Raw genomic sequence first — 57671 nt, 5'->3', positions numbered from 1 at the left:
TCCTCGACGACGATGTCGTTGGACCCGGTGCCGCGCAGCCCGACCGTGTCCCAGACGTCCACAATGGAGTAGTCCGAGATCGGCACGAGATACGTGCAGAAGTCCACCGGCTTGCCGTCGGCGAACGCGGGCCCGCCCAGCAGCACCCACGTGCAGTGGTCGCTTCCGGACGAGAAGCTCCATCGCCCGGACAGCCGGTAGCCGCCCTCGACGACGGTCGCCTTGCCCATCGGCGCGTACGAAGAAGAAATCCGCACGTCGTGATCCTCGCCCCACACGTCCGCCTGGGCTTGCGCGTCGAACAACGCGACGTGCCACGGGTGCACGCCGAGAATCGACGCGACCCAGCCGGTGGACCCGCAGGCGCTCGCGATGAGCTTGACCGCGGTGTAGAAGGTGACCGGGTCGGCTTCCAAGCCGCCGTACGGTTTCGGTTGCAGCAGGCGGAAAAATCCGGTCTCCTGCAGCGCTTTCACTGATTCGGCGGGGATCCGACGGGCATCCTCGGTCTCCTGTGCGCGTTCCCGCAGCACGGGAAGCAGGTCGCGCACCCCCGCGATCACGGCAGCCAGCTCGCTCATCGGCCGTCCTCTCTCGCTCGACACGCTCAAGACTAGAACACGTTCTCGTTTTTGTCGACGCGGTCCGCCCCGCGCGCGCCGTGCAACCCTGCCCGGCGGCCGGAAAACACGCAGTCAGCCAGCGAAAGGCCGCTCACATACGACCTGGAACAGATTCCCACTGCGGTGCGTCCGGCGGCGTAGAGACCGCGGACGCCGGCCACCGCGCCGGTGTCCTCGTCGACCACCAGACCGCCCAGCGTCAGCATCGGGCACGGGTAGCCGAGGTTCGGTTTCACCGACACGTCGATCAGCGAGTACGGCGGCGTGTCCAGCGGGCGCGCGAAGTCCGCCGGCTTGCCCGCCGGATCGGGACCGCGCTGGTACTCGGCGTACGTCGCCGCCAGCCCGTCCGGGTCGATTCCGGCGCGCGTGGCCACTTCTTCCAGCGTTCCGCCGGTCACCCGGCCCTTGCCGAGCAGATACCGCAGTTGCAGCGTCGCGAACCACTGACCTTGTTTCCGCCCGTCGCGCCGGGCTTCGGCGACGATCGGCTCGTCGACCAGCAGCCAGCCGCGTCCGCCGTGCTCAGCGATCATGCGCTCGCCGATCGCCGCGCCGTACCGGGATTCGTCGATGATCCGGCGGCCGTCCGCGCCCACCAGGAGTCCGCCGAGAAACGCCGACGGCGGCGTCAGGAACCGCCACGCCGACACCCGGTCCAGCTCCGCCGTGCGCCCGCCGACCTCCACGCCCATCCGGATGCCGGAACCGTCGTCGGCGGAAGTTCCCAGATCGAGCCCGCCGCGGTACGCGGGCGCGTGCTCGCGCACCATCGCCCGGTTCACGATGAACCCGCCCGCCGACAGCACCACGCCTCGGCGTGCACTGATCCGCAGCTCACGCGCGTGCTTGCGTTCAATCCGTTCCACCCGCTGGTGCAGCGACCGGCGCATCGCGGGCACGTAGATCCCGGGCTTCGCCGCCCAATCCGCGAGCCGCGCGTGCCGTGCCCGCACCCACGAAGGCGCATCCCGCAAACTGTGCGTGAGCACCCCGGTCACCGTGCCCGAGTCGTCGGTGATCAGGTTCATCGCCTGCGTCTGCGGCAGCACCTTCACGCCGCGCTCGCGAGCCGCCGCCAGCAGCTGCTTCATCAGCAGCTTCCCGGACGTGCCCGGCCCCTTGACCCGGTGTCCGCGCGGCGCGGGTTTCGCCACGTCGCGGAAGCCGCCGGACAGTTCGCTGCCGGAGTAGTACAGATAGTGCTTGTTGCTGGGATACGACGTCTTGTAGTCGCACATGCTGCCCTCGAACGGCACACCTTGGCGCTCCAGCCACGCGACCATGTCGACGCTTTCCTCGCAGAACCGCCGCAACGTCCGCTCCGACACGACGTCGCCGGTTTCCATCCGCAGGTACGCGTACATCGCGTCCACGCTGTCGTCGACGCCCGCGGCGCGTTGCTGCGGCGTCCCTCCCCCGGCGTAGACCACGCCGCCGCTCACGCGACTGGCCCCGCCGCCGGAAAACCGGTCCACGAGGAGCACGCTGGCGCCCGCGTCGGCCGCTTCGATGGCCGCGCACACGCCGGCCGCGCCGGCTCCGATGATCACGACGTCCGCCCCGAGCTCGTCCATAGTCCGCCACCCTAGAACTGGAACACGTTCTCGTCTATGGTGACGGAAGTGGCCCCGAGCAGGCCAGCTTTAGCCGATAACACGTTGCATGTGAGGTGGCATGTCGGACGAGTACGACGTGGTGGTGGCCGGCAGCGGCGCCGCCGGGATGACCGCCGCGCTCGCCGCCGCCCATCGCGGGCTTTCCGTGGTGGTGCTGGAAAAGGCAGCCTGCTTCGGCGGTTCGACCGCCCGCTCCGGCGGGGGCGTCTGGCTGCCCGGCAACCACGCGCTGCGGGCCGCGGGCATCGAAGAACCACCCGAACGCGCGAGGCAGTACCTGGAGTCGATCGTCGGCGACGTCGTTCCGGAGCACCTGCGCACGACCTTCCTCGACCACGGCCCCGAGGTGCTCGAGTTCGTCACCCGGAACACGCCGCTGGAGTTCAAGTGGGTGCCCGGGTACAGCGATTACCACCCGGAGGCTCCCGGCGGACGTCCCGGCGGCCGGTCGGTCGAGCCGAAGCCGCTCGACGGCAAACTGCTCGGCAGCGACCTGGCACAGCTCGAACCGCCGTACAGCGCGCCGCCGCTCGGCGTGCCGATCACCCAGTCGGACTACCGCTGGCTGAGCCTGATCGCCCGGCATCCGCGCGGGTTCGCCCGGATGCTGTCGCTGGGGATGAAATGGCTGGTCGGGCGCGTCCGCGGGCAGCAGCCGCTGTCCATGGGGCAAGCGCTTGCGGCCGGGCTGCGGAAAGGCCTGCGAGACGCGGGCGTCGAGGTCCTGCTGGACACGCCGCTGGTCGATCTGCAGGTGGAGAACGACGTCGTCACCGGCATCGTGGCCCGGCGCGACGGCGAGGAGAAGCTGTTCCGCGCGCGGCGCGGAGTGGTGCTGGCCTGCGGCGGTTTCGAGCACAACGATGAGATGCGCATCAAGTACCAGCGCGCGCCGATCGGCACCGAATGGACCGTCGGCGCGGAGGCGAACACCGGCGACGGCATCACCGCCGGGCTCAAGCTCGGCGCGGCGACCGACCTGATGGACGACGCCTGGTGGGGCCCGTCGTTCCCGCTCACCGGCGGCCCGTGGTTCGCGCTCGCCGAGCGCTCGCGGCCCGGCTGCCTGATGGTCGACGCCGCCGGTACCCGGTTCGTGAACGAATCCGCGCCGTATGTCGAAGCCGTGCACGCGATGTACGGCGACGGCGACGGCCCGGGCAAGCACATCCCCGCGTGGCTGGTGTTCGACCAGCGCTACCGCGACCGCTACCTGTTCACCGGCCTCGGCCCTCGGCAGCCGCTGCCCGGGCGCTGGTACAAGGCCGGGATCGTGGCGAAGTCCGCGACGCTGGCCGGGCTCGCCGAGAAGATCGACGTGCCCGCCGACGCGCTGGAGCAGACCGTCACGCGGTTCAACGGCTTCGCGCGCAAGGGCGTCGACGACGACTTCCAGCGCGGGCTCAGCGCCTACGACCACTACTACGGCGACCCGCGCAACCGCCCCAACCCGAGCCTCGGCGAACTCGCCAAGGCCCCGTACTACGCGGTCCGCGTGGTGCCCGGCGACCTGGGCACCAAGGGCGGGCTGCGGATTGACGAGAACGCCCGCGTCCTGCGCGAGGACGGCACGGTCGTGCCCGGCCTCTACGCGGCGGGCAACACCAGCGCGCCGGTGATGGGCCGGACCTACGCCGGGCCGGGCGCGACCATCGGCCCCGCGATGGTTTTCGGCTACCTTGCGGCACAGGCGCTGGCGAACGAAGATCAGACCGGCACGGGAGGCAGGCAGTGACGCCGAAGACCGATGGATCCGAGATCCGCACGATCGACGCCGGGGCGCCCCCGGCGCGGTACGCCCGCGGCTGGCACTGCCTCGGGCTCGCCGAGCACTTCCGCGACGGCAAACCGCACGCGGTGCAGGCGTTCGGCACCAAGCTCGTCGTGTTCGCCGACACCGCCGGGAAGCTGAACGTGCTCGACGGCTACTGCCGGCACATGGGCGGCGACCTGACCCAGGGTTCGGTGAAGGGCGACGAGATCGCCTGCCCGTTCCACGACTGGCGGTGGGGCGGCAACGGCAAGTGCAAGTCGATCCCCTACGCCAAGCGGGTCCCGCTGCGGGCGCGCACCCGGGCGTGGCAGGTGCTGGAGGAGAACAAGCAGCTGTTCGTCTGGCACGACCCGGAGGGCAACCCGCCGCCGGAGAACGTCGTGATCCCGCGTGTCGAGGGCGCGTTCAGCGACGAGTGGAGCAACTGGACCTGGGACTCGATCCTGATCGAGAACGCCAACTGCCGCGAGATCATCGACAACGTGGTGGACATGGCGCACTTCTTCTACATCCACTACGCCTTCCCCACGTATTTCAAGAACGTGTTCGAGGGCCACATCGCCACCCAGTACCTCAACACCAAGGGCCGCCCGGACATGGGCATGGCGTCCAATTACGGCGGCGAGGAAAACCTGCTGCGCTCGGAGGCGTCGTACTTCGGCCCCTCCTACATGATCAACTGGCTGGTGAACTCCTTCCAGGGCTTCGAAATCGAGAACGTGCTGATCAACTGCCACTATCCGGTTTCGCCGACGTCGTTCGTGCTGCAGTGGGGCATCATGGTCAAGAAGATGCCCGGCATTTCCGACGAGCACGCGGACAAGATCGCGCAGAAGCTCGCGAAGGGCATCGGCGTCGGCTTCCTGCAGGACGTGGAGATCTGGAAGAACAAGACCAAGATCGACAATCCGCTGCTGTGCGAGGAGGACGGTCCGGTCTACCAGCTGCGCCGCTGGTACGACCAGTTCTACGTGGACGCCGCGGACGTCACCGAGGACATGACGCGCCGGTTCGAGTTCGAAGTGGACACCACGAAGGCGAACGAGGTGTGGGCGGCCGAGGTGCAGGAGAACCTCGCGCGCCAGCGCGCGGAGGCCGAGGCGGAGGAGGCTGGGGTGTGACGGCCGAAGCGACCGAATTCCTCACCTCCGGGCTGCGGCCGCACGAGTGCCGCAGCTGCGGAACCTGTGTGCTGGTCAAGAAAAACAGCCTGAAGCACACCAGCATCCAGTGGACCACCGACGCCTCGACCAGCTGTCCGGTGTTCGCCGCGCATGCCGCTTCCGGCGGCACCACTGCGTTGCTGGACACCTGCGAGAAACTCGCGGACAGCATCGACAGCGCGGTGCGCGAGGGCGATTTCGGGCCGGTGCGCAATGGCTGAGGTCGTCACACTTACCGTCGCCGAGGTGATCGAGGAAACCGCGGACGCCCGGTCCATTGTGTTCACCGTCCCGGACGAGCATGTGGAGCGGTTCGCGTACTCCCCCGGGCAATTCCTCACGCTGCGGATTCCCAGCGACCGAACGGGTTCGGTCGCGCGGTGCTATTCGCTTTCGAGCGCGCCGCACGAGGGCCGGGTGCAGGTCACGGTCAAGCGGACTGCCGACGGGTACGGCTCGAATTGGGTTTGCGACGAACTGCGGGCGGGCGCGACGATCGACGTGCTGCGGCCGTCCGGCGTGTTCTGCCCGTCCTCTTTGGACTCCAACTTCCTGTTGTTCGCCGCGGGCAGCGGGATCACGCCGGTGATGTCGATTCTCAAGTCCGCGCTGGAAAAGGGCGCCGGACAGGTGGTGCTGGTCTACGCGAACCGCGACGAGCAGTCGGTGATTTTCGCCGCCGAACTGCGCGAACTGGCCGAGCGGTTCGGCGATCGGCTCACCGTGGTGCATTGGCTGGAAAGCTTGCAGGGCTTGCCGACCGTCACCGCGTTGCGGGCGCTTGCCAAGCCTTACGTGGGGCACGAAGCGTTCCTCTGCGGACCAGCGCCGTTCATGGCCGCCGCACAGGACGCGTTGCGCGAACTCGGCGCGCCGAGGGAACGCGTGCACGTGGAGAAGTTCCACTCGCTCACGGGGAATCCGTTCGCGGACGAACCCGAACCCGAGGAGGACACCGGCGGCGAGACGACCGCACTCACCGTCGACCTCGACGGCGAGACCCGGCAGCTGTCCTGGCCGCGGCAGCGGAAGCTGCTCGACCACCTGCTCGCCGAGGGCTTCGACGCGCCGTACTCCTGCCGCGAAGGACAGTGCAGCGCGTGCGCGTGCCGCATCGTCTCCGGCGAGGTGAAAATGCTGAACAACGAGGTGCTGGACGCCGAGGACATCGCCGACGGGATCGTGCTGGCCTGCCAGTCGGTACCGTTGACCGACGAGGTGTCCGTCAGCTACGAGTGAGTGGAGAGCCCGTGCCCATCGACCCCGCGGTCGCGATCGGAGCCGATCTCGGCGAGGTCAATTTCGCCTGGACGCCGTCCGACGTGCTGCTGTACCACCTGGCCGTCGGCGCGGGCGCGGACCCGGTGGACGAGCGCGAACTGCGCTACACCTACGAGCGCGACCTGCGCGTGCTGCCGACCTTCGCCACCGTCGCGGCGAACCTCCGCACCTTCGAACCGCCCGCGCTCAAGTTCCCCGGCATCGACGTCGACCTGGCGAAAGTGCTGCACGGCAAGCAGGAGATCGAACTGCACCGGCCGATCCCGGTCGAGGGCAAGGCGGTCGCGCGGACCCGGATCGCCGACGTCTTCGACAAGGGCAAGGCTGCGGTGCTGGTGCAGGAGACCGAGGTCGCCGACGAGTCCGGCACTCCACTGTGGACAGCCCGGTCCAGCATCTTCGCCCGAGGCGAGGGCGGCTTCGGCGGCGAACGCGGGCCGTCGGACAAGATCGAGTGGCCCGACCGCGAACCGGACGCCGTGCTCGACGTGCCGACGTTGCCGCAGCAGGCGCTGTTGTACCGGCTGTGCGGCGACCGCAACCCGCTGCACGCCGACCCGGCGTTCGCCAAGGCCGCCGGGTTCGACCGGCCGATCCTGCACGGGCTGTGCACGTACGGCGTGGTCGCGAAGGCCGTGGTCGACGCGTTCCTCGACGGCGACCCCGAGCGCGTCTCGGCATTCGGGACGAAGTTCGCCGGCGTCGTCTTCCCCGGCGAAAACCTGCGCGTGCGCGTGTGGCGCGAAACCGGACGTCTGCTGGTCACGACCACCGCGCCGGAGCGTGCCGACGCGCCTGTGCTGGCCGACACAGTGCTGCGGTCCCGCTGAGCGTCGGGACCGTTATACGGTTGTCCCATGGCGGACGAGCGAGAGGGCACCTTCTTCGTGGTGCGCGGGCCAGTCGAGCCGGGCGACAAGCGCGGCCGTGAGCTGGGCTTCCCCACCGCGAACATCGCGCTGCGCGACCAGCGCGGCGAACTCGGCGACGGGGTGTGGGCCGGCTGGGCGGAACGCGCGGACGGCACGCGCGTGGCCGCCGCGGTGTCCGTGGGCCGCCGCCCGACCTACTACGGAGCCGACGGCTACCGGCTGGTCGAGGCCTTCCTGCTCGACTTCGAGGGCGACCTGTACGGCGAACGCCTCACCGTCTGGCTCGGCAAGCACCTGCGGGACCAGGAGGCTTACGGCTCCGCGCAGGAACTGATCGACGCGCTGGGGCGCGACGTCGCCGCGGCTCGCGAGTGGGTCGCCGCGCATCCGGCCGATACGCTGCCGACGCTGGCCGACCTGCCGCCGGACGGGGAAGTCCAGCGGCTCGGCTGAGAGTTACAAGGCCGGGCTGAGTCACACGCCAGCGAGCAGCATGACGCCCATGCCCGCGCCCATCGCCGCCCGGCACAGCGTGCGCGACGCGTGCCCCGGCGCCGCCGTGCCACGCGACCGCAGCGCCACCACGCCCGAACGGGCCGCGTCGAGCGCGAAGTAGGCCGCCGCCACCAGCGCGACCACCGGCCACGCCAGTCTGGTGTCCATTGTGGACATCGTGAGCCACGGCCCGTGCACCATCCCGCCGTGCGGCATCGCGGTGACCATGTACAGCATCGCCGCCGCCGACAGTGCGTGGTGCGCGCAGCCGTGCCCCTCAGCCCTGCCTCGCCAGGCGGAGACTGCGAACCAGCCCGCGGTCAGCACCAGCACCGCCTGCCAGCCCGCGGCCGGGATCGGACCGCCGACCGGCGACAGCATCGCGACCATCGCCACCACCAGCAGCAGTTCGGCGAGGTCGCCGTTGCGCACCCGGTGGCCGAGGCTGACGTAATCGAGTCTCACCAGCCGCAGCACGCACGGCAGTGCCAGCAACGCGAACAGCACGGTGAACAGCCACGCCAGCGGCACAGTCACCTCGGCACCTCACTCTTCGGACACGCTGCGTCACACGGTCTTCACTACCGTGACACGCGTGAGAAGGAGGCACCAGCCAGCAATGAGGTGATCCGCGTTGACCCACAAGGGTTATGCGCGCACCGGCAAGCCCAGGTCAGGGGGTTGTCAACACCAGCCCGCTCGTCGGGACGCCAGTCCCCGCCGTGACCACCGCCGTACCGGCGCCGGAGACCTGGTTGGCCGCCGTTCCGCGCAGCTGCCGGACCGCCTCCGCGATGCCGTTCATGCCGTGGATGTACGCCTCGCCGAGCTGGCCGCCGTGCGGGTTGAGCGGCAGTTTCCCGTCGAGGGTCAGCGTGTCGCCCGCGATGAAGTCCTTCGCCTCGCCGCGACCGCAGAAACCCAGCTCTTCAAGCTGCATCAGCACGTACGGGGTGAAGTGGTCGTACAGCACCGCGACGTCCACATCGGACGGTCCGATCCCGGATTGCGCCCACAGCTGCCGCCCGACCACGCCCATTTCCGGCAGCGCGGCGAGATCGTCGCGGTAGTAGCTGGTCATCACGTACTGGTCCGGCCCGCTCCCCTGCGCCGCCGCCGAGACCACCACCGGTGCCTGCCGCAGGTCACGCGCGCGCTCGAGGCTGGTGATCACGAGCGCGACGCCGCCGTCGCTTTCCTGGCAGCAATCGAGCAGGTGCAACGGTTCCGCGACCCAGCGCGAGGCTTGGTGCTCCTCCAGCGTGATCGGCCTGCCGTGGAACCAGGCGTTCGGGTTGGTGGCCGCGTGCGCCCGGTCGATGACCGCGATCTTGCCGAAATCCTCGCTGGTGGCCCCGTATTCGTGCAGATACCGCTGGGCGACCATGGCCACCGTGGCGGCCGGGGTCGCGATGCCCATCGGATAGTGGAACGCGTTGTCCACCCCGGACGTGTTCACCTGCTGGGCCGCGGCCGCAGACACGCGCCCGAACCGCATTCCGGACCGCTCGTTGAACGCCCGGTACGCCACCACGACGTCGGCGATCCCGCTGGCGACCGCCATCGCCGCCTGCTGCACGGTCGCCGCCGCCGCGCCGCCGCCGTAATGCACGCGGCTGAAGAACGTCAGCTCCGGGATGCCCAGTTCGCGGGCGAGCGCGATTTCCGCATTGCCGTCCATGGTGAACGACACCATGCCGTCCACATCGGACGGTTTCAGCCCGGCGTCCGCCAGCGCGTGGCTGACGCATTCGGCCGCCAGCCGCAGCTCGCTGCGTCCGGAATCCTTGGAGAACTCCGTCGCGCCGATCCCGGCGATGGCGGTGGTCCCGGTGAACGTCATGCGTCCTCCTCCGGCAGCGTCAGCGAAACCGTGCCGGTCACGTGCGCACCTAGACTGTCCACAGCGGACACTTCGAGTTCCACCTCGTTGCCGTCGCGGGCGATGACGCGGCCGGAGAAAGTGAGCGTGTCCCCGGCATAGCACGGCACGCCGAGCCGGATCTTGATCGAGCGGATGAGCGCCTGCGGACCGGCCCACTCGCTCACGTATCGCTGCACCAGGCCGGTGTCGGTCAGGATGTTGAGGAAGATGTCCTTCGACCCGCGTGCGACGGCGGCGTCGCGATCGTGGTGCACGTCCTGGAAATCCCGGGTCGCCAGCGCGGTGCTGATGACGAACGTCGGCGTCGCCTCGAGCACCATCGGCGGCAGTTCGGTCCCGACCGCTGCAGTCATCGCGCCACCTTCCACGCGGGCAGGGTCAATTCGTCGTCGACGCGCACGAACGCGGCGACGACCGGGAGTCCGATGCGGACCTCGTCCGGATCGGCGTCCAGCAGTTCGGCCATCACCCGCACGCCTTCCTCCAGTTCGACGAGCGCGACCACGAACGGCAGCCGCTTGCCCGGCACCGCCGGATGGTGGTGCACGACGAAGCTGTAAACGGTTCCGCGTCCGCTCGCGACGACGTAGTCCGGCACCGTGTCGAGCGATCCGTCCGGCGGCATCGGGCCGGGCGGATGCCGCAGGACGTCGCCCCACCGCTGGATGCGCAGTTCGCCTTCACGGAGACCGTCCCAGAAGAACTTCGTGTCGTGGCTGATCACCGGCCGCAGCACCGGCGACGGCGGCGGTTCCGGTTCGCGCGGGCGGAACTTCAGCACGCGGAACACCATGTCCGCCACCAGTTCCCCGTCGACGTACCAGTTCGTCCGGGTGGTCACGAACCAGCCCTCGCCGAGCCCGGTGCGCTTCGGGCCGGTGACGTCCTCCAGCGTGTTCGTGGTCGAAACGTGCTCGCCGGGCCGCAGATAGCGGTGGTAGGTCTGCTCGGAGTTGGTGGCCACAATGGACGTATACCCGGCGTCGTCGAGCACCTTCAGGATCAGCCCGAGCGGGTCGTCGTCCCCGCGCACGCCGTGCAGCCCCGGCATCGTCCACACCTGCGCCATCGCCGGCGGCGCGACGAGTCCCTCGTGGACACTCGTTTCGGCGAAGTCCGCGTCGGTGTAGACCGGGTTGGCGTCGCCGATCGCCTCGACCCAGTTGTGCACCATCGCCTGGTTCACCGGATCGCGCGCGTACCTCGGCGCGCTTTCGCCCTGTGCGGCGATTTTCGCGGCGGCTTCCTCGATCGTCATCGCGGCACCCTCGGCAGTTTCAGCCCGGCGGAGGCGATCAGTTCGCGCTGGATCTCGCTGACGCCTCCGCCGAACGTCAGCACCAGGTTCCGTTTCGCCAGCACGTCGAGCCATTCGGCGAGTTCCGCGGTGTCCGGGTCGGCGAGATCGCCGTGCCGCCCGACCAGTTCCTCCAGCAGCCTCCCGATCCGCTGGATTCGCTCGGAGGCGAACACCTTCGTCGCCGAAGCGTCGGCGATCTCGACCGACCCGTGCGCCGCTGCCGCCGCGACCTGCCAGTTCAGCAGTTCGTTGACCCGCGCGACCGCGAACGTCTCGGCCAGCACCGCGCGCACGTCCGGAAGGTCGAGCAACGCCGCGCCGTCCGGGGTCCGGCGCGCCGCCGCCCACGCCCACACCCGGTCGTGCAGACCGCCGATGCGCCCGGCCGGGCCGAGCATCACGCGCTCGTGGTTGAGCTGCGTCGTGATCAGCCGCCAGCCGCGGTTTTCCTCCCCCACCAGCATGTTCGCCGGCACCCGGACGTCCTCGTAGAACGTCGCGTTGACGTGGTGCGCGCCGTCGCAGGTGATGATCGGCGTCCACGAATAGCCGGGATCGCGGGTGTCCACGATGAGGATCGAGATGCCCTTGTGCTTCGGCGCGTCCGGATCCGTGCGCACGGCGAGCCAGACGTAGTCCGCGTCGTGGCCGCCGGTGGTGAAGATTTTCTGGCCGTTGATCACGTAATCGTCGCCGTCGCGGACCGCGCGCGTGCGCAGCGAGGCGAGGTCCGTCCCGGCTTCCGGTTCGGTGTACCCGATGGCGAAATGCACTTCCCCGGCCAGGATTTTCGGCAGGAACAAGGCTTTCTGTTCCTCGGTGCCGAACGCCTGCAGCGTCGGCCCGACCGTCTGCAGCGTCACCGACGGCAGCTGGACGTCCGCGCGGGCGGCTTCGTCGACGAAGATGTGCTGCTCGATCTCGCCGAAACCGCCGCCGCCGTACTCCTTGGGCCAGCCGACGCCGAGCTTCCCGTCGCGGCCCATCCGGCGCACGACGTCGCGGTACACCTGCCCGTGCCGCTCCCGCAGCAACGCGCGGCGCTCGTCGGCGGTCAGCAGGCCCGCGAAGTACTCGCGCAGCTGCGCCCGCAGTTCTTGTTGCGCGGCCGTCAGTTCGATGTGCATGCTCATCCCGCCACTCGTTCGCCCAGCCGGCCGAGCCGGTGCGCCGCTCCCCCGACCGCGCGGCCGAGGTCCTTCACCGCCGACGAATACCGATGCAGCGGATAAGTGCGGTCGACGCCGACGCCACCGTGCAAGTGATGACAGATCGCGAGCGCGGACGGCGCTTCCTCGGTCAGCCAGTACGCCGCGATGTCGAGCTCGGTGTCCGCGTCCAATCCGGACGCCAGCCGCCACACCGCCGACACCGCGGCCAGATGCACGGTACGGGAAGCGACGTAGACGTCCGCGATTTGCTGTGCCACCGCTTGGAAAGTCGCCAGTGGACGGCCGAATTGCGTGCGCTCGCCGACGTGCTTGGCAGTCAACGCCAGCGCTCCGGCAAGGAGTCCGTCGCCGAGCGCGAGCGCTCCTGCCAACGCGTAGCGGTGTAGCGTCTGCAACGCATGCCCTGCCGTGCGGTCACGCAAGAAATCCGCTTCGCTCACCCGCGCGCCGTCGAACCGCACGGTGTACTCCGGCATGCCCGTCGCGTTGTACGCAGGCAGGACTTCGACCCCGTCAGCGCGCGGATCCACCAGCGCGACGCCGGTGCCTCCCGGCAACGCGATCGGCGTGAGAATCCGCTCCGCTTCCGCGGCGTACGGCACGTGCGTTTTGACGCCGGTCACCGCCCACGCGCCGTCCGCCGCCGCACCGCTGGTCCCGGGGATGGAGGTCAGCGGTGCGGACGGCTCGTGCAAGGCAGCAGTGAGAATGGTCTCCCCCGCCGCCGCGGGCGGCAGGAACTCAGCGCGCTGCGCCGGGGTGCCGAGCGCCTCGACCGGCAGGATCCCGAGCGCCAGCACGGCGTACGCGGGCACCGCCGCCGCGGCCCGGCCCACCTCGGTGAGCACGGGGGCCACGTGGTCGACGCCGAGCCCGTCACCCCCGAGGTCGGCGGGCAGGGGCAGCGCGAGCAGGCCCGCGTCGGCCAGCGCTCGCCACTGGTCCGCGGGCTCGTCGGCCCTCCCGAGCACTTGCGCGGCGAGCGAGGTGATCTCGCTCTGCGTATCGTCGGGGGTGAAGTCCACTCCGGTCTCCCTCCACCTAGGTGGAACACGTTCTATTTTTAGCCGGAATGGGCTGGCTCGGCAACCCCCGGGACCGGGGCCCGAGCGGTGGATCGACCGCGAAGCGGAGAGGGGCGGCACGCCGACGTGGGTGCGGAACAAGTTCTCAAATCAGCGCTGGGCGACGTCGGCTGGCAAGCAACGCGGAAACTCGCGACCATCCCGCCCACCGCGGGCGTGCCCGACCCGAAGCCGCTGTCCCTGCCCGGCCGCGGCCAAACCGTCGTGGTCGACGTCGGCCCGCGGCACGCGCCCGCGGTGGTCCTGCTGCACTCGGTCGCCTGCACCGGGCTGCTCACCTGGTATCCCGTGCTGAAACGGCTGTCGGCGAACCACCGGGTGGTGGTATTCGACCAGCGCTGGCACGGCCAGGGCATCCGCTCGCACGACTTCAGCCTCGAGGACTGCGCGGACGACGTGGTCGCGGTCGCGGACGCGCTGGGCATCGACGAGTTCATGGTCGCGGGCTACTCGATGGGCGGCATGGTCGGCCAGCTGACCGCCCACCGCTATCCCGACCGCGTCACCGGCCTGGTCCTCTGCTCGACGGCGAGCAACTTCCGCCGCGGCGTCCGGCAACGCGTGGCGCTCGACCTGTTCGGCCGCACCCTGCACCTGCTGCGCGACCAGGCCCGCATCGGCCTGGTCCCCGGCGAACCCCGCCGCGAACGCCTCGCCCGGCTCGAGGACCACCGGTGGGCGCTGGAGGAATTCCGCTCGACGAGCCCGTGGGCGATCGCGGTCGCGCTGGACGAGATCGGCCGCTTCGATTCGACGCCGTGGCTGCACACCCTCACCCTGCCAGCGGCGGTCGTGGTGACCTCGCGGGACGGGTTCATCGCGCCCGCGCATCAGCGGAGCCTGGCGCGCAGGATTCCCGGGGCGGCGACGTACGAGATCCCTGCGGGGCACACCGCGTGCGTCTTCGCGGCGGACCAGTTCGTGGCGGCGTTGATGGCGGCGTGCACCTCGGTGCAGGCGGCGATCGGCGGACAGGAACGGGCGGCGGAGATCGCGGACTCGGCCTAGGAGTTCCCGCGCCTGCCGCGACGGCGCGCCCGCGTCCGCCGGGCCAGTGTCTTGCTGCCGTTGAAGAAGTCGTTGAGCCGGTCGAGTCCCCAGATGGCCCGGAGGACGAACGGCTGCATCAGCAGCGCCATCGACGGCGAATACTTCGCGGCGTCCGACCAGATGCCGGCGAGGTCGTCCGACATCTCGCCGTCGACGATGTAGTCGGCGAGCTGGTGGGCCACGTACGGCACCTGGCAGAGGCCGTGGCCATTGCAGGCCATCGAGTAGAAGACGTTGTCGCCCACCTGCCCGGCGACCGCCAGCCAGTCCGGGCTGATGCCGATCCACCCGCCCCAGGCCCGCTCGATGGCCACGTCGGACAGCGACGGGAACCGGCGCGCCAGATCCTTCCCCATGTCCTGCACGACGCGCGGGTCCGGGACCCGGTCGGGGAGCGGGTAGGTCTGGCCGCGCTGCGCTTGGCGGACCCCGCAGACGATGGTGTTGCGCTCGGTGAGCCGGTAGTGGGTCATCAGCTGGTGCTGGGTGATGATGCCGGACCGGCTGGTCCAGTCCAGCTCGGCGAGCCGCTCCGGCGCGATGGGTTCCGACTCGGTCTCGATGACGTACAGCGGGGTCGCGAGGTTCTTGGGCGTGATGTCCCACTCGCCGCCGTAGACGCTGGTCGCGAGCACCACCTTGTTGGCCCGCACGGTGCCGTGCGGTGTCGTGATCTCGACAACGCGGCCGGTCCGCCGGACGTCGCTCACCCGCGACTGCTCGAAGACCTTGGCCGACGAGGCGAGCAGCGCGCGGCGCACCCCGCGGGCGAGCTTGCCCGGGTTCAGCATCCCGCCGATGGATTCCCGCATCCCGCCCACGAAGCCGGCGGGGAGGCCGAGTTCCTCCCGGCTGCCGACGGTCCCCTGCCCGCCGAAGGCGCGCAGGACCGCCGCCTGAGTGCGCACCCGGAGCATCATGAGGGGCGAGACCGCACCCCACACCAGGCCGTTCGGCACGTAGTCGCAGTCGATGGCGTGCGTCTTGATGAGGTCTTCCACGTAGTGGCCCGCGTGCTCCGCCAGCTTGACCATGACCGGCATCTTCTTCGGGGACTGGACGCTGAGCATCCGCAGGTCGCCGCCCGGAGCACCGGCGATCTGACCGCCGTTGCGCGAGGCCGAGCCGTAGCCGCAGAACTCGGCCTCCAGCAGGACCACGTCCTGGTCGCGCTCCGCGAGGCGCAGCGCGGCCGCCATGCCGCCCATGCCGCCGCCGATGACCGCGATGTCGCAGGTGAGATCACCGTCCAGCGCGGGCCGCACGTCGTCCGGCCGGTCGATCCAGCCGCTGAAGTTGCTGTATTTCGTGCCGTCGGTCTTCATGCTGTCCCGATTTCCTTCTGGGGGTCCGTGCCGCTTCGTGCTCCGAGCCAAGGCGTGGGCGGTTGCCTCGCGCCTCATTGTCGGCAGCCCCGGGCGCGGCGAAAACGACACTGCGCACCGGCTTCCGCTGGGCGCAGTGCACTGTGCACTCATCGCCTACCCGCGGAACTGCGGTCCCAGGTGTCCACAGTGGACTACGAACGACGGCGGACACCGTCGTGCGAAAGCGTCGGCATTCCGCGCGTCCGCGATCAGACCGGCGCGGCCTTGCTCAGCTCGTCCATCGCCTCCGGCAACGCGTCCGCCAGCGGCCACAGATCCTTCACCAATTCCTTGGCCCCCAACAGCCCGACGCCCACCTTGCCGTCGTTCGACAGCACCGTGATGTTGAGCCCCGCTCCGTGGAACACCGGTCCCAGCGGGTACAGCCCGGTGATCCTGGCGCCCAGCAAATACAGCGGCATCGGCGGCCCGGGCACATTCGAGATGATCAGGTTGTGCACCACCGGATGCCGTTCGGCCAGCCGCAGCGCCGAATACGCGCGCACGCCCAGCCCGAACACCGTCGCCGGGGAGAACTGGGCCCAGTCGGCGAGCATGTCGGCGTCGATGTCGTAATGGTGGTCCTTCGCCCGCCGGTTCGCCTCGGCCAGGAAGAACACCCGCGCCGCCGGGTCGGGCAAATGCGTGGGCAGCGACGCGAAAAAGGCCGAAACCCGGTTGCTGCCGCGATCGCGTTCCGTGCGTTCGTGCACCGACACCGGAACCGTCGCCACCAGCGGGTCGCCCGGCAGTTCGCCGCGGCCGAGCAGGAATTGCCGCAGGGCACCGGAAACCAGCGCCAGCACCACGTCGTTCACGGTGACGCCGAAAGCGTCCTTCACCTGCTTCACCGCGTCGAGGTCGAGCTGCGCGAAGGCGACCGAACGGTGGCCGGTGATGGTGCCGTTCAGCGAGGTCCGCGGCGCGGTGAAGGGCACCGGCATTCCCTTGCCGCGCACAGTTTTCATCGCCCACTTCGGCACCAGACCCAGCAGCTCGGGCAGCAGCCGGGCGATCTCGAACGGTCGGTGCAGCAGCGAATCGGCGCTCTCGCGCAGCAGCCGCAACCGGGTGGGGAGACCGTCGTTCTCGCGCTCGTCGTCGGGCAGCTCCGGCAGCGGCGCGTCGGGTTCGAGACCGGCGAGGTAGCCGATCAGGCTGGCCCCGCCGACGCCGTCGACGCTCGCGTGGTGCATTTTCAGCAGCACCGCCAGCCGCCCGTCCGACAGGCCCTCGATCACGTAGCACTGCCACAGCGGATGCGCGCGGTCGAGCCGCTGCCCGGCGATGTGCGCGCACATCTCGGCGAGCTCGCGGTCGTCGCCCGGCGCGGGCAGGCCGATGCGGTGCACGTGGTTGTCGAGGTCGAAATCCTCGTCCTCGACCCACACCGGATGGTTCAGGTTCCAGAGCGGATTGTGGAGTTTGCGGCGGAACGCCGGGATCACCGCGACGCGTTCGGCGAGGCGGCGCTTGAACTCGGGGAACGCGTAGCCGCCGGGCATGGTCGAACCGTCGAGGGTGAGCAGGCCGCAGACGTGCAGGACCTGCGAGGGCGTCTCCAGGTAGAGGAAGCTCGCGTCCAGCCCGCTCAGTCGCTGCATGTCTTCCAGCGTAAGGCAGAACCCTGGCGACGGCGCTCGGCGGAGGTAGCATCGGGCAGGTGAAACCGGACTTCGTGACCCGCCGGGCGGCGCAGCTCGGTCTCGCCGCACTCGCCTTGCGGCCGCCGAAACCGCGGCCGACCTCGATCCCGGTGTTCTTCGCCGGCTGGCTCACCGGCGAACTCGCGCCGCACCTGCTCGCGCTCACCGCGGCCGACACTGTGCAGCACGTCGCGCGCCACGGGGTCCGCCGCCCGAGCGACCGGATCGGGCTGGCGCTGGCCGGGCTGTCCGCGGCCGGTTTCGCGTCGCTTATCGGGACCTCGCTGAAAGCGCGCCTCGAGGTCGAGGCCGCGCTCGTCGAAGCGCTCGGCGAGGACTACCGGGACAGCCTGGAGAACCCTTCGGACTTCTCGACGCCGTGGGGACGCCTGCTGATGCCGTTCCGGATGCACGAGCCGGACGTCGTGCGCGACCGGAACGTCGCGTACGCCCCTGGCGGCAAACGGTTCCTCCTGGACGTCTACCGTCCGCGCGAAACCGTCCGCGACGCCCCGGTGCTGCTGCAGATCCACGGCGGCGCGTGGAGCATCGGCAACAAGGAACAACAGGGCCTGCCGCTGATGCGCCACCTCGCCCGCCGCGGCTGGGTCTGCGTCGCGATCAACTACCCGCTCTCCCCCGCCTCGCGCTGGCCGGCGCACATCGTGGCGGCCAAGCAAGCGCTCGCCTGGATCCGCGAACACATCGCCGAGTACGGCGGCGACCCGCGCTTCGTCGCGGTAACCGGCGGTTCGGCGGGCGGGCACCTGGCCGCGCTGCTCGCGCTGACCCAGAACGACCCGGCGCTGCAGCCCGGGTTCGAGGAGGCGGACACGAGCGTGCAGGCCTGCGTGCCGCACTACGGCGTGTACGACATCGCCGCGTCGACCGGCGAGGAGGAAAGCCGGTACCGCCTGGAAAGCCTGATGGCGCGCCGGGTGTTCGCACCGGAGCACCGGCTGGACGACTACCTCGCCGCGTCCCCGATGGACCGGATCGCCGAGGACGCACCGCCGTTCTTCGTGATCCACGGCAAGCACGATTCACTCGTCCCGGTCGCGGAAGCGCGGGAGTTCGTCGCCCGGTTGCGCGCGAAATCCGCCCATCCGGTGGCGTACGCGGAACTCGCCGGGGCACAGCACGCGTTCGACGTGTTCCCGTCAATCCGCAGCGCCCACGTCGTCCGCGCAGTCGAACACTTCCTCGACTGGGCCCACGCTCAGGCATTGACCCCGGTCAACGAGAAGAACTCCTGACGCGAGCGAGCGTCCTCACGCAGCGTGCCCATCCACGTCGACGAGCCCCGTCGCGGAGGCGCAGCACGCGTTCGACGTGTTCCCGTCAATCCGCAGCGCCCACGTCGTCCGCGCAGTCGAACACTTCCTCGACTGGGCCCACGCTCAGGCATTGACCCCGGTCAACGAGAAAAACTCCTGACGCGAGCGAGCGTCCTCACGCAGCGTGCCCATTAACGTGGACGTCACCGTGGACGAGCCCGTCGCCTGCACGCCGCGCAGGGTCATGCAGGTGTGTTCGGCCTCGATCACCACGCCGACGCCCTTCGGGGACAGCTGGTCGCCGAGCCAGCCCGCGATCTGCTTCGTCAGCCGTTCCTGCACCTGCGGGCGGCACGCGAAATGCTCGACGACCCGCGCCAGCTTCGACAGTCCCAGGATCCGCTCGCCCGGCAGGTACCCGACGTGCGCGACCCCGATGAACGGCAGCAGGTGGTGTTCGCAGACCGACCGGACCGGGATGTCGCGGGCCAGGACCAGTTCGTCGTAGCCCTCGTCGTTGGGGAACGTGGTGAGGTCGAACGCGCGCGGCGTGAACAGCTCGGCGTACGCGCGGGCCATCCGGCCGGGGGTGCCGCGCAGGCTCTCCGAGTCGAGGCTGATGCCGAGCGCGCGCAGGAAGTCCCCCGCGGCGTTTTCGGCCGCGGCCAGGTCGAAGCCGGGGACGGGCTCGTGGACGACGCGGAGGGCGGTTCCGGACGACTGCATGGGCGATCCTCGGGCTTCGAGCGGCAACAGAACAGGGTTTCGCCGATAAATCTTTGTCTTATTGCCCGGCGGAGTCAATGTGACCAGGTGAACAAGCCAGGTGGAGGGTTCCGGGAACCTCGCTGGGCGTTATCGTGGGTGTGTGACGAGTGACCTGGCGACCATCCGCGCGGTAGCGGCGCTGGACGAGGACCTGCGCCGGGGGATGTACGCCTTCATCCGCGACGCCGGCCGCCCGGTGACGCGCGAGGAGGCGGCCGCGGCGGTCGGCATCTCGCGCAAGCTGGCCGCGTTCCACCTGGACAAACTCGTGACGGCCGGCCTCCTGCGCGCCCGCTACGAGACCGTCGGCGGCGTCCGCAAGGTGGGCCGCGCCCCGAAGGTCTACGAACCCGCCGCGACCGACTTCGCGATCTCCATCCCGCCCCGGCAGCCGGACGTCCTGGCCGCGATCCTGGTGGACGCGGTCGCCTCGGCGGCCCCCGGCGAACCGGCCAGGGACGCCGCCCTGCGCGAGGCTGGACGGCACGGCGCCGCCGCCGGAGCCGCCGAACGCGAACGCTCCCGCCCGGGCCGGCTGGGCACGGAACGCGGACTGACCCTGACGAGCACGGTCCTGGCCCGCCACGGTTTCGAGCCGAACCGCGAGACGCCGGTATGCCTGCGCCTGCGCAACTGCCCGTTCCAACCACTGGCCGGCCGCGCGCCGGACCTGGTGTGCGGGATGACGGACCGCTTCTTGAGCGGGGTCGTGGAAGGACTCCAAGTACCGGGGGTGACGACGACCCGGGTCGCGCCTCGCGACGGCGGGTGTTGCGTGGAGCTTCGCGGGACCGAGTCAGCCGGCAGCTGACCTGGCCTGCGCGCGGTTCGGATCGAGCTCCCGGCTGAATCTCCGCGCAGGGGCGCCAGCGAGGTCGCCAAGCGGCGCGCGAATCGTCTCCGGGCTGGTTCTGCTGCGGAGAATCAGCCTTGTTCCGTGGCACCGCGCGGTCAGCACTCAGCAGTACGCAGTGCCCGACGCGAAACTAGCCGCCCGGCGACACCGCGCGCAGCACCCTTTCCACGTGGGCGGCGGGCCAGTCCTCCGTGAACGGCCGGGTGCGCAGGAGCCAGCGGTGGAAAACCGGGCCCAGCAGCAGTTCCGCGCCGTCTTCCGGGCATGCGACTTCGGCGCGGGCCAGGCGGTCGGCGATCGCGCGCAGTTGCGGGCCCAGCAGGCGGTCCAGGACTTCGGCGCCGATGGCCGGATCGGTTTGCAGTTCGGCGGTCACCGCGCGGAGCAGGCGGTCGGTCGCCGGATCAGTCAGTTCGGCGATCATGCCGCGGACCAGGGTTTCCAGATCCGCTCGAAGATCGCCGGTGTTCGGGATGGCGACTTCGCCGGAAGCGTCGAGGCTTCGCTCCAGCAGCGCGTCAAGCAGCACCGCGGCGGGCGAGGACCATGTGCGGTACAGCGTTTGCTTCCCGGCACCGGCGCGGGCCGCGATGCCCTCCATGGTCAGGCCGCCGAAACCGGATTCGGCGGCGAGGGAGAGCACCGCGGCGTGCACTCGGGCTCGGGTGCTGGCGCGTGCCATCTCAGATCTCCGCGTCGGAGAAACGCTTGTCCTGACGGTAATCCGTCAGCCGTCCGGACAGTGCTGCCGCGACCATTCCGGGGGCATCGGCACCGGTCAGGACGCGCAGGCGCTGGTCGGCGGGGTCGTTGACGTGCTGCAGGATCTCCGCGGCGATCTCGGCGGGCGGAGTGCCGCCGCCGGTGCCGGCGGTCGCCCACGGGACGGTCGTCGTGCCGAACATCCGCTCGCGCAACCCGTCGTACGCCGGGTTCGGGGCGGTGAACCGCATGCTGCCGGTCGCCCATTCGGTGTCCATCCCGCCCGGTTCGACAATGCTCACGCGCACGCCGAACTCCGCGACCTCCTGCGCGATCGCCTCGCTCATCCCCTCCAGGCCCCATTTGCTCGCGTTGTACAGCCCGAATCCCGGCACCGAACCGGCACCGCCGACCGAAGAGATCTGCACGACGTGCCCCGATTTCTGCTCGCGCAACACCGGCAGCGCGGCTTGGGTCAGCCACAACGCGCCCAGCAGGTTCGCCTCCAGAATGTCCCGCGCTTCCTCCTCGCTTACCTCCTCAGCCATGCCGACCAGTCCGTACCCGGCGTTGTTCACCACGACGTCCAGCCGGCCGAACTCGGCCACGGCCCGCTGCACGGTTTCCCGCGCGGCGGCCCGGTCCCGTACGTCGAGCACGTGCTCCACGACGTTCCGGTGTTCCGGCGCGCTGCCCGGCGTGCGGACGGTCGCCAGCACTCGGTCTCCCGCCTCCGCCGCGGCCAAAGCCAGCGCCTGCCCCAGGCCGCGGCTCGCTCCGGTGATCACCCATGTTCTCGTCATGCCGCCGACGCTAGCACGAAACGAGACGTACCGTCTCGTTTCACTCTCCGTAAGCGATTCAGCTATCCGCGGGGTAAGCGAGATCGACCGGCTGCTCGGCCGGAGGTCCGTCCGGCCACCACTGCCCCGCGACGCGCACGAATCGGTACCACCGGCTGTCCCGTCCGTATCGCAGCTGCACTGGCCCGGCCGTCACCCGGTTGCGCCATACCTTTACCTCCTCCGCCAACTCCGCGAGTTCCGCCCGAGCCGCCGCCAACGGTCCGGGGCCGGGACTCCACACGTCCCGCAGTGCCGCGAGCCCGCTCCGGCCCGCTTCCCGCCATGCCTGCGCCGACACGATCAGCTCCGACGGCGCGACTTCGGCGGCAGCGGCCAGTCCGAACACGTCCGCGCCCGGCCGGGCGGCCCGGCGCGCCAGGTCCTCGGCGAAAGTCAAGTCCGCCAAGGCATCCCGGGCATGCAGCAGGTCTAGCGCGAGCGACGCGGCGTCGGCGGCCAGGGCGGCGAGGCCGGCGGACGTCAGGCCGGAGCGCGCGGGCGGGTCGAGGTCGAGCACGGCGGGCGGACCGGGTTCGCCGGGGATCGCGGGCAGCGGCGGCAGCGGCGCGATCCGCCGTGCGTACGCCTTTTTCGGCGTCAGCCCGACCTCCGGCGCGCGAGCCGGACGCGCGGCGCTGGGGGTCCGCAATTCGCGCAGTTGAGCCAAAACCTCGTCCCGGCCCCGGCCGCGCAGGGTGAACAGCACGAACGGATCGGCGTCCACCTCGTCGGCGACCAGGTAGTACACCGCCGCCACGTGTTTGCACGGATTCGCGCTGTCCGGACAGGAACAGCGCGGCCGCAGATCGCCTGGTCCGGGCAGCAGGTCGGCTCCGGCCTCCCGTGACTGGACGGCCAGTTCCTCGGGCAATTCGCCGTCGAGCAACGCGGCGGCGTGCCCGAGGCGGCGACCAGCGACGTCGAGCAGCTTGTCCCATTCCGACGCGCTGAACTCGCGCATCCGGATCGCGACCCGGTACGGATCCGGGCGGCTTCCCCGCACCCACGCGGTGATCTCGCCCGCGCTGATCGCCAGCTGGTCCACAACGCCCTTACGCGCGTACGTCCGCCCGCGCGGCAGCCGGTTCGGATCGAGTTTGGCGCGCTGCTCCAGCGCCTCCACCCACGCCCGGCCCCACCACCGGTGGCCGAACGTCCGCCGCGGCGGCATCAGCCGCTCCCGAGCCGGACCAGGTCGGCGAGCTGGTCGTCGGACAGTTCGGTGATCCAGTCCTCCCCCGCCCCGACGACCGCGTCGGCCAGCCCGCGCTTGGTTTCCAGCACCGCGGCGACGCGTTCCTCCAGCGTGCCCTCGGCGATCAGCCGGTGCACCTGCACCGGCCGGTCCTGCCCGATCCGGTACGCGCGGTCGGTGGCCTGGTCCTCCACCGCCGGGTTCCACCAGCGGTCGTAGTGGATCACGTGCGTGGCCTGGGTGAGGTTGAGCCCGACGCCGCCCGCCTTGAGCGACAACAGGAACACCGGCACCTCGCCGGACTGGAACGCGGCCACCATCTCGTCCCGCTGCTTCGGCCCGACCTCGCCGGAAAGCAGCGCGGTGGGCAGCCCGCGTTCGGCGAGCCGCCGCTCCAGCAACCGGCACAGCCGCACGTATTGGCTGAACACCAGCACGCTCTCGCCCTCGTCGAGGATGACGTCCAGCAGTTCCTCGAACGCGGCGAGCTTGCCCGACCGTCCGCTCAGCGCGCCGGTGCTTTCCTTGAGGTAGTGCGCCGGGTGGTTGCAGATCTGCTTGAGCTCGGTGAGCAGCTTCAGCACCTGGCCGCGCCGCTGGACCCCTTGTGCTTCCCGGATCTGCGCGAGGTTCTCCCGCACCACCGCCTCGTACAGCGTGGTCTGCTCGGCGGTGAGCGGGACGTACCGGTCGGTCTCGGTCTTCCGCGGCAGTTCCGGCGCGATGTCCGGGTCGGTTTTGCGGCGGCGCAACAGAAACGGGCGGACCGTCGCGGCGAGCCTTCCGGTGACCGTCTCGTCCCGGTCCCGTTCGATCGGCCGCGCCACGGTGCGGCGGAACTTCTCCAGCGGACCGAGCAGCCCCGGCGTGGTCCAGTCGAGCAGCGACCACAGTTCGGTGAGCCGGTTCTCCACGGGCGTGCCAGTGAGCGCGACGCGAGCCGCCGCCGGTACCTGCCGCAACTCTTTCGCCGTGGCGGACAACGGATTCTTGACGTGTTGCGCCTCGTCCGCAGCGACCATGCCCCAGTCCACTTCGGACAGCAGCTCCCGATCGCGGCGCAGCACCCCGTACGTGGCGAGCACGACCTCGTCCGGGGCCAGGTCGTCGAGATGCCGTCCGCCGCCGTGGAAGCGGCGCACCGGCACGTCCGGCGCGAACTTGCCGAACTCGCGTTCCCAGTTGCCCAGCAACGACGTCGGGCACAGCACGAGCGTCGGGCCCGCGGCCTGCGCGCGGCGGTGCAGGTGCAGGGCGATGAGCTGGATTGTCTTGCCTAGACCCATGTCGTCGGCGAGGCAGGCGCCCAGGCCGAGTTCGGTCATCGCGATGAGCCAGCCGAGCCCAGCCCGTTGATACGGCCGCAGCGTGGCGGTGAGCCCAGCCGGTTCCTCGACCGGCGCGGGCTCCCTCTCTCGCAACCGTTCGGCGAGCCCGGACAGTGCTGGTTGCGGGGCGAACTCGACGCGTTCGCCGTCGACCTCCAGCTCGCCGGTGAGCGCCGCGGCCAGCGCTTCCGCACCGGTGAGCCGCGAGCGCCGGGCCCGCATCCGCGCCAGCAAGGCGGGATCGAGCTTCACCCACTGCCCGCGCAGCCGGACCAGCGGCCGTTTGGCTTCGGCGAGCGCCGCGACCTCCTCGTCGGTGAGTTCGCTGCCGCCGAGGCTGAGCCGCCAGCGGAACTCCAGCAGGCCGTTGAGCGGGAACGCCGGACCGGATTCGCTCGCCGGAGCCTGCGTGACGCTCGCCTTCGCCCGTACTTCGCCGGCGAAAAGATCCTTGGGCCACAGGACTTCGATGCCCGCGCCGCCCAGGTCGCGTGCGCCGGTGCCGAGCAGGTCGACTACCTCGTCGTCGGTGAGCGGGAGCGTGGTGGGCGCGGGTTCGGACAGGATCCGGCCCAGCGGCGGCCAGGCTCGGGCGCCTCGCCTCAGGCCCAGCAGGAGCTGCGTTTCGACCTGGTCGCCCAGCCGGTGCAAGACCGCTTCGGGCGCGTCCCAGAGAGTGGCGGCTTCGACGACCAGGCTCGGTTCCAGGGTCGAGCGGACGGCGAGGACTCCGGCGAATTCCTCGTCGGTCGCTTCGATCCGCAGCAATAGTTGTGCGCCGTCTGGGCTGCGGGCTTCCAGTTCGGTGAGCCAGGCCGCGCCGTCTGGGTCCAGCAGGGTGGGCTGTGATTCCGCGAATGCTGCGCCGCCGGAGCCGATCGCTGCGGCCGGGCTCCGCACGAGGACGTCCGCTGCCGCGTCCCATACCGCGCGGACCAGGGATTCCGGTGAGTGCAGGCGGATTCGTTTCACGCCGGATAGGGGGAGGGCGTGTGCTTCGGGCGGCAATGCGGCGGCTAGTCCGCGGAGGAGTTCTTCGTCGGATGCGTCGAGGGGGCCTACTCGCCAGGTGCCCAGGCCGCTCGGGGTCGACGCTGGACGCAGGCGGCCGCGCGCTACCAGGTTCACGCCGGCGTTTACTACTGCTGACCAGGCTGACAGGGCTGGGCTGGTTTCGTCCGGTACTACGAGGAGGCGGGGGATCGCTTTCTCCAGCGGGACGAGTCTCGCCATGACCTCGGTGCGGGCGAATTTTCCGCCGCCGGGCAGGACTAGCTGGATCGGGGTGTCTCCCTCGATCTCGTCGCCCCACAGCGCCAGGACTCCCTCTCGCGGGGGATCCGAGGGGAGGTAGGTGGCTTGGGTGGTCTGGTCGAACTCCACTGGGGCACGGTAGCTCGTGGGTCTGACAGTTCTCGTCGCCTGGCGGCGACATCGCTTTGGGTGATTGCGTGGGGCACCCCGAAGCTTGATTGTGCTGACGGTCTGAGGGTGCTTGTCAAGGCGGGAAAGATGCCTTGACAAGCACCCTCAGACCGCAGGAGAGCTTCGTATCGGGGTGCGGGGGTGGTGTGGGTGCACCGATCGTTGAGTGCATCGGCTGCGGTTTCGCATCGTGTGGGGCTAGCGCCCCAATGTGGCATTGGGTGCATGTGACGCACCCAAAGTGGCATTGGGTGCATGTGACGCACCCAATGTGGCGTTCGGTGCGTGGGACGCACCCAATGCCGCATTGGGGCGGCATCCCGAGCGGGCGCGAGGTGAGCGGGCGCGAAGCGAGTGGGCGCGGGGCAAGCGGGCGTGGCGCGAGTGGGGCGAGCGGGCGGCGCGAACGGGCCGTGAAGGGCTCCTTGAGGGAATCCAAGTCCGGGAAGGGGCCCCTCACGGCCGTCACGGACCGTCGTGGGGCGCCGAGGGGCGTGAGGGGAACCCTCACGGAATCAGATTCCCTCAGGGTGGCCCTCACGCACGCGGCTATTTGTCCAGCAGCAGGTGGACAGAAAGCTCCAGGCGGCTGGCCACATCGGCTGCGGAGGCGCGGCGGGTCACCCAGGCGACGAGGTTCGCCATCCACACATCGGCGACTACGTGGAAGATGTCGCGGTCCGCTTCGGTGGGGTCGTCGATGCCCATCGCGCTCGCGAACATGTCTTCCATCAGCCTGCCGACCAGTTCGACCTCGGCGGCCGCGGACGTGTCGGCGAACATGAACGCTCGCACCATCGCCTCGGTGAGGTGCGGATCGCGCTGCATCAGGCGGGTGTTGCGGCCCAGGACGAACATCAGGCGTTCGGCGGGGGTTTCGCCGGGGATCGCGCTTCGTTGAATCTTTTCGTGCGCGGCCTCGAACTGCTGAGCCAACCCTGACACGAGCAGGTGAATCTTCGACGGGAAGTACCGGTAGAGCGTGCCCAGCGCGACGTCCGCCTTCTCGGCGACCGCGCGCATTTGCACCGCGTCGTAGCCGCCCTTCGAGGCAAGCGAGAGCGTCGCGTCGATGATGCGGCGGCGGCGGTCCCGCTGGGCCGCGGAGCCCAGTTCCTCGCCCATCGCGCCGAGGCCGTTCGCCCGCGTTTTCGCCGCCGGCGTCTTCGCCTTCCCCGGCATCGCAATCCCCTCTGTCGTCACGCAAGCCGTCTTGCGGAACTCGTTCCAGTTTCCGGCTAAGCGTACCTGCCCTGGAGAAAGGTTCAACTCTCGACCGCCTGGCGGAAAAACTGTAACACGTTCTACACTAGCCAGTAGCTCTGTACCCCGCGAGGAGGAGACCGATGCCGGTCGCGCTCACCGAGGAACAAACCGCGCTCGCCGCCGCTGTGCGGGATTGGGCGGCGGCACACGATCCGGTCGCCGCTGTGCGCGCGGCCGAAACCACGGGGGCCAGTCTCCCGGACGGGTTCGCGGCGCTCGGCATTACCGGCGTCGCGTTGCCTGCGTCGGTGAACGGTGCGGACGGGACGGTCGCGGATCTCGCGGCCGGGCTTGCCGCCGCGGCGGAGGCGCTGGTGCCGGGGCCGCTGCTGAGCACCGCGCTGGCGGGGCTACTGCTCGCGGAGCATTCGAAGGAACTCGCGGCCGAGATCGCCGAGGGGACCGCGCAGGTCGCGGTGCAGTTGGAAGAGTCGGCGACCGTACCCGGCGCGGACGCCGAATCATGGTTGCTCGTGCCGCGCGGTGATCGGTACGTCTTGAGTCCGCCCGGAACAGCGGTGGAACCGTTGGCGCCCTTCGACTTTTCCCGGTCTCTGGGGCGGGTCGGGGCCGACGTGCCGGGCGAGGTGCTGGACCTGCCGGACGTCCGCGATCTCGCGGCGACGCTCGCGGTCGCGGAAGCGGCGGGCGTGGCGCGCTGGTGCCTGACGACGGCCGTCGAATACGCCAAGGTCCGGGAGCAGTTCGGCCAGGTGATCGGTGCTTTCCAGGCGGTGAAACACCTCTGCGCGGAGATGTTGTGCCGCACCGAAGCGGCCGAGGCGCTGGCGTGGGACGCGGCTTCGTCGGTCGGCGACCCGCTGGCCGTCGCGAGCGCTGCGGCGGTGGCGTTGGACGCTGCCGTCGAGAACGCGAAGGACTGCATCCAGGTGCTCGGCGGGATCGGGTTCACCTGGGAGCACGAGGCGCACCTGTACCTGCGGCGCGCGTTGGGGTTGCGGCAGTGGCTCGGCGGTTCCCGGAAGTGGCGGCAGCGGGCCGCGGACCTGGCGTTGGCCGGGAAGCGGCGGACGCTTGGGGTGAACGTCGGCGAGGATGCCGAGGTGACCCGGCTGGTCGCGGAAATCGCTGCCCTGCCGGAAGAAAACCGCCGTACCGCGCTCGCGGACTCGGGGTTGCTGGCCCCGCACTGGCCCCAGCCGTACGGCATGGGTGCGGACGCGGCGACGCAGCTGCGGATCGACGCCGCCTTGACCGCGGCGGACATCCGACGGCCGGACATGGTGATCGGCGGCTGGGCAGTGCCGACGATTCTCGCGCACGGCACCGACGACCAGCGTGAGCGCTTCGCCAAGCCGACGCTCCGCGGCGAAGTGACCTGGTGTCAACTGTTCAGTGAACCGGGCGCCGGCTCGGATCTCGCGTCGCTGCGCACCGTGGCGCGCCGGACCGACGGCGGCTGGCTGCTGACCGGGCAGAAGGTGTGGACGTCGCTGGCGCACGAAGCGGATTGGGCGATCTGCCTCGCCCGCACCGACCCGGATGTGCCGAAGCACAAGGGAATCACGTACTTCCTCGTCAACATGCGTGCCGACGGCATCACCACGCGGCCGCTGCGCGAGATCACCGGGCGGAGCGTGTTCAACGAGGTTTTCCTGGACGACGTCTTCGTTCCGGACGCCGATGTCGTCGGCGAACCCGGCGCGGGCTGGAAGCTCGCGCGCACGACGCTGGCGAACGAACGCGTCGCGCTGGGCCGCGGATCCGCAGTGGGTGAGAACGTGGAGGCACTGCTGGAATCCGCGCCCGAGGACGTGGATCGCGACCGGCTCGGTGCGTTGATCGGACAAGGCAGCGCGTGTTCGGTGCTCGACCTGCGGGCGACGCTGCGGCGGCTGGACGGGCTCGGGCCGGGGGCGGAATCGTCGGTGGCGAAACTGCTCGGAGTGCGGCATCGGCAGGAAACAGCCGAGTTCGCCCTCGAACTCGCGCCGGAGCTGGTCGCGGAAACCCCAGCGGCGCAAGAGTTTCTGCTCACCCGCTGCCTCTCCATCGCGGGCGGCACCACGCAGGTCCTGCTCTCCGCCGCCGCGGAACGCGTGCTCGGGCTCCCCCGCTGAACGTCCGTGAAGGACTCCTCAAGGCGATCGAGGAGTCCTTCACGGCACGTCACTCGGCGCGGAAAGCAGCGGCGAGACGGGCGTATTCGTCCAGCAGCGCCAGCGTTTCCGCCTCCGGCAGCGTCGGCAGCATGATCCCGTAGTGGTCCAGCCCGGCGTCGGCGTACTGCTTGATCGCGTCCGCGTCGGCCGGCCCGCCGAAGAGCTGCGACGGCATGTCCCCGCGGCCCGCCTCGGCGAGCTGCTGCCGCACGCGGCGCACGTCGTCCGGCGACACCGCGGGGTTCGGGATCCAGCCGTCGCCGTGCTCGATCAGCCGCTTCAGCGCCGCGTCGCTCGCGCCGCCGACCAGGATCGGCGGATGCGGCGTCCGCACCGGCTTCGGCCACGCGAAGATCGGGTCGAAGTCGATGTGCTTGCCGTGGAACTCCGCCTGCTCCTGCGTCCAGATCGCCTTCAGCGCGGCGATCTGCTCGTTCAGCAGCGCGCCCCGGGTCTTCGGGTCGGTGCCGTGGTTGGCCATTTCCTCGCGGTTCCACCCGGCTCCGACGCCGAAGGCGAACCGTCCGCGCGACACCAGGTCGAGCGACGCCGCCTCCTTCGCGGTGTGGATGACGTCGCGCTGGATCAGCAGCACGACACCGGTGCCCAGCACCAGCTCCGAGGTGTTCACCGCGGCCGCGGTCAGCGCCACGAACGGGTCGAGCGTGCGGTAGTAGATGCGCGGCAGCTCGCCCCCACTGGGGTACGGCGTTTCGCGGCTCACCGGGATGTGCGAGTGCTCCGCGAGGAAGAGCGACGCGAACCCGCGCTCCTCCGCCGCCTCGCCCAGCACGTCGGGCCGGATGCCTTCGTCGGTCACGAACGTCGAGATCCCGAAATCCATGCCTCCTTCTACTCCGCGGATCGGGCAGGTATTCCCGCGGGCTGTTGACAGATCACCGGTCCGGTCCGCTAGCGTTAAATCATCACCCGTTGAATAGGGAGGCTCCGGATGGACGTGACGGACGTCGACTTCGAGGAGATGTACCAAGGCAAGACCCCGATCGGGGAGAAGATCCCGTGGGACATCGCCGGCCCGCAGCCCGCGGTGGTCGCGCTCGAAGCGGACGGCGGATTCCGCGGCGAAGTGCTCGACATCGGTTGCGGCCTGGGCGAAAACGCGCTGTACCTCGCGTCTCGCGGACACCGCGTCACGGGTCTCGACGGCGCGCCGACCGCGCTCGCACGGGCCCGCGAAACCGCCGCGAAGCGCGGCCTGGAGGTCACCTTCGACCAGGCCGACGCAACCCGGCTCGACGGGTACGAAGGCCGCTTCGACGCGGTCCTCGACAGTGCGCTTTACCACTGTCTCGACGAAGACCAGCGGCACGCGTACGTGGCGGCGCTCGGGCGCGCGACCAAGCCCGGCGCGCGGCTGAACATCTTCTGCTTCTCCGACTCAGTGCCGGCGAACTTCCCAGTGCCGTACCGGATCACCGAGCAGAATCTGCGCGAAACGGTCGGCGACGGCTGGACGATCAGCGCGCTCGAACCAGCCGTCTACACCACCGCGATGAGCCGCGAGGGCCTCATCGCCGCGGTCGCCGCCGTTTCGGAGGACGAAAAGCCGGACCCGACCGCGCTCGACGCGTTGGACGTCGACGAGCAGGGCCGGGTCCTCGTCCCGATGTGGCGGCTGGCGGCCGACCGGGCGTGACGGGTCAGACGTTGCGCCGGTACTGGCCGCCGACCTCGAAGAACGCCTCGGTGATCTGACCGAGCGAGCACACCCGCGCGGCATCCATCAGCACGTCGAACAGGTTGCCGCCGCGGGTGGCCGCGTCGCGCAGCGCCTTGAGCGCCTGCTGGGCCTCCTCGCGGTGCCCCTGCTGGAACTCGGCGAGCCTGCGCAGCTGAGACTGCTTCTCGTCCTCGGTCGCGCGGGCCAGCTCCACCTCGACGTCGTCCTCCCCCGCCTTCGGGTTGCGGAAGGTGTTGACGCCGATGATCGGCAGCGAGCCGTCGTGCTTCTTGCGTTCGTACAGCAGCGATTCGTCCTGGATCCGGCCGCGCTGGTAGCCGGTCTCCATCGCGCCGAGCACGCCGCCGCGTTCGGAGATCCGGTCGAACTCGGTGAGCACGGCCTCCTCGACCAGGTCGGTCAGCTCGTCGATGACGAACGAACCCTGCAGCGGGTTCTCGTTCTTCGACAGGCCCCACTCCTTGTTGATGATCATCTGGATGGCCATCGCACGGCGCACCGAGGACTCCGAAGGCGTGGTGATCGCCTCGTCGAACGCGTTGGTGTGCAAGGAGTTCGCGTTGTCGTACAATGCGCACAGCGCCTGCAGCGTGGTGCGGATGTCGTTGAAGCTCATCTCCTGCGCGTGCAGCGACCGGCCGGACGTCTGCACGTGGTACTTGAGCTTCTGCGACCGGTCGTTCGCGCCGTACCGCTCGCGCATCGCCACGGCCCAGATCCGCCGCGCGACCCGGCCGAGCACCGAGTACTCCGCGTCCATCCCGTTGGAGAAGAAGAACGACAGGTTCGGCGCGAAATCGTCGATGTCCATGCCGCGCGCCAGGTACGACTCGACGTAGGTGAACCCGTTGGCGAGCGTGAAGGCCAGCTGCGAGATCGGGTTCGCCCCGGCCTCGGCGATGTGGTAGCCGGAGATCGACACCGAGTAGAAGTTGCGCACCCCGTGCTGGATGAACCACTCCTGGATGTCGGCCATCATCCGCAGGCTGAACTCGGTGGAGAAGATGCAGGTGTTCTGGCCCTGGTCTTCCTTGAGAATGTCCGCCTGCACGGTGCCGCGGACGTTCCGCAACGCCCATTCGCGCAGCTGCGCCGCCTCGTCCGCGGCCGGCTCGCGCCCGTGCTCCTCGCGGAACGCGGCGAACTTCTGGTCGATCGCGGTGTTGAGGAAGAACGCGAGGATCGTCGGCGCGGGGCCGTTGATCGTCATCGACACCGAGGTGTTCGGCGCGGTCAGGTCGAACCCGTCGTAGAGCGCCTTCATGTCGTCCAGCGTCGCGATGGAGACGCCGGAGGTGCCGACCTTGCCGTAGATGTCCGGGCGGGTGTCCGGGTCGTGGCCGTAGAGGGTGACCGAGTCGAACGCCGTCGAGAGCCGCTTGGCCTCGGAATCGGCCGACAGCAGCTTGAACCGGCGGTTGGTGCGGAACGCGTCGCCCTCGCCGGCGAACATCCGCGCCGGGTCCTCGCCCTCGCGCTTGAACGGGAACACGCCCGCGGTGTACGGGAAGTAGCCGGGCAGGTTTTCCCGGCGCAGGAAGGAAAGCAGCTCGCCGGACTCGGTGTAGCGCGGCAGCGCGACGCGCGGGATCCGGTTGCCGGACAGGGTTTCCCGCCACAGCTGGGTGTGCAGTTCCTTGTCGCGGATCTTCACGACCAGCTCGTCCTGCCGGTATTCCGCGGCGAGCGCTTGGAACCGCTCGAGCAGCTTGGTGGTCTCGCCGGCCACATCGGACTCCGCGGCGGCGAGCAGGCCGTCCAGCGCGTCGGTGTTCGCGTCCACTTCGGACAGTGCGGCCTTGGCGGCGGCGAGGTGCTCGCGCTTGCGTACCGCGGCGACCTGCTTCTCGGTCTGCTCGTGGTACCCGCGCACCGTCTCGGAAATGTCGGCGAGGTAGCGCGCCCGGTTGCCCGGGATGATCGTGCTGGCGTCCGTCGAGACCTTGCCCGAAACCGCAGGCAGCGTACCGGCCGACACCGACAGCCCGCGGTCGGCGAGCATGTCGCGCAGGTGCTGGTACAACGCGGTCACGCCGTCGTCGTTGAACTTCGCCGCGCTCGTGCCGTACACCGGCATCTCTTCGGGCGCGGAGCCGAACGCCTCGCGGTTGCGCACCAGCTGACGCGCGACGTCGCGACGCGCGTCCTCGGCGCCGCGGCGCTCGAACTTGTTGATCGCGACCACGTCGGCGAAGTCGAGCATGTCGATCTTCTCGAGCTGCGACGCGGCGCCGAACTCCGGCGTCATCACGTACAGCGACTCGTCCACGTAGTCGACGATGCCCGCGTCGCCCTGGCCGATGCCCGGCGTCTCCACGATCACCAGGTCGAATCCGGCCGCCTTGCAGGCGAGGATCGACTCGCTCAGCCCGGTCGGGATCTCGCCGCTGGTGGTGCGGGTGGCGAGCGAACGGAAGTACACCGGCGAACCGTCGAGGCAGTTCATCCGGATGCGGTCGCCGAGCAGCGCGCCGCCGCCCTTGCGCCGCGACGGGTCGACCGCGAGCACCGCGATGCGCAGCTTGTCTTCCTGGTCGAGCCGGAAACGGCGGATCAGCTCGTCGGTCAGCGAGGACTTGCCGGAACCGCCGGTGCCGGTGATACCGAGAACCGGCACGTGCTTCTTCCCGGCGGCCTCGTTGATTGCCGACAGCCATTCGGCGGGCAGGTTTTCGCGCTGCAGCTGGGTGATCACCCGGGCAAGCGCCTGAACGTCGCCGGACAGCAGCTTGTCGACCGAGGCGGGCGGCTGCGCGGACAGGTCGCTGTCGCACTCCTTGATCATCATGTTGATCATGCCGGGCAGGCCCATCTCGTAGCCGTCTTCCGGCGAGAAGATCCGCGCCACGCCGCGCGAATGCAGCAGGTCGATCTCCTCGCGCACGATGACGCCACCGCCGCCGCCGAACACCTTGATGTGCCCCGCGCCGCGCTCGTTCAGCAGCTCCACGAGGTAGCTGAAGTACTCGACGTGCCCGCCCTGGTAGGCGGAGATGGCGACGCCCTGGACGTCCTCGGCGATCGCGGCCGTGGCCACCTCGTCGACGGACCGGTTGTGGCCGAGGTGCACCACCTCCGCGCCCTGGGACTGCAGGATCCGGCGCATGATGTTGATCGAGGCGTCGTGGCCGTCGAACAAGCTGGATGCCGTGACGAACCGGACCGGGTTCGCGGGACGGTACAGGTCGCTGCCGCTCATCCTCCCAATTTACTAGGACTTCCTACTATTGGAAACCCGAGCCCGAGGTGACCCGGCTCTCAAGGGTTGACATCGGAGCTATATTCAACTCATTAGTTAATTAACCAAGTGATTGAGCACCGATGCCGACAGATCAGCTGAGCACCACGTTCGCCGCGCTGGCGGACCCGACCCGGCGCGCGATCCTCGCCCGGCTCACCCGCGGCGAGGCCACCGTCAACGAGCTGGCCGAGCCGTTCGAGGTGAGCCTGCAGGCCGTCTCGAAGCACCTGAAAGTGCTGGAGCAGGCCGGATTGATCAGCCGGGGCCGCACCAAGCAGTGGCGCCCGTGCCGCCTGGAAGCGGGCCCGCTGGCGGACGTCGCCGGCTGGGTCGCGGAGTACCGCCGGTTCTGGGAGTCCGGATTCGACCGCTTGGACGAGCACCTGCGCCAGTTGCAGGAGGGGGCGGAATGAGCGAGCTGACCATCGTGCGGGTCTTCGACGCACCGCGGGACCTGGTGTTCCAGGCCTGGACCGACCCGGCGCACCTCGCGAGCTGGTTCGGCCCGCACGGCTTCGTCGCGTCCGAGACCAGCACGGACCCGCGCCCCGGCGGGACCTGGCACACCCGGATCACCAGCGCTGATGACGGCATCGACCGCCGGGTGTCCGGCGTCTACCGCGAGGTCTCGGCACCATCCCGGCTCGTGTTCACGTTCCGCTGGCAGCACCCGGAGGACGAAGTCGGCGAAACGCTCGTGACCATCGATTTCGCTGAACTGGCAGGAAAAACTTCGATGACGTTCCACCAAGCTCCGTTCCCGGACATCGCCGAGCGCGACGGCCACATCGACGGCTGGCAGTCCGGGTTCGAAGATCTCGACCGCATACTGGAGGACCTGAAATGACCGCCGCACTCCCCCGCGTCGTCTCGCCCGAAGAATGGGCCAGCGCCCGCGAATCGTTGCTGCGCAAGGAAAAAGAACACACGCGCGCAGGCGACCGGTTGGCCGCCGAACGTCGCCGGATGCCCATGGTCCGCTTCGCGAAGCAGTACGAATTCACTGGTCCGGAAGGCATCCAAAGCCTGCTCGACCTGTTCGACGGCCGCCGTCAGCTGATCGTCTATCACTTCATGCTGTACCCCGGCGACGAAGCGGGCTGCCCCGGCTGCTCCCTGCTCGTGGACAACATGAGCAACCTCGCGCACCTGCACGCCCGGGACGTCACGCTCAAGGTCGCCGCGCCCGCGACGCCGCCGGAGATCGAGCGGTACTGGGCCAGGATGGGCTGGACGATCCCGTGGGTTTCCGCCGCGGGCACGGATTTCCCGGCGGACTGCGGCATCGACGGCGGCTTCGGCGTGAGCGTGTTCCTCCGCGACGGCGACGACGTCTACCGCACCTACTTCACCGACGGCCGCGGCGGCGACCAGTTCATCAGCACGCTGCGGTACCTCGACGTCACCCCGTTCGGACGGCAGGAGGCATGGGAGGAAGAGTCCCGCGGCACGGACGCCCCCAGCAGCTGGTGGCGCCGCCACGACGAGTACTGAGAACTCTCCCGCGCGACGGCCGCGCGGAACTGCAGGCGCTCGACGTCAAGCGCCAAGGCAGAGAAAAACCGGGCCACCCAAGCGTGACCCGGTTTTCGCTTACTGGTGCGCTTTCGCCGCGCGCAACGCGATCCACTGCCGCATCGCGTACTCGACCAGCGTGATCAGCGTCTGCTTGGTCGATTCCCGCTCCCGGGCGTCGCACCGGACGATCGGGATGCTCGCATCGATCGACAGCGCCTCGCGCACATCATTGATGTCGTGTTCCAGCACGCCGTCGAACGTGTTCACGCCGACGATGTACGGCAGGCCGCGGTCCTCGAAGAAGTCGATCGGCGCGAACGAGTCCGCGAGCCGCCGGGTGTCGGCGAGCACGACCGCTCCGATCGCGCCGCGCACCAGGTCGTCCCACATGAACCAGAACCGCTGCTGGCCGGGCGTGCCGAACAGGTAGAGGATCAGGTCCGCGTCGAGCGAGACGCGGCCGAAGTCCATGGCGACCGTGGTGGTCGTCTTGTACGGCGTCTGGTCGAGGTTGTCGATGCCGCGGCTGGCGTCGGTCATCATCGCCTCGGTGGTGAGCGGGACGATTTCCGACACCGAGCCCACGAAGGTCGTCTTGCCCGCTCCGAAGCCGCCCGCCACCACGATCTTCGCCGATGTCATGGTCGGGGGCGCGGTTTCCCGCGGTGCCTTAAAGCCGACGGAGTCCACTCAAAACCCTTTCCATCAACATCAAGTGTGCTTCGGCGCCGTCCTGGCCCGAGATCGTCCGGTGCACGGTGACGAGACCGGCGTCGGCCGCGTCGCTGATCAGCACCCGCGCCACCCCCAGCGGCACCGACAGCACCGCGGCGATCTCCGCCACCGAACGCGGGGTCCGGCACGCTTCCATGATCGAGATGCTCTCGATCTGCTCCGCCGCCGCCTGGGGGAAGCCCCCCGCGGCGACATGGTCCTTGGTGGAGATCAACGTCTCCAGTTCGAGCGCGTAGTTCGCCCGGGTGCGCCCGCCGGTGAGAGCGTACGGGCGCACGATCGACGTCTCCTCGGCCGGGTCCACCCGATCGTGGCGCTCGGGCCGGACGATCGCCGACGGCATCGAGAACTCGCCGCTCGGCGGTCCCGGGTCGAAGAGCCCGCCTGGTCTGGGGCCGTCGGAGTCCGTACTGCCCGGTGGAGAGACGAGAGAGGTCACACCATCTCCTTGGTCGGCCTGCGGCGCAGGTGCCGCAGGCGGGTCCGCTGCCGCGTGCGCTCCCGCGGCGGGCGGCACTGGGGACTGGGATTCCTTCTTTTCTTTGCCGCTCTTCTTCCGTTTTCTGCGCGAGCGGCCCGAATCAAGGCTGAACCCGTTGAGGACGTCGGCGAACGTGCCGTCGTCCCCGGCGGCGGGCTCGTCCCCGCGCGGGGGCTCGCCGCCGGTACCGGGCTCTTCGCCGAACAATCCGGACCCCTGGCTCATCGCGCCATCATCCCACCGGTTCGCCGATCAGCGAGCCCCCGGCGCCCTGCAGCTGCGCGCGCAGCTCCGGGGTCAGGATCTGGCCGACGCGGTCGACGAGCATCGTCATCTCGTAGGCGACCTGCCCGATGTCGCAGTTGGGCGCGGCGAGGATCGCCAGGCAGGAGCCGTCGCTGATGGACATCAGCACCATGATGCCGAGCTCCATCTCGACCACGGTCTCGCGCACCGAGCCCGCCTCGAAACAGCGGGCGGCCCCCTGGGTGAGGCTGACGAGCCCGGACGCCACGGCGGCGAGCTGGTCGGCGCGGTCGAGCGGCAGCCGGTTGGAGGCCGTCAGCAGGAGACCGTCGGCCGACACGACGACCGCGTGCGCGACGCCCGGGACGCGGTCGGCGAAGTCGTTCACCAGCCAGCCGAACTGGTTCTGCTGCGGCTGGGCCGCATTCGGCGAGGTCATTCACCCTCCAATGTTTCGTGGTTCTTCTCAGCGGCCTGCGCGGTGCGGTGCCTGCCGCGCTGGATCCCCTGCTGGAAACTGCTCAGGCGACCGCGCACGTCGTGCGCATCGCGGGACGGACGGGGGCTCGCCGACCCGGCGGGCGGCGGTGCGCTGCCGGGAAGAAGCTGTTCTCCTCGGCGGCGCCGAGGCAATCCTGCCGAAGTGAAGGAAGCGGGTGTCGACTGGGACACCGACTGGACCGTCCGCCACCCTTCGTCGGAACCGAAGTTCCACTCAGCGGCGCCTTCGGCAGGAGTCGTGGAGGGGCTGGCCGACCCGTCCGAACCGGCGGGCTCGGCGGGGGTCGGCGGGGCGTCCTGCCCGGCGGAGGACTGCCGCGACGGAGCCTGTCCCGGCACCAGCGGCTGACCCCACAACCCGGTCTGCTGCCCCGGCGTCGCGGTCTGGCCCGGCGTCGCGGACTCGCCCGGCACGTTCTGCCCGGGCACCCGGGTCTGGCCCAGTCCCCCGGCCAGTCCCTGCGCCGAAGCCGAAGCCGCCGGAGCCGAAGCCGGGTCCGCCGTCGTGCCGGACTGTTCCGCCTTCTCCGCCTGCTGCCCCGGCGCGGCGGCCGGTGGCTGCGCGGCGCGCCACGTCGTCAGCGGCGAAGCCTGGCCCGGGTTATCGGCGGGCTTGCCCCACAAGGAGGTCTGCTCCGTGCTCGGGGACTCGGCAGGCGCGGAAGCCTGTCCGTTCGCCGAAGCCGGGCTGTCCGTCTTCTCCGGCGTCGCGGTCTGGCCGTTGGCCGAAGCCTGCGCCGCCTGCGACGCGGGCGTCTGCCCGGTGCCGGAGACCGCGGCCTCGAGCCCGGCCACGGCGGCCGGGACCTGGTTCGGGTCGGCGGTCGGCGGAGGGGGCGGGAGGCTGCTCGCGCCCTTGCGGCGGGTCGGCAGGCTGTCCGGCTTGTCCGGCCGGACGGTCCGATCCGGTTGCGGCGCGGGCAGTTCCGTGCGCGCGGCGGGCTCCTGGCGCGGCCATCCGCCGTCCGGGTCGAACGCCGGGGGCACGGCCGGGACGGGAGCCGTCTCGTCCGGCGAGTCCGCGTCCGCGGGCCGGGTGCCGAAGCCGGCGGGCGCGTCCGTCGCGCCGAACGGGGCGGTCGAACCCGGGGTGCGCTGCGGCATCCCGCCGGGCCGGTTCTGCTCGGCGGGAACGCCGAACGCACCCGCGACCGTCTGCCGCCGCCGGACCGCCGCGTCGTGGGCGCGGGCCCGCTCGGGCGAGGGCGCCGTCGTAGCGCTGGAGGCGTCCGCGGCCGGGGAATCCGCTGCTGCGCCAGTGGTTTCCGGCGCGGTCCCGCGGACTTCCTGACGGCCGCGCGTGACGCCGCGCTGGAAGCTGTTCAGCCGTCCCCGCACGTCCGCGGGGTCGCGGACCGGGAGGTCGCTGCCCTGCGTTTCGGCCGCGGGAGCCGCCGGTTCCGGCGTGGCGCTGCCCGGCATGAGCTGTTCGCCGCGACGGCGCCGGGGCAGGCCCGACTTGGTGAACGCGGTCGGCTCCACTTGGGACAGTGCCTGCACCGTCCGCCAGTTTTCGTCGCTCGCGAAATCCCAATTGCGCTGCTGCTGGTCGGAATCCGCTTCCGGCTCCTCGGCGGCTGTGCCGGACGCGGGCGAAGCCGCCGGGGAGGCGGCCGCGGGCGGCGGCTGCGCGGGCGAACGGAACCAGGCCGACAGCATCTCGTCGAAGATCGGCGTGTTCTCGATCGTCGTCTCCGCCGCGGACGGCGGCGGGACCTCCGGCACCTGCTGCGCGGCCTGATTCCACCAGTCGCTCAGCGTCGTCGCGTTGGCCGCGGAGAACAGGTCCTTGCCCGAGGGCAGTTCGCCGTCGCGCTCGTCGCGGGTTTCCGCGGCCGGTTCCGGTTCGGGCTCCGGACGCGGCGGCGGGACGTCGACGGTCTGCGGCAGCTTCGGCGCGGGCGGCGGCGGGGCGGGCGTGTCGTCGTCGCGCGGGATCGGGCTGAACAGCGCGGTCCCGGACACCTCGAGGTCGGACGGCGGACGCGCGACCTTGTCCCCGGAGAACCCGGCGAGGTCGCCCGCCGAGGGCCAGCGCTGCGTTTCCTCGGAGTTGCTGCCCTGCTGCGGAACGAGACCCGGCACGGCCGAACCGTTGGAAGCCGGACGCTGGCGCCGGGGCAGTCCGCCGGGAGCGGCGGGCGGGGCGGCGAGGCTTGCCTTGGGCCCGGGCAGCTGACCGGGCTCGCCCCGGTCGCCGGGCACCGTGGCCAGTCCGGTCATCACCAGCTCCGGCGGTACCACCACAGTGGCCCGGACGCCGACGATGTCCTTGCCGCCGTGCAGCGAAACGCCGATGCGGTGGCGGCCGGCGAGGCGGCCGACCACGAACAGGCCCATCCGGCGCGAGGTCGCGAGGTCGACCGAACCCGAGTCGGTGAGCCGGCCGTTGGCCTCCACCACCTCGTACTCGTTCATGCCGATGCCCTTGTCGAGGATGTCGACGTTGAGCGAACCGTCCTCGGCGAGCCGCGTCGCGACCGTCACCTGCGTTTCCGGCGCGGAGAACGCGGTCGCGTTGTCCAGCAGCTCCGCGATGAGCCGCTGGACGTCGCTCGCGGCGAACCCGACGATCTTCACCGCGGGCGGGTGCTGCACCGAAACCCGTTGGTACTGCTCGATTTCCGACACCGCGGCGCGCAGCACGTCGTGCGTGGCGACCGGCTGGCCGGAACGGCGGCCCGGCTCGGCGCCGGAGAGGACCATCAGGTTCTCGTTGTTGCGCCGCATCCGGGTGGCGAGGTGGTCGAGCTGGAACAGCGTGGCGAGCTGGTCGGCGTCCTCCTCGTCGCGCTCCAGCCGCTCGATCAGCTGCAGCTGCCGCTGCACGAGGCTCTGGCTGCGCCGCGAGAGGTTGACGAACACGCTGGAGTAGCCGGCGCGCATGGCGGCCTGTTCGGTCGCCAGCTTCAGCGCCTGGCTGTGCACCTTCTCGAACGCCCGCGCGACCTCGCCGACCTCGTCCTGCACCTGGACCGGCACCGGTTCGACCTCGACGCTCTGCGCGCGGCCCTCCTGGATGTTGCGGACCGCCTCGGGCAGATCCTTCTCCGCGACGTCCAATGCGGACCGTCGCAGGACCTTCAGCGAGCGCAGCAGCTGGCGAGCGATGACGAACACGACCGCGGCGGCCGCGGCGAGCGCCGCGAACAGCAGCACGGCGAGCAGCCCGGCGCTGCTGCCCGCGTCCTCGACCAGCTGGGACGACGCGGCGGTCAGGTCGGTGCTCATCCGGCCGGAGACCTCGGACAGCTGCGAGGTCACCGCGTTCGAGGCGTTGTTCCACTCCTGCGCCGAAATCCGCTTGAGCGCGTCGTCGGTCGAGACGCCCTGACCGCCGAGCACGGTGCCGAGCATCCGCTTGCGGTCGTAAGAGGTGTCCGGCTTGATCGTGCTCTCGAAGTCGAGACGCTGCGGCGCGGTGGCGGCGGCGTTGAAGTCGGCGACGCGGTCGTCGAACCGCAGTTCCGCGTCGCGCACGTCGCTCAGCTGCTGCGGGGTCAGCGTGCCCGCGGAAATGCCGTAGCCCACCAGGGACTGGGTGACCGACACCTGTTCCTTGGCCGCTTCGAGGTCGTGCAGCGCGCTCGGGGTGCTGCCGAGCGCGTCGGCGCTCGCGCCCGCCGACACCGCGGTGTCGGCCCCGATCAGCGCGCTGGTGACGGCGTTGTAGTCGCCGACCGCCTCGGCCGCGTTCAGCAGGCCGGCCCCGACCTGCTGGCGGATCACCGCGATCTCGTTGACCTGCGCGTTCGCCGAGTTCACCGCGCCGGACACGCTCGAACCGTCGGCCCCGACCCGGGCGGCCGCCTCGGTGAACGGCGCGACCGCGGCGTCGGTGGCCGCGCGGGCGGCCTTCAGTTCCGGGGTGACGCCCGAGGTGCCCGCGATCAGCTGGGCGGCGGTCTGGGTGCGTTCGCGCTGCAGCCCGTCGGTGAGCGCGCGCAGCTGGGTGCTCAGCGCGACGAGCCGGTCGATCCGCTGGTAGTCGCTCGAGCGCGAGACCTGGCCCGCGATGGCGGTGATGCCGAGGACGAGCGCGAGCACGATGGGGACGATCGTGACCGCCGACAGCTTGACCGGCAGGCTCCAGTCCCGCCAGCGCAACGCCGCCCGCCAGCCCGACGACCAGCGCGGCCGCTTGGGCGGGCGGCCGAGCAGCTTTTCCACAGGCACTTGGCCTTCTCCTGCAACGGTCACGAAAGTGACTCCCTGTCCGGCGTCGTGGCGGCCCGTCGGCGGTCCCCTCGGTCCTCCGTGCTCCCGGTGCGCAGCGCGCTCCCGGCGCGGAGTCCCGCGGTCCGCCTGCCCGCGCGTCCGACCGGGGGCGGGCACGACCGGGTCGATCCTTCACCGGTCCGGGAGACGATCGGCTTCCCGGGACTATGCACGTGCACGACGCAACTTGCGGACTGCACGACGGTGGTCGAGATCAACTTGTCTGCGCCTATCGATCGCTGCGGGCGGCTGGGGCCAAAGAATCGTACACCAATCGCCGCCTGCGTTATTGCGTTCCGCATCGGGGGGCTGACCTGGGAAAATAGTCAAAACTCGGAAACTCGGAGCCGCGGATTCGCACCCGGCCGCCCGGCGCGGGAATTCCGGTTACCCGGCGCTCTCGGCCTCGGCGTCCGGCCGTCACCCGATTAGCCCACACAGGGTAAGCGACACCCTCGATGGGACTACGCTCCGTGCCCCCATCGGGTGGGTGCACCCGGAAGTTGAACCCGATGTTGTGGAGATGCAGCGACGCGCCGCCCGACCCGGTGATTTTTGCCAGCCTCCCTTCCCTGCCTGGGAATCCCCGCCCAGCCGGCCACCTGCCCGCCGAAACGGAGCGGCCGCCCCGCCCGGCGGCTACGACCGGTCACCGTAATGGATCTTGACCGGCCCGTCACTCCGCCGTCTGCCGCAACCCGGACCGGCGCCGGCGACTCCCCGTGACATCGGTGCTCACTATTCCGAGTGATCAGCCTGTGATCTGCCCGGACGCGCCGTTCCGCGCTATTTCCCGGGCGAAAAGGAATTTCCGGTGCCCTCGCGAACCGGCTTTTTCCGCGTTCCGGCGCCGTCGTTACTATGGCCGCCTCCCAGTCCGCAAGGGCGATCCGGGCGCTTTCTCGAACGATGCCCGCCGCCTTCCACCGCGCAAGTTGCCGGAGGCAGCCATGCACAACGTCGCGCGCACCACCGGACCGGCCTCCGCGGCCGAGGACACCGGTCAGATGCCCGCGCTGTTCGACCGCGAAGGAGGCGACGCCGCACCGCGCGGCAGGCGCCGCAAGCGCGGCCCGGACTACGAGCAGATCCAGCGCAGCCCCCAGTTCCGCGCGCTGCGCAGCCGCTTCCGCCGGTTCGTGTTCCCGATGAGCATCGGGTTCTTCGTCTGGTACCTGGTCTACGTCGTGCTCGCCGCCTACGCGGGCGAGTTCATGAGCACGCCGGTCTTCGGCCTGGTCAACGTCGGCATGCTGCTCGGCCTCGGCCAGTTCCTCACCACCGCGGTCATCACCGCGCTGTACGTCCGCTTCGCCGACCGCGAGATGGACCCGCGCGCCGCCGAGATCCGAGCGCAGGCCGCCCCTGTCACGGAAGGAACGCCCCAGTGACCACCGTTTCGCTCGCCGAAGGAGCTTCGGAGAGCAACCCGCTGATCAACACCGGGGTGTTCGCGCTGTTCGTCGCGATCACCCTCTACGTGGTGTACCGCGCGGGGAACCGCCGCTCGTCGACGTCGGGCTACTACACCGCCGACAGCGCTTTCACCGGAAGGCAGAACGGCGTCGCGCTGTCGGGCGACTTCCTGTCCGCGGCGTCGTTCCTCGGCATCGCGGGCGCGATCGCGATGAACGGCTACGACGGCTTCCTCTACTCCATCGGCTTCCTCGTCGCGTGGCTCGTCGACCTGCTGCTGCTCGCGGAACTGCTGCGCAACACCGGCCGCTTCACCATGGGCGACGTGCTCAGCTTCCGGATGAAGCAGCGCCCGGTGCGCGCCGCGTCGGCCACGTCGACGCTGGTGATCTCCTTCTTCTACATGCTCGCGCAGATGGCGGGCGCGGGCGGCCTGGTCGCGCTGCTGCTGGACGTCCACTCCAAGTGGGGCCAGGCGGTGGTGATCACCGTGGTCGGGCTGGTGATGATCTCCTACGTGCTGCTCGGCGGCATGAAGGGCACCACCTGGGTGCAGATCATCAAGGCCACCATCCTGCTCACCGCGGCCTCGCTGATCACGGTGTTCCTGATGGGCAAGTACGGCTTCAACTTCTCGAGCCTGCTGCGCGCGGCCGCCGACCGCAGCCCGATGGGCAAGGACCTGCTCTCCCCCGGCGGCTCCTACGGCAAGGACGGCACCACGAAGCTCGACTTCGTGTCGCTGTCGCTGGCGCTGGTGCTCGGCGTCGCCTCGCTGCCGCACGTGCTGATGCGCTTCTACACCGTGCCGAACGCCCGCGAGGCGCGCCGCTCGGTGGTGTGGGCGACCGCGTGCATGTTCGTGTTCTACCTGTGCACGCTGGTGATCGGCTTCGGCGCGGCGGCGATCGTCGGCCCGGACGAGATCAAGGCCGCGCCCGGCGGCGAGAACTCGGCCGCGCCGCTGCTGGCCCTGCACGTGGGCGGGACGGTGCTGCTCGGCGTCATCTCGGCGGTCGCGTTCGCGACGATCCTCGCCGTGGTGGCCGGGCTGACGCTGACCGCGTCCGCCTCGTTCGCGCACGACGTCTACGCGAACGTCATGAAGCGCGGCAAGGCGGAGCCGGAGGACGAGGTCCGGGTCGCCCGGCTGACCGCGGTCGTGATCGGCGTGCTCGCCATCCTCGGCGGCATCCTCGCCAACGGCCAGAACATCGCGTTCCTCGTGGCGCTCGCGCTCGCGGTGGCGGCGTCGGCGAACCTGTCGACCCTGCTGTACTCGCTGTTCTGGAAACGGTTCAACACCACCGGGACGCTGTGGAGCATCTACGGCGGGCTCATCGCCTGCGTCGTGCTGGTGCTGTTCTCGCCGGTGGTGTCGGGAGCCTCGGACTCGATCTTCCCGAGCGTCGACTTCCACTGGTTCCCGCTGAAGAACCCGGGCCTGGTGTCGATCCCGGTGTCGTTCCTGTGCGGCGCGATCGGCACGTTCGTCGGCCGGTCGAAGAGCGATCCGGCCAAGCACGCGGAGATGGAGGTCCGGTCCCTGACCGGTGTCGGCTTCGGCTCCTGATCCCCTGGCACAAGAAAACCGCGGCGTCCGGATTTCCGGGCGCCGCGGTTTTTTCGGTGCTCAGAAGACGTCGCGCCCGGCCTGCACCCGGTGGGTCACCCGGCGCTCGACGACGAACGACACGAACGGGACGCACCCGGCCAGCAGCACCAGGACGGTGCTCTTGATCGACCAGCGGGCCTTGATCGCGAGGTCGATGGTGAGCACCAGGTAGATCATGTAGAGCACGCCGTGGATCGGCGAGTACACCTGCGCGGGCGTGGCGTTGCCGAAGCCGTACTCGATGATCATGGTGGCGCAGAGCGCGAGCAGGCCGACACCGGTCACGTACGCGCTGGCCCGGAACCGGGTCAGCGAGCCGGACACCTTCGACTGGCGAGCGGGGGCGGCACCGTCGGTGCTGGTCGTCATGGGAGCGTCCTCATTTCCGCGGGCGTTCAGGACTGCTGGTCGCGGGCGTTGAGCTCGCGCAGGTAGCGGTTGTAGGCGGCGAGTTCGTCGTCTTCTTCGACGGGAGCCGCGGCCGGTCGCGGCGCGGGCACGCGAACCGGGGCCGGAGCAGGCGGTTCGGGCTGGCCGGCGGCTTCCTCTTCGCGTTCGCGCAGCTTCTTGATGCGCCAGAACATGAACGCGGGGAAGAGCCCGAAAAGCGGCCATTGCAGCACGTAGCCGAGGTTCTGGAAGGTGCCGGTGGCGGACGTGAACCGGTCCCACTGCCACCAGGCCAGCCCGCAGCACAACGCCAGGCTCACGAGGCTCGTGGCGACGATCATGAGCCGGCGCCCGAGCGGGGACGCGGCCGGGCCGGGATCTGCGGGCACGGTATCGACGCTAGCACTGGCCGGGGACGACGTTGCTGAGAGGCGGCGAGGTCGTGACCGGGGCCCCATCCGGCGTTCGCGGCCGGATTCGCCGGGTGGCCGGCACCGGCACCGGCGTCGAGCGGCCCGCCGACCCTGGTCGCGCGCCGGAACGCCTCCGCACCGCGACCCGGCTCGGCCAAACGCCCCAATGCCACATTGGGGCGCATGCCGGGCGGCGGCGGGATCGGTGGCCGGGAAGCAGCGGGCGGTCCGGAGCGTCAGCCCGCTTGGACCTTCTGCGCCGCCTTCGCGTAGCCGTCCGCCAGGCCGAAGACCTTCTGCGCGTACTCTGTCGAGTTGTTGTACGACAGGATCCCCGACCACCAGCCCGCCGGGCTGGCCATGTCGCGGCCGCCCGCGCACAGGTAGCGGGCGGCGGTGAGGGCGGCGTCGTCGATCTGCTGCGGGTCGGCGCGGCCGTCGCCGGTGGCGTCCGACGCCCACTTGCGCCAGGTGCCCGGGATGAACTGCATCGGGCCGACCGCGCGGTCCGCGACCGGGTCGCCGTCGAGCTGGCCGCCGTCGGTGTCGCCGATCGCGCGGACCCCGGAGGAACCGTCGAGCGGGACGCCGATGATCGGCTTCGACGGGCGGCCGTCCGCGCCGAGGACCGCTCCGCCGTACTGGCCGTGGTTGGACTCGATGCGGCCGATGCCCGCGAGCGTCGCCCAGGAGATGTGGCAGCCGCGGTCGACCTCGCGCATCGCGAGCTCCGCGTTGCCGTACGCGCGCACTGCCCGCGCCGGGATGCCGGTGGCAGGCGCGACCTTGTCCGCCCAGGCCTGCAGCGGGTCGCCGCCGGTCGGGCGCGCCGACTGCGGCGCGGTGCCCTGGTCCGCCGCCCCGCCCGCGACGACGGCGTTGACCGGCGCGATCGAACCGGGTTTGACGTCGACCGCCTTGACGCTCAGCGCCGGGATGTCCGTCGTGGTCGGGCTGGCTTCCGGGGCGGTCGCCCTGGTGACGATCCAGACCCCGCCGCCCGCGACGGCGAGCACCGCGACGACGACGGCAAGCCGCACCGCGAGCGCGGCACCATGACCGCGACGGGCGGGCGACGGGGCGGCAGCGGGAGCCGCGGTCTCGTCCCCGGTCCGCTCGGTGTCGGGGGTCTGTCCGGTGGCGGGCACGAAACTCCGGTCCTCCAGCATGGCTTGGGGTTCGCAACACACAACGAGCCCGCGCAGGTTAGCGTTACGCACGCATCGCCATGGCCCCCGCCACGCCGGTTCACCCGGCCGGGTAACCCGGTTCCGTCAGGTGGACGGTTCACGCCGCACAAACATCCCCAAGCCCGCTGTCGAGGCGGGGTTGGCCGACGCGAAGCCCCACGTCGAGGCGGGGTTCGGCCGGAGCGGCTTCCTTCGCGGTTCGCCGACCGGACGCGCCAGGCGGGCTTCGCCGCGGTGCGGCACCGCCAAACAAAAACGTCCGCCGCATGCGGCTTCCGGCGCTCCCGGTAAGAAGTGCTTTCCACCGCACCGCGACGGGCGCTTCGCCGTGTTGCCTGGCCGATTAGCCGACCAGGCAACACAGCTGTCAAACAGGCTTCTTCCCGCACGAACCGCAGGACGAACAATCAGGCACTTCTTCCGGCGCGAGCCGGATGGAACGAACTATGAGGCGCTTCCTGCTGCGCGAGCCGCACGGACGAACGACCAGCCACGCCCTCCCGCACGAGCCGCACGGAACGAACCATCAGCCACATCCACCCGCACGAACCGCACGGAACGAACGACCGCCCGCTTCCTCCCGCACGAACCGCGGAACGAACGATCAGCCACATCCGCCCGCGCAAGCCGCACGGAACGGACGTTCAGGCACTTCGCCCCGCGAGAACCACGCGGAACGAACGGTCAGGCAGGCTTCTGCTGCCGCGCCAGCCGCGCGACGCACCACGCGGGCGCGCTGCCCCGGCGGAGGTGCTGCAGCACCGTCATCGGGCCGAGCCGCCGCGCGAGGTCGGACGGTGCGAGACCGGCCGCCCGGTAGTCGAGGGCTCGCTGGTCCAGCGGGCTGATCCCGGCGTCCCACCACTGCTGCGCTTCGGCGACGTCGCCGACCATCTGCCACCAGCCCGCGGCGGCGACGAGCAGTTCTTCCGGGACCTCCGGCAGCCGGGCGCGCATCGCGTCGAGGTAGCCGGGGTCGGCGGCCTCGACCGGGGCCCAGCGGGCGGGTCCGGACCGGGCGCGCTGGCCGGGGATGCCGGGCGGAGCGGCCGGCGCGTCGGCCAGCCAGGCCGAGGCGATGCGGTCGACCTCCTGCTCCTCAGGGGTCTTCTCGCGCTCGGCCGACCACTGCCGGATCAACGCGTCCACTCCGGGATCTCCGGTCATCCCTGCCTCCTCATCGGTCCCCGACGGGCAGGCATTTCGACCGCCTGCCCCGTTGCGCGTCCACGATTGGCTCCCCACGCGTGACCGGGCCGAAAACCCGCCGTGACCCGGCTCCCGGGGGACCGGAGAACCGGCTGATCACGCAATGTGAGCACCGTAGGGCGGCACCCGCTTTCTCCGCCATACCCCGGACCCCGGAAATTCGGTGACCAGGCGGTTTTACGGGCCAATCCACCCGGATGGTCGAGCGAAGTGCCCGAATCCCGGGATCCGGTGACAAAGCGTGACTAAGTGGCCGGACGGGCGCGCGAGGGCGGTCCGGCGAGCGGAAAACCGGGGTCAGGCGAAGAGGCTCTTGAAGAACGTGACGATCGCTTCGGCGCCGTCCTTGAGCCAGCCGAGCACGCGGTGCACGAAGGCCGCGGAGTTGGTGGGCTGCGTGATCAGGAAGAACAGCACGAGCGCGACCACTCCGACGACGACGATCTTCTTCAGGCCGCTCGACATGGTTTCGTTCCCCTCCGCTCCCCCGGCGCCCGGTCGGACGTCGGCCCCGCCTCGGCAGAGTCGGCTCCCACTGTAGTGACGGCACGCCGGAATGGCCCGTCGCAGGCCCCGATCCAGCCAGAAAGCTCACGGCCGGGTGACCCCGGTCACCATCGGGTGACCCGGGTCCGGAGAGCGCCCCCGGTACGCTCCGGCGATGGACGACGGCCCAGTGACTCTCCGCCCCGTGCGCGAGTCCGACCTCGGTCTGCTGGAGGCCCTGACCAACGACCCGGAGACGGTCGGCGAGCACCAGTGGTTCGGCTGGCACGACCCCGGCTACGTCCGGCGGCTCTGGCGCGAGAACGGCATGCTGACCACCGACAACGGCATGCTCGTCCCCACGCTCGACGAACGTCCGCTCGGGCTCGTTTCGTGGCATCGCACGCGGACCGGCCCGCACACCTACTGCTGGAACATCGGCATGGTCCTGCTGCCGGAGGCGCGCGGGCACGGCCTCGGCGCGCAGGCGCAGCGGCAGCTCGTGCGCTACCTGTTCGCGCACACGCAGTTCAACCGCGTCGAGGCCAGCACCGAGGTCGGCAACCGGGCCGGCCAGCGTTCGCTGGAGAAGGCCGGGTTCACCCGCGAGGGGATCCTGCGCGGGTTCGATTTCCGCGACGGGCAGTGGCGCGATCACATCCTCTACTCGGTGATCCGGTCCGATCTGCCGTCGTGAGCGTTCAGGCGATCGCTCCGGCCTCCTTCAGCGCCGCGACACCCGCGTCGTCGTAACCCAGCTCCGCCAGCACCTCCGCGGTGTCCGAGCCCTTCTCGTGCGGCGCATCCGGCGTGGCCGCGGGCGTCCGGTCGAACCGCGGCGCCGGAGCGGGCTGCACCGTGCCGCCGATGTCCACGAACGTCCCGCGCGCCGCGTTCTGCGGATGCTCGGCCGCTTCCCACGGCGACAGCACCGCGGTGAGGCACGCGTCGGTGCCTTCCGCCCGCGCGACCAGTTCGTCGCGCGTGAACCGGCCGACCGCCTCGGCCAGGATCTTGCGCAGCCGCGGCCACTGGCTCTGGTCGACGTGCATCGGCAGGTCTTCGTTCTCCAGCCCGAGCACCTTGACCAGGTCGCCCCAGAACCGCATCTCGATCGCGCCGACGGCGACGTACTTGCCGTCCGCGGTCTCGTAGGTGTCGTAGAACGGGGCGCCGCCGTCGAGGAGGTTCTCGCCGCGCTCGCCCGGCCACACGCCCGCCGCGCGCATCCCGTGCAGGCTCGTGGTCAACAGCGCCGCGCCTTCCACCATCGACGCGTCCACGACTTGGCCGCGTCCGGACGTCGTGCGCTCGTGCAACGCGGCCAGCACGCCCATCGCGAGCATGAGGCCGCCTCCGCCGAAATCGCCGACCAGGTTGAGCGGCGGCACCGGGCGTTCGCCCGCACGGCCGATCGGGTCGAGCGCACCGGCGACGCTGATGTAGTTGATGTCGTGCCCGGCCGCCGACGCGAGCGGACCGTCCTGGCCCCAGCCGGTCATCCGGCCGTAGACGAGCCGCGGATTGCGGGCGTGCACCTGCTCCGGGCCGATGCCCATCCGTTCCGCGACGCCCGGCCGGAAGCCTTCGATCAGCACGTCGGCGCGCTCGGCCAGCTTCAGCACGAGTTCGACGCCCTCGGGCGTTTTCGTGTTCACCCCGACCGACCGCCTGCCGCGGGCGAGCGGATCGTTCGGGATGCCGAGCACGTCGGCGCCCGGGGTAGCGCGGTCGACGCGGATCACGTCGGCGCCGAGGTCGGCCAGGATCATGCAGGCGAACGGAGCCGGCGCCAGCCCGGCCAGCTCCACCACCCGCAGCCCGGCGAGCGGACCCTGTTTCACGGAGAAGTCCTTTCGCTGCAACGGATTTCAGAGCGTGCGGGAGATGATTTCCTTCATGATCTCGCTGGTACCGCCGAAGATCCGCGAGATCCGCACGTCGGCCCAGGCGCGCGCGATCGGGTACTCGGTCATGTAGCCGTAGCCGCCGAACAGCTGCAGGCAGTCGTCCACGACCTTGTTCACCCGCTCGGTCGTCCACAGCTTCGCCATCGCCGCGCCCTGCACGTCGAGTTCGCCGCGCAGGTGCCGTTCGATGCACTGGTCGAGGAACGCGCGCGACACCGCGGCTTCCGTCGCCGCCTCGGCGAGCTTGAACTTCGTGTTCTGGAAGTTGAAGATCGGGCGGCCGAACGCGGTGCGTTCCTTGGTGTAGTCGATGGTCAGGTTCACCGCGGCTTCCAGCCCGGCCACCGCGGTCACCGCGATGATCAGCCGTTCCTGCGGCAGCTGCAGCATCAGCTGGATGAAGCCCTGCCCCTCGGCGTCGCCGAGCAGGTTCGCGGCGGGCACGCGGACGTCGTCGAAGAACAGCTCGGCGGTGTCCTGCCCCTTGAGCCCGACCTTGTCGAGGACGCGGCCGCGGCGGAAGCCCGGGGTGTCGGTCTCGACCACGATCAGCGAGACGCCCTGCGCGCCGGCGTCCGGGTCGGTCTTGCATGCGACCACCACGAGGTCGGAGTGGAAACCGTTGGTGATGAACGTTTTCGCGCCGTTGATCACGTAGTGGTCGCCGTCGCGGACCGCACGGGTCTTGATGTTCTGAAGGTCTGAACCAGTGCCGGGCTCGGTCATCGCGACCGCGCCGACCATCTCGCCGGTGGCCATCTTCGGCAGCCACTCGCGCTTTTTCTCCTCCGACGCGTATGCCAGGATGTAGTGCGCGACGATTCCACTGTGGACGGTGACGCCCCACGCGCTGTCCCCGGCCCGGGCCTGCTCCTCGTACAGCACGGCCTCGTGCGCGAACGTGCCGCCGCCCCCGCCGTACTCCTCCGGGATCGACAGGCACAGCAGGCCGAGTTCGCCCGCCTTGGTCCAGATGTCCCGGTCGAGCTTCTTCTCCGCCGCCCAGCGCTCCTGGTTCGGCACGAATTCCTTCTGCAGGAACGACCGGGCGAGCTCCCGTAGGTCTTCGAGTTCGGTGGTGCTCCACGAGCTCTTCTGGATCTGCAACGGCACGGCTTGGCCTCCCGCGGACTGGAAAACATGACGCTTGGCAGGTAAGTTCTAGCCGGAATGTACATCCCATCCGTCCGGTACGTAAAGCAGGAGCCGCGATGACCGAGGTCGCCCGGGGACACCGCACCCAGGCCGAACGCCGCGAGCAGACGCGCACCGCACTGCTGGACGCGACGATCGATTGCCTGGTCGAGATCGGGTATTCGCGGGCGTCGGTGCAGGAGATCTGCACGCGAGCCGGCGTCTCGAAGGGCGCGGTGCAGCACTACTTCGCCACGAAGGCGGAGCTGATGGCGGCCGCGGTCGAGCACCTCACCACGAAGCTGCGCACCCAGCTCGCCGCCTCGCTCGGCTCGCTGCCGGGCGGCGCGTCCGGCGTCGCGGCGGCGATCGACCTGCTGTGGGAGGGCTATTCCGGCACGCTGTCCACCGCGGTCACCGAGCTGTGGGTCGCCGCCCGCACCGACCCGGAGCTGCGCGCCGCGATCCGGCCGGTCGACCGCGCACTGGGCCGGGCGACGCTGGAGCACATCAGCGACGTCGCGGGCGACCTGCCGAAAGAACGTGCGGAGATGCTGTTCTGGCTCACCGTGAACCTCACCCGCGGCCTCGCACTGGACGCCGAACTGGGCGGCGACCCGCGCCGTCGCCGCCAGCTGCTGGAGGAGTGGAAGCGGATCGCCGTGCTGCTGTACTCGGGCGACTAGTGTCCATACCGCCGGTATGGTGTACTCGTCGGTAACACCCGGCCCCGCACGGAAGAAGGTGCGCTCGATGACGAGTACGACCCCGGCGAACCTCACCGGCCAGCCCCTGCCCGCAACCGTCGGCGGCGTAGCAGGCGCCCCGTCCGCGTCCCGCGCGGCCGCACTCGTAGCCCGCGCAACCGGCGGCGCCGACAACGCGCCGGTGCAGATGACCGCGCCTTTCACCGGCCAGCCGATCACCTCCCTCCCCCAGGCCGACGACGCCGAAGTACGCGCCGCCTTCGCCTCCGCCCGCGACGCGCAACGCGAGTGGGCAGCGTTGCCGGTGACCCGCCGTCAGCAGTTCCTCGTGCGACTGCACGACCTGGTCCTCGCCCGGCAAGCGGAGGTCCTCGACCTGGTCCAGGTCGAAGCAGGCAAGGCCCGGATCGACGCGTTCGACGAGGTCAGCGCTACCGTGCTGGTCGCGGCTTACTACGGCAAGCACAGCGCGAAAATCCTCTCCCCGCGCCGCGCCCCCGGCGTCATCCCGGGCCTGACGCGAGCGGGCGAACTGCGGCATCCCAAGGGCGTCGTCGGGATCATCTCGCCCTGGAACTACCCACTGGCCCTGACCGCGATGGACGTCTTCCCCGCACTCGCCGCCGGGAACGCAGTCGTGCAGAAACCGGACAACCAAACCGCGCTGTCCGCCCTGTGGCTGCAAGAACTGGCGGAAGAGGCAGGTCTGCCCGCCGGCCTGTGGCAGATCGTGCTGGGCCGAGGCTCGCAAATCGGCAACGCCCTGCTGGAAGAATGCGACTACCTGTGCTTCACCGGCTCGACCCCGACTGGCAAGGACCTGGCAGGCCGCATCGCGCAACGGCTCACCAGCTATTCGCTGGAACTGGGCGGCAAGAACCCCATGATCGTCTTGCCGGACGCAGACATCGCCAAAACCGCCGCCGGCGCCGTCACGGCGTGCTTCTCGTCGGCAGGCCAGCTGTGCGTGTCGGTGGAGCGGATCTACGTGCACGACAGCATCCGCGAGGAGTTCACCCGCGAATTCGTGGCCCGCACAGCAGCACTGCGCCTGGGCGGTTCACTGGACTACCACGCCGGAATGGGTTCGCTGACGTCGAAGAGCCAACTGGAAACCGTGACGGCCCATGTGGAAGACGCCCGAGCAAAAGGCGCCCGCGTACTGACCGGCGGACGCCCCCGCCCAGACCTGGGCCCGCTGTTCTACGAACCGACGGTCCTGACGGACGTACGCCCCGGAATGACCCCGTTCGCGTCGGAAACCTTCGGCCCAGTGGTGTCGATCTACGGATTCAGCGACGTCAACGACGCGATCGAGCGAGCAAACGACACCCCCTTCGGTTTGAACGCAAGCGTCTGGACCAAAAGGGGCCGCGCAGGCTGGGAAGTAGGCGCCCGCCTGAAAGCAGGCACGGTCAACGTCAACGAGGGTTACGCAGCAACCTTCGGAACGGTCGGCGTCCCCATGGGCGGCATGAAGGAATCCGGCGCAGGCCGACGAAACGGCGCAGAGGGATTGCTGAAGTACACGGAAGCGCAGTCCATCGCAGTACAACGAGGCCTGGCCCTACGCCCGCCTAAGGGAGTGCCGGGCTCAGTGTGGGCGCGCTTCATGACCGTAAGCATGAAACTCCTGCGCCACCTCCCCGGCCGCTAAGGGTTCGTGAGGGCCACCCTCATTGACTCTGATTCCCTCAGGGTTCCCCTCACGACCCGCCTCCGGTCGTGAGGGGCCCCTTCACGGACTTGGATTCCCTCAAGGAGCCCTTCACGGACCGCCCTCGCCGCAGCCCCCGCCAGCGATGTGCCCCAATGCGGCATTGGGTGCATCCCACGCAACGAACGCCACATTGGGTGCATCCGACGCACCCAATGTGGCATTGGGGCGCTAGCCACCCCCACCCACGAAACCGCAGCCGATGCACCCAACCATCGAGGCACCCAGCCCCTCCCCCGCACCCCGATACGAAGCCTCCCTGCGGGCGGTGGGTGCTTGTCAAGGCATCTTTCCCGCCTTGACAAGCACCCACCGCCCGTCAGCACAATCAAACTTCGGGGTGCCCCACGCACGCCAGGGCGCAATGTCGCCACCAGGCGACGAGCCGCCCCCTACTCCGGCACAGTAAGCAACCCCCGGTCATAAGCAATAGCCACAGCCTCAGCCCGCCGACTGGCCCCCAGCTTCGCCATCACCCGGGAAAGGTGCACGCTCACCGTCTTCTCGCTGATGTACAACTCCTCCCCCACCTGCCGATTAGTCCGCCCCAGCGCCACCCGCTCCAGCACATCCCGCTCCCGGTCAGTCAACGGATTCACCTGCGCCCGAGCCACGGGAACGACCTCAACCCCAGCCAACTCGACCCGAGCCCGATGCGCCAACTCCCGCACCGCATCCCGCAACGGAACCGCATCCAGCTTCACCGCCACCGAATGCGCCGCCTCCAACGCCTCCGCCGCCCCCGGCTGTCCGGCGGCCAGCAACGCCTCCCCCTGCCGCCACCGGCAAACCGCCTGTTCGTAAACCGCCCCGTACGAATAGGCCTCGGCCGCCGCACCCCACAGCTCCGGATCGGCCGGGCCCTCCAGCCCGGACGCCGCGGCCTCCATCCGGGCCAGCCAAGCCCGTCCCTCCGGCCCGATAGTCCCGGACCGGGGATGCCCCTCGGCAGCACAACGCCGCCCGTGCTCCACCAGCCGCCGCCCGACAGCCACAAACCGATCGGCCGCAGCCGGATCCCCCTTGGCGCGGGCCTCCGCGGCCAACGCCGCCGCCGACGGAATCGCCAGCGCCACGATCCGGATCCCGCCGAGCAGCGCCGTCTCGACCTTCTCGAGCCAAGACACCAATTCGTCGGTGATCCGCAGCGCCTCGGCATGCTCCCCGCGCCAAGCGGCCAGCTCGATCGCCGCGTCGCCCGCCGACAAGGCGATCTGCGGATCCGCCATCCACTGCTGCCGCAATCCCGGCAACGCCTTGGCCGCGTCCGCGAATCGCCCGCGCCCCACCAGGAACAGGACCCAGTTGGCCAAGATCCGCGCAGCGACCGCACTGGACACGCCTCGCCGGGCGCGCCCCGCGGCGTCTTCCTTCGGCCAATCTCCGCTGAGATACCGCAAATAGAGGAGCCGAGCACGCAGCTCCAGCCCGTACGCGCTCCAGGTCAGCCCGACCGCCTCCGCCCGCTCGACCCCACGGGCGGCGTGGGCGAGCGCCAGATCCATCTCCGCCTGGTCGTCGTAGCTGAGGGCGAGGAAGTACATCGCCCGGATCTCGACGTTCAGCGCACCGGCGTTGTGCGCCTTGCGTTCGGCCTCGCACAACCGTTCGCGAGCCTCGACCGGATCGCCCGCGCCGTCCGCCAGCGTGCCCAACGTGACCAGCGCCGACGCCTCCGCACCGACCGCACCGACGGCACGTGCGTCGGCAACCGCGGTGTGCGCGCTGGCCAACGCCTCGGCAGGCTGGTCGAGCAGCCGCTGGAACCCGGCCCGCGACGCCAGCACCCAGGCCCGCGCCCCGCTCGGCTCCCGATCCGCGACCAGCTCCCAGGCCCGCTCGATCGCCCGAACCGCCTCGTCGAACGTGCCCTCCAGCGTGAGCAGCGTTTCGGCCAGCCGACGCCAGACCTTCGCCGCGTGCTCGGGCGACGCGTCCGGCTTGAGTGCTTCGGTCGCTGACCGCGCGTACGCGACCGCGCGCTCCGGCTCGCCTGACGTGCCAGCGAAGTACGACGCCTCGCTGAGCAGCTTCAGCTCGTCCACGCCTTCCGGACGATTCTCCGGAGCCACGGCGTCCCAAATGGACTGTGCTTGCTCGATATGCCGCAGCGCAGCGCCCGGCGCGCCGAGCTTTTCCGCTTCGTCGGCGGCACGCAGCAACGCGGACAAGGCAGTGTCGAAGTCCCGGCTTTCCAAGCTGTGGAAGGCGAGCTTCGCGTCGTGGCCGCGCCCCTGCGGCATCGACTTGATCCGCGCGGCATACCCCGCGTGCATCCGCGTGCGCTCGCCGGGAAGCAGATCCGCGTAGACCGCCTCCTGCAGCAAGGCGTGCCGGAAGGTGTAGAAACCGCGCTCGATGACCAGGACGTGGTGTTGCACGGCTTCTCGCAGGGCCTCGTCCAGCTCCAGGTCGCCGATGCCCGCGACTTGCGCGAGCGCGGCATGCGACACCGATTCGTTGGCCACCGAGATGACCCGCAGCACCCGGCGCGTCTCGGCCGGGAAGCGTTCGAGCCGGGCGAGGAGGACTTCGGCGAGCCCGGCGGGGAGATCTTGGCAGTCGGCGCCGGTGGCGAGGAGTTCCTCGACGAAGAACGGATTGCCCTCGGATCGTTTGGCGATGTCCGCGACGACGTCCGGTGACAGCGGTTCCTCGGCCAGCGCCGCGACGAACGCCCGCGCGTCAGCCGGTCCGAACGGGGCGAGCGAGAGCTGTTCCACGGTGTTCAGCCGGACCAGCTCGGACAGCAGACCGCGCAGCGGATGCCTGCGGTGGACGTCCTCCTCGCGATAGCTGCCGACGACCAGCAGCCGCTGCGCGCGCAGGCGGCTGAGCAGGAAGGACAGCAGGTTGCGGGTGGAGGAGTCCGCCCAGTGCAGGTCTTCGAGCAGGACGACCACCGGCTGCTCCTGGCCGACCTCGGTCAGCACCCCGAGCACCGCGTCGAACAGCTGGAGCTGGCCGAGGTCCTGCTCGGGCCGCACCCGGCGCCCGCCCTCGCGCTCCCCTTCCGAAACCTGCCCGTGGTCGCCGGTGGCCGCGGGCCGCGGATCGCCTTGCGGCAGCAGCATCCCGAGCGCGGACCGCGCCCGCACCGCGGCCGAAACCGCGGGATCGGCCGACGACCCGAGCGGAGCCAGCGCCTCGGCGAACGGCAGGTAGGGCAGACCGCCGTCGCGCACGTCGATGCACCGGCCGGTGAGCACGAGCCCGCCGCAGCCCGCGACATGCTCGCCGAGCGCGGTGAGCAGGCGGGTCTTGCCGACCCCGGCGTCGCCCGCGATCAGCACCGCACCTGCTTCTCCGCGTTCAGCGCGCGCGAAGGCCGCGCGCAGCCGCCGCATCTCCTGCGTGCGGGCGACGAGCGGAATACCGGAACCGAGACGAGGCACGAGATGCATTCTCACCTACACCCCCGACAGTTCCGACATGGATTTCCTCGTGGCGGCCGGTTCGGGCCGTGATCTCCGTCCAATGGGCGGCCCCGCCGTGTCGCCGGGGGCCGGTCCGGGCGGTGCTCCGGAGGCGCATCGGCGCGCGGGCCGCGGCACACGCGATGCGGAACGTCCGTGAAGGGCTCCTTGAGGGAATCTGACCTGGATCCACCGAGTTGAGGTTTTGCTGATCTTGGTGGTGGGTGTGCGGGTGGTGTTTGTTGGGTGGGCGCGTTGGTGTGGCTGGCGTCGCACCAGCGTGTCCACTGTGGGTTCTCCGGTCGGTGG

Annotated in this window: 49 protein-coding genes and 1 pseudogene (1 of these 50 running past the window's edge); 19 read left to right on the top strand and 31 right to left on the bottom strand. The window is 70.2% G+C overall.

The features are described 5' to 3' along the window. A protein-coding gene (hsaA, locus tag PUT80_RS29340) for a 3-hydroxy-9,10-secoandrosta-1,3,5(10)-triene-9,17-dione monooxygenase oxygenase subunit (protein ID WP_043829213.1) crosses the window boundary here: on the bottom strand, positions 1 to 581 show its 5' end (the start). It extends 589 nt beyond the left edge of the window; 581 of the gene's 1170 nt are visible here — the first part of the coding sequence; it begins with the start codon at positions 579 to 581; its stop codon lies off the left edge, out of view. Positions 582 to 613: 32 nt separating this feature from the next. Further along, positions 614 to 2200 carry an FAD-binding protein gene (locus PUT80_RS29335; RefSeq protein WP_275294134.1) on the bottom strand — a complete coding sequence of 529 codons (1587 nt, stop codon included), beginning with the start codon at positions 2198 to 2200 and terminating at the stop codon, positions 614 to 616. A gap of 100 nt (positions 2201 to 2300) precedes the next feature. Between PUT80_RS29335 and kstD the strand changes: the two genes are divergently transcribed. The 6 genes from kstD to PUT80_RS29305 are packed head-to-tail and all read left to right on the top strand — an operon-like array spanning position 2301 to position 7785. Next, complete coding sequence (kstD, locus tag PUT80_RS29330) at positions 2301 to 3977, top strand: 3-oxosteroid 1-dehydrogenase (protein WP_275294133.1); 1677 nt, start codon at positions 2301 to 2303, stop codon at positions 3975 to 3977. Beyond that, positions 3974 to 5137, top strand: a complete 1164-nt coding sequence (locus PUT80_RS29325) for a Rieske 2Fe-2S domain-containing protein (RefSeq protein ID WP_037809958.1) — start codon at positions 3974 to 3976, stop codon at positions 5135 to 5137. The genes kstD and PUT80_RS29325 overlap by 4 nt, the downstream gene beginning before the upstream one ends. Continuing rightward, on the top strand, positions 5134 to 5400 hold the full coding sequence (locus PUT80_RS29320) for a hypothetical protein (RefSeq protein ID WP_275294132.1): 267 nt from the start codon (positions 5134 to 5136) through the stop codon (positions 5398 to 5400). Before PUT80_RS29325 ends, PUT80_RS29320 begins: the two co-directional genes overlap by 4 nt. Beyond that, a complete protein-coding gene (locus PUT80_RS29315; protein WP_275294131.1) occupies positions 5393 to 6418 on the top strand; it encodes a ferredoxin--NADP reductase in 1026 nt (341 codons plus the stop codon). Before PUT80_RS29320 ends, PUT80_RS29315 begins: the two co-directional genes overlap by 8 nt. 11 nt (positions 6419 to 6429) lie before the next feature. Continuing rightward, on the top strand, positions 6430 to 7290 hold the full coding sequence (locus PUT80_RS29310; RefSeq protein ID WP_238607556.1) for a MaoC/PaaZ C-terminal domain-containing protein: 861 nt from the start codon (positions 6430 to 6432) through the stop codon (positions 7288 to 7290). A gap of 27 nt (positions 7291 to 7317) precedes the next feature. Next, positions 7318 to 7785: a riboflavin kinase gene (locus PUT80_RS29305; protein WP_275294130.1), complete on the top strand. Its 468-nt coding sequence runs from the start codon at positions 7318 to 7320 to the stop codon at positions 7783 to 7785. A gap of 21 nt (positions 7786 to 7806) precedes the next feature. Here the strand turns inward: PUT80_RS29305 and PUT80_RS29300 are convergent, their stop codons facing one another. The 6 genes from PUT80_RS29300 to PUT80_RS29275 form a co-directional block, all read right to left on the bottom strand. After that, complete coding sequence (locus tag PUT80_RS29300; protein WP_162473044.1) at positions 7807 to 8364, bottom strand: DUF5134 domain-containing protein; 558 nt, start codon at positions 8362 to 8364, stop codon at positions 7807 to 7809. A 136-nt stretch (positions 8365 to 8500) separates the two neighbouring features. Further along, positions 8501 to 9670, bottom strand: a complete 1170-nt coding sequence (locus PUT80_RS29295; RefSeq protein WP_037809945.1) for a lipid-transfer protein — start codon at positions 9668 to 9670, stop codon at positions 8501 to 8503. Further along, complete coding sequence (locus tag PUT80_RS29290; RefSeq protein ID WP_275294129.1) at positions 9667 to 10065, bottom strand: MaoC family dehydratase; 399 nt, start codon at positions 10063 to 10065, stop codon at positions 9667 to 9669. The genes PUT80_RS29295 and PUT80_RS29290 overlap by 4 nt, the downstream gene beginning before the upstream one ends. Then, on the bottom strand, positions 10062 to 10970 hold the full coding sequence (locus PUT80_RS29285) for an OB-fold domain-containing protein (RefSeq protein WP_275294128.1): 909 nt from the start codon (positions 10968 to 10970) through the stop codon (positions 10062 to 10064). Before PUT80_RS29285 ends, PUT80_RS29290 begins: the two co-directional genes overlap by 4 nt. Continuing rightward, a complete protein-coding gene (locus PUT80_RS29280; protein WP_134668234.1) occupies positions 10967 to 12139 on the bottom strand; it encodes an acyl-CoA dehydrogenase family protein in 1173 nt (390 codons plus the stop codon). The genes PUT80_RS29285 and PUT80_RS29280 overlap by 4 nt, the downstream gene beginning before the upstream one ends. A 2-nt stretch (positions 12140 to 12141) precedes the next feature. Further along, entirely contained in the window at positions 12142 to 13209 is a 1068-nt protein-coding gene (locus PUT80_RS29275; protein ID WP_275294127.1) for an acyl-CoA dehydrogenase family protein, read from the bottom strand. Between the two features lie 126 nt (positions 13210 to 13335). Between PUT80_RS29275 and PUT80_RS29270 the strand changes: the two genes are divergently transcribed. Beyond that, positions 13336 to 14277, top strand: a complete 942-nt coding sequence (locus PUT80_RS29270) for an alpha/beta hydrolase (protein ID WP_275294126.1) — start codon at positions 13336 to 13338, stop codon at positions 14275 to 14277. Here PUT80_RS29270 and PUT80_RS29265 read toward each other — a convergent pair. Further along, on the bottom strand, positions 14274 to 15644 hold the full coding sequence (locus PUT80_RS29265) for an FAD-binding oxidoreductase (protein ID WP_275294125.1): 1371 nt from the start codon (positions 15642 to 15644) through the stop codon (positions 14274 to 14276). The genes PUT80_RS29270 and PUT80_RS29265 overlap by 4 nt on opposite strands. A gap of 251 nt (positions 15645 to 15895) precedes the next feature. Next, positions 15896 to 17290 carry a wax ester/triacylglycerol synthase family O-acyltransferase gene (locus PUT80_RS29260; protein WP_275294124.1) on the bottom strand — a complete coding sequence of 465 codons (1395 nt, stop codon included), beginning with the start codon at positions 17288 to 17290 and terminating at the stop codon, positions 15896 to 15898. Between the two features lie 59 nt (positions 17291 to 17349). Here PUT80_RS29260 and PUT80_RS29255 point away from each other — a divergent pair, with 59 nt between their 5' ends. Further along, positions 17350 to 18588 carry an alpha/beta hydrolase gene (locus PUT80_RS29255; protein ID WP_275294123.1) on the top strand — a complete coding sequence of 413 codons (1239 nt, stop codon included), beginning with the start codon at positions 17350 to 17352 and terminating at the stop codon, positions 18586 to 18588. Here the strand turns inward: PUT80_RS29255 and PUT80_RS46335 are convergent. Beyond that, a pseudogene (locus PUT80_RS46335) lies at positions 18552 to 18632 on the bottom strand (GTP cyclohydrolase I FolE); the annotation flags it as partial. The gene PUT80_RS29255 and the pseudogene PUT80_RS46335 overlap by 37 nt on opposite strands. Positions 18633 to 18732: 100 nt before the next feature. Beyond that, positions 18733 to 19335, bottom strand: coding sequence for a GTP cyclohydrolase I FolE (folE, locus tag PUT80_RS29250; protein WP_037809932.1), 603 nt, complete (start codon positions 19333 to 19335; stop codon positions 18733 to 18735). Positions 19336 to 19477: 142 nt separating this feature from the next. Here folE and PUT80_RS29245 point away from each other — a divergent pair, with 142 nt between their 5' ends. After that, positions 19478 to 20188: a transcriptional regulator gene (locus tag PUT80_RS29245; RefSeq protein WP_275294122.1), complete on the top strand. Its 711-nt coding sequence runs from the start codon at positions 19478 to 19480 to the stop codon at positions 20186 to 20188. Positions 20189 to 20363: 175 nt separating this feature from the next. On the opposite strand, the gene PUT80_RS29240 is transcribed toward PUT80_RS29245, so the two are convergent. The 5 genes from PUT80_RS29240 to kstR form a co-directional block, all read right to left on the bottom strand. Further along, positions 20364 to 20915: a TetR/AcrR family transcriptional regulator gene (locus PUT80_RS29240; RefSeq protein WP_275294121.1), complete on the bottom strand. Its 552-nt coding sequence runs from the start codon at positions 20913 to 20915 to the stop codon at positions 20364 to 20366. Position 20916: 1 nt separating this feature from the next. Further along, positions 20917 to 21738 carry an SDR family NAD(P)-dependent oxidoreductase gene (locus PUT80_RS29235; protein ID WP_275294120.1) on the bottom strand — a complete coding sequence of 274 codons (822 nt, stop codon included), beginning with the start codon at positions 21736 to 21738 and terminating at the stop codon, positions 20917 to 20919. Positions 21739 to 21796: 58 nt separating this feature from the next. Further along, a complete protein-coding gene (locus tag PUT80_RS29230; protein ID WP_275294119.1) occupies positions 21797 to 22951 on the bottom strand; it encodes an SWIM zinc finger family protein in 1155 nt (384 codons plus the stop codon). Further along, positions 22951 to 25686: a DEAD/DEAH box helicase gene (locus PUT80_RS29225; protein ID WP_275294118.1), complete on the bottom strand. Its 2736-nt coding sequence runs from the start codon at positions 25684 to 25686 to the stop codon at positions 22951 to 22953. The genes PUT80_RS29230 and PUT80_RS29225 overlap by 1 nt, the downstream gene beginning before the upstream one ends. Before the next feature lie 591 nt (positions 25687 to 26277). After that, complete coding sequence (gene kstR / locus PUT80_RS29220) at positions 26278 to 26910, bottom strand: cholesterol catabolism transcriptional regulator KstR (RefSeq protein ID WP_037809922.1); 633 nt, start codon at positions 26908 to 26910, stop codon at positions 26278 to 26280. A gap of 164 nt (positions 26911 to 27074) precedes the next feature. Here kstR and PUT80_RS29215 point away from each other — a divergent pair, with 164 nt between their 5' ends. Continuing rightward, positions 27075 to 29075 (top strand): acyl-CoA dehydrogenase, encoded by a 2001-nt coding sequence (locus tag PUT80_RS29215; protein WP_275294117.1) that lies wholly within the window; start codon positions 27075 to 27077, stop codon positions 29073 to 29075. Positions 29076 to 29124: 49 nt separating this feature from the next. Here PUT80_RS29215 and PUT80_RS29210 read toward each other — a convergent pair whose 3' ends face one another. After that, positions 29125 to 29961 (bottom strand): LLM class F420-dependent oxidoreductase, encoded by an 837-nt coding sequence (locus tag PUT80_RS29210; protein WP_134731224.1) that lies wholly within the window; start codon positions 29959 to 29961, stop codon positions 29125 to 29127. 108 nt (positions 29962 to 30069) lie between these two features. On the opposite strand from PUT80_RS29210, the gene PUT80_RS29205 reads away from it, so the two are divergent. Beyond that, entirely contained in the window at positions 30070 to 30774 is a 705-nt protein-coding gene (locus PUT80_RS29205) for a class I SAM-dependent methyltransferase (protein WP_134668222.1), read from the top strand. A 4-nt stretch (positions 30775 to 30778) separates the two neighbouring features. On the opposite strand, the gene icmF is transcribed toward PUT80_RS29205, so the two are convergent. After that, positions 30779 to 34018, bottom strand: coding sequence for a fused isobutyryl-CoA mutase/GTPase IcmF (icmF, locus tag PUT80_RS29200; RefSeq protein WP_275294116.1), 3240 nt, complete (start codon positions 34016 to 34018; stop codon positions 30779 to 30781). A gap of 122 nt (positions 34019 to 34140) precedes the next feature. Here icmF and PUT80_RS29195 point away from each other — a divergent pair, with 122 nt between their 5' ends. From PUT80_RS29195 to PUT80_RS29185, 3 genes are read left to right on the top strand one after another with little or no spacing between them, the layout of a single operon-like run. After that, entirely contained in the window at positions 34141 to 34473 is a 333-nt protein-coding gene (locus PUT80_RS29195; protein ID WP_043829165.1) for a metalloregulator ArsR/SmtB family transcription factor, read from the top strand. Then, on the top strand, positions 34470 to 34907 hold the full coding sequence (locus tag PUT80_RS29190; protein WP_275294115.1) for an SRPBCC domain-containing protein: 438 nt from the start codon (positions 34470 to 34472) through the stop codon (positions 34905 to 34907). The genes PUT80_RS29195 and PUT80_RS29190 overlap by 4 nt, the downstream gene beginning before the upstream one ends. Continuing rightward, entirely contained in the window at positions 34904 to 35554 is a 651-nt protein-coding gene (locus PUT80_RS29185) for a DUF899 domain-containing protein (RefSeq protein ID WP_275294114.1), read from the top strand. The genes PUT80_RS29190 and PUT80_RS29185 overlap by 4 nt, the downstream gene beginning before the upstream one ends. Positions 35555 to 35653: 99 nt before the next feature. On the opposite strand, the gene PUT80_RS29180 is transcribed toward PUT80_RS29185, so the two are convergent. Genes PUT80_RS29180 through PUT80_RS29165 form a run of 4 tightly spaced genes read right to left on the bottom strand, consistent with a single transcriptional unit; the run spans position 35654 to position 41717 of the window. Further along, positions 35654 to 36268, bottom strand: coding sequence for an ATP/GTP-binding protein (locus tag PUT80_RS29180; RefSeq protein WP_081654960.1), 615 nt, complete (start codon positions 36266 to 36268; stop codon positions 35654 to 35656). Then, positions 36249 to 37019, bottom strand: a complete 771-nt coding sequence (locus PUT80_RS29175; protein WP_199817431.1) for a DUF742 domain-containing protein — start codon at positions 37017 to 37019, stop codon at positions 36249 to 36251. Before PUT80_RS29175 ends, PUT80_RS29180 begins: the two co-directional genes overlap by 20 nt. 7 nt (positions 37020 to 37026) lie before the next feature. Beyond that, on the bottom strand, positions 37027 to 37479 hold the full coding sequence (locus tag PUT80_RS29170) for a roadblock/LC7 domain-containing protein (protein WP_037809909.1): 453 nt from the start codon (positions 37477 to 37479) through the stop codon (positions 37027 to 37029). After that, entirely contained in the window at positions 37476 to 41717 is a 4242-nt protein-coding gene (locus PUT80_RS29165; protein ID WP_275294150.1) for a nitrate- and nitrite sensing domain-containing protein, read from the bottom strand. Before PUT80_RS29165 ends, PUT80_RS29170 begins: the two co-directional genes overlap by 4 nt. 992 nt (positions 41718 to 42709) lie before the next feature. Here PUT80_RS29165 and PUT80_RS29160 point away from each other — a divergent pair. Both PUT80_RS29160 and PUT80_RS29155 read left to right on the top strand, forming a co-directional pair. Beyond that, on the top strand, positions 42710 to 43150 hold the full coding sequence (locus PUT80_RS29160) for a DUF485 domain-containing protein (protein ID WP_037809904.1): 441 nt from the start codon (positions 42710 to 42712) through the stop codon (positions 43148 to 43150). Continuing rightward, entirely contained in the window at positions 43147 to 44748 is a 1602-nt protein-coding gene (locus tag PUT80_RS29155; protein WP_134668226.1) for a cation acetate symporter, read from the top strand. The genes PUT80_RS29160 and PUT80_RS29155 overlap by 4 nt, the downstream gene beginning before the upstream one ends. 60 nt (positions 44749 to 44808) lie before the next feature. On the opposite strand, the gene PUT80_RS29150 is transcribed toward PUT80_RS29155, so the two are convergent. From PUT80_RS29150 to PUT80_RS29130, 5 genes are all read right to left on the bottom strand, one after another. Then, entirely contained in the window at positions 44809 to 45159 is a 351-nt protein-coding gene (locus PUT80_RS29150) for a DUF3817 domain-containing protein (protein ID WP_037809898.1), read from the bottom strand. Between the two features lie 26 nt (positions 45160 to 45185). Then, a complete protein-coding gene (locus tag PUT80_RS29145; RefSeq protein ID WP_238608396.1) occupies positions 45186 to 45521 on the bottom strand; it encodes a hypothetical protein in 336 nt (111 codons plus the stop codon). A 308-nt stretch (positions 45522 to 45829) separates the two neighbouring features. Continuing rightward, positions 45830 to 46762: a lytic murein transglycosylase gene (locus PUT80_RS29140; RefSeq protein WP_238607569.1), complete on the bottom strand. Its 933-nt coding sequence runs from the start codon at positions 46760 to 46762 to the stop codon at positions 45830 to 45832. Positions 46763 to 47467: 705 nt separating this feature from the next. Beyond that, the gene (locus PUT80_RS29135; protein WP_037713183.1) at positions 47468 to 47950 is read right to left on the bottom strand and encodes a hypothetical protein; all 483 of its coding nucleotides are present in this window, start codon (positions 47948 to 47950) and stop codon (positions 47468 to 47470) included. Between the two features lie 339 nt (positions 47951 to 48289). Next, complete coding sequence (locus PUT80_RS29130; protein ID WP_162836029.1) at positions 48290 to 48457, bottom strand: hypothetical protein; 168 nt, start codon at positions 48455 to 48457, stop codon at positions 48290 to 48292. Between the two features lie 196 nt (positions 48458 to 48653). Between PUT80_RS29130 and PUT80_RS29125 the strand changes: the two genes are divergently transcribed. Beyond that, a complete protein-coding gene (locus PUT80_RS29125) occupies positions 48654 to 49175 on the top strand; it encodes a GNAT family protein (RefSeq protein WP_009075302.1) in 522 nt (173 codons plus the stop codon). Between the two features lie 4 nt (positions 49176 to 49179). On the opposite strand, the gene PUT80_RS29120 is transcribed toward PUT80_RS29125, so the two are convergent. Beyond that, positions 49180 to 50322, bottom strand: coding sequence for a CaiB/BaiF CoA-transferase family protein (locus PUT80_RS29120; RefSeq protein WP_275294112.1), 1143 nt, complete (start codon positions 50320 to 50322; stop codon positions 49180 to 49182). 27 nt (positions 50323 to 50349) lie between these two features. Next, positions 50350 to 51501, bottom strand: coding sequence for an acyl-CoA dehydrogenase family protein (locus PUT80_RS29115; RefSeq protein WP_043829153.1), 1152 nt, complete (start codon positions 51499 to 51501; stop codon positions 50350 to 50352). 98 nt (positions 51502 to 51599) lie between these two features. Between PUT80_RS29115 and PUT80_RS29110 the strand changes: the two genes are divergently transcribed. Both PUT80_RS29110 and PUT80_RS29105 read left to right on the top strand, forming a co-directional pair. Next, a complete protein-coding gene (locus PUT80_RS29110) occupies positions 51600 to 52208 on the top strand; it encodes a TetR/AcrR family transcriptional regulator (RefSeq protein ID WP_037809889.1) in 609 nt (202 codons plus the stop codon). Between the two features lie 67 nt (positions 52209 to 52275). Further along, entirely contained in the window at positions 52276 to 53886 is a 1611-nt protein-coding gene (locus PUT80_RS29105; protein WP_275294111.1) for a succinic semialdehyde dehydrogenase, read from the top strand. Positions 53887 to 54338: 452 nt separating this feature from the next. Here PUT80_RS29105 and PUT80_RS29100 read toward each other — a convergent pair whose 3' ends face one another. Then, complete coding sequence (locus PUT80_RS29100; protein ID WP_275294110.1) at positions 54339 to 57350, bottom strand: LuxR family transcriptional regulator; 3012 nt, start codon at positions 57348 to 57350, stop codon at positions 54339 to 54341. Positions 57351 to 57671: the final 321 nt, after the last annotated feature.

It is taken from the genome of Amycolatopsis sp. La24 (assembly GCF_029087445.1).
Taxonomy (GTDB): Bacteria; Actinomycetota; Actinomycetes; order Mycobacteriales; family Pseudonocardiaceae; genus Amycolatopsis; species Amycolatopsis nivea.
The sequence above is the reverse complement of the archived record's forward strand: the minus strand, read 5'-3'. Positions and strand labels throughout refer to the sequence as shown.

Coding starts and splice junctions, on each gene's coding strand:
- PUT80_RS29335 (WP_275294134.1), bottom strand. CDS start 2,200: ATGGACGAGCTCGGGGCGGACGTCGTGATCATCGGAGCCGGCGCGGCC.
- kstD (WP_275294133.1), top strand. CDS start 2,301: ATGTCGGACGAGTACGACGTGGTGGTGGCCGGCAGCGGCGCCGCCGGG.
- PUT80_RS29315 (WP_275294131.1), top strand. CDS start 5,393: ATGGCTGAGGTCGTCACACTTACCGTCGCCGAGGTGATCGAGGAAACC.
- PUT80_RS29305 (WP_275294130.1), top strand. CDS start 7,318: ATGGCGGACGAGCGAGAGGGCACCTTCTTCGTGGTGCGCGGGCCAGTC.
- PUT80_RS29295 (WP_037809945.1), bottom strand. CDS start 9,670: ATGACGTTCACCGGGACCACCGCCATCGCCGGGATCGGCGCGACGGAG.
- PUT80_RS29290 (WP_275294129.1), bottom strand. CDS start 10,065: ATGACTGCAGCGGTCGGGACCGAACTGCCGCCGATGGTGCTCGAGGCG.
- PUT80_RS29285 (WP_275294128.1), bottom strand. CDS start 10,970: ATGACGATCGAGGAAGCCGCCGCGAAAATCGCCGCACAGGGCGAAAGC.
- PUT80_RS29280 (WP_134668234.1), bottom strand. CDS start 12,139: ATGCACATCGAACTGACGGCCGCGCAACAAGAACTGCGGGCGCAGCTG.
- PUT80_RS29265 (WP_275294125.1), bottom strand. CDS start 15,644: ATGAAGACCGACGGCACGAAATACAGCAACTTCAGCGGCTGGATCGAC.
- PUT80_RS29260 (WP_275294124.1), bottom strand. CDS start 17,290: ATGCAGCGACTGAGCGGGCTGGACGCGAGCTTCCTCTACCTGGAGACG.
- folE (WP_037809932.1), bottom strand. CDS start 19,335: ATGCAGTCGTCCGGAACCGCCCTCCGCGTCGTCCACGAGCCCGTCCCC.
- PUT80_RS29240 (WP_275294121.1), bottom strand. CDS start 20,915: ATGGCACGCGCCAGCACCCGAGCCCGAGTGCACGCCGCGGTGCTCTCC.
- PUT80_RS29235 (WP_275294120.1), bottom strand. CDS start 21,738: ATGACGAGAACATGGGTGATCACCGGAGCGAGCCGCGGCCTGGGGCAG.
- PUT80_RS29230 (WP_275294119.1), bottom strand. CDS start 22,951: ATGCCGCCGCGGCGGACGTTCGGCCACCGGTGGTGGGGCCGGGCGTGG.
- kstR (WP_037809922.1), bottom strand. CDS start 26,910: ATGCCGGGGAAGGCGAAGACGCCGGCGGCGAAAACGCGGGCGAACGGC.
- PUT80_RS29215 (WP_275294117.1), top strand. CDS start 27,075: ATGCCGGTCGCGCTCACCGAGGAACAAACCGCGCTCGCCGCCGCTGTG.
- PUT80_RS29210 (WP_134731224.1), bottom strand. CDS start 29,961: ATGGATTTCGGGATCTCGACGTTCGTGACCGACGAAGGCATCCGGCCC.
- PUT80_RS29205 (WP_134668222.1), top strand. CDS start 30,070: ATGGACGTGACGGACGTCGACTTCGAGGAGATGTACCAAGGCAAGACC.
- icmF (WP_275294116.1), bottom strand. CDS start 34,018: ATGAGCGGCAGCGACCTGTACCGTCCCGCGAACCCGGTCCGGTTCGTC.
- PUT80_RS29195 (WP_043829165.1), top strand. CDS start 34,141: ATGCCGACAGATCAGCTGAGCACCACGTTCGCCGCGCTGGCGGACCCG.
- PUT80_RS29190 (WP_275294115.1), top strand. CDS start 34,470: ATGAGCGAGCTGACCATCGTGCGGGTCTTCGACGCACCGCGGGACCTG.
- PUT80_RS29185 (WP_275294114.1), top strand. CDS start 34,904: ATGACCGCCGCACTCCCCCGCGTCGTCTCGCCCGAAGAATGGGCCAGC.
- PUT80_RS29175 (WP_199817431.1), bottom strand. CDS start 37,019: ATGAGCCAGGGGTCCGGATTGTTCGGCGAAGAGCCCGGTACCGGCGGC.
- PUT80_RS29170 (WP_037809909.1), bottom strand. CDS start 37,479: ATGACCTCGCCGAATGCGGCCCAGCCGCAGCAGAACCAGTTCGGCTGG.
- PUT80_RS29160 (WP_037809904.1), top strand. CDS start 42,710: ATGCACAACGTCGCGCGCACCACCGGACCGGCCTCCGCGGCCGAGGAC.
- PUT80_RS29150 (WP_037809898.1), bottom strand. CDS start 45,159: ATGACGACCAGCACCGACGGTGCCGCCCCCGCTCGCCAGTCGAAGGTG.
- PUT80_RS29145 (WP_238608396.1), bottom strand. CDS start 45,521: ATGATCGTCGCCACGAGCCTCGTGAGCCTGGCGTTGTGCTGCGGGCTG.
- PUT80_RS29140 (WP_238607569.1), bottom strand. CDS start 46,762: ATGCTGGAGGACCGGAGTTTCGTGCCCGCCACCGGACAGACCCCCGAC.
- PUT80_RS29135 (WP_037713183.1), bottom strand. CDS start 47,950: ATGACCGGAGATCCCGGAGTGGACGCGTTGATCCGGCAGTGGTCGGCC.
- PUT80_RS29130 (WP_162836029.1), bottom strand. CDS start 48,457: ATGTCGAGCGGCCTGAAGAAGATCGTCGTCGTCGGAGTGGTCGCGCTC.
- PUT80_RS29125 (WP_009075302.1), top strand. CDS start 48,654: ATGGACGACGGCCCAGTGACTCTCCGCCCCGTGCGCGAGTCCGACCTC.
- PUT80_RS29110 (WP_037809889.1), top strand. CDS start 51,600: ATGACCGAGGTCGCCCGGGGACACCGCACCCAGGCCGAACGCCGCGAG.
- PUT80_RS29105 (WP_275294111.1), top strand. CDS start 52,276: ATGACGAGTACGACCCCGGCGAACCTCACCGGCCAGCCCCTGCCCGCA.
- PUT80_RS29100 (WP_275294110.1), bottom strand. CDS start 57,350: ATGCATCTCGTGCCTCGTCTCGGTTCCGGTATTCCGCTCGTCGCCCGC.